Origin of the sequence: Bacillus sp. 95MFCvi2.1 (assembly GCF_000374965.1) — a bacterium.
GTDB lineage: Bacteria > Bacillota > Bacilli > Bacillales > Bacillaceae_G > Bacillus_A > Bacillus_A pseudomycoides.
Map to the genome: position 1 here is coordinate 1 of NZ_KB895691.1, position 55,915 is coordinate 55,915.

General features: G+C 36.6%; 69 protein-coding genes and 2 pseudogenes (1 of these 71 cut by a window edge). 49 read left to right on the top strand and 22 right to left on the bottom strand.

Going from position 1 to position 55,915, the window contains the following annotated elements; all coding sequences use genetic code 11:
• From C568_RS0103005 to C568_RS0103015, 3 genes are all read right to left on the bottom strand, one after another.
• The coding region (locus tag C568_RS0103005) for a transposase (RefSeq protein ID WP_018780763.1) at window positions 1–158 on the bottom strand (158 nt) is incomplete at its 3' end.
• A gap of 91 nt (window positions 159–249) precedes the next feature.
• Window positions 250–1,044 (bottom strand): YqhG family protein, encoded by a 795-nt coding sequence (locus tag C568_RS0103010; RefSeq protein ID WP_018780764.1) that lies wholly within the window; start codon window positions 1,042–1,044, stop codon window positions 250–252.
• A complete protein-coding gene (locus C568_RS0103015) occupies window positions 1,031–2,713 on the bottom strand; it encodes a DEAD/DEAH box helicase (RefSeq protein WP_003200271.1) in 1,683 nt (560 codons plus the stop codon). Before C568_RS0103015 ends, C568_RS0103010 begins: the two co-directional genes overlap by 14 nt.
• Before the next feature lie 350 nt (window positions 2,714–3,063).
• Between C568_RS0103015 and gcvT the strand changes: the two genes are divergently transcribed.
• The 9 genes and pseudogenes from gcvT (at window position 3,064) to C568_RS0103055 (ending at window position 9,619) form a co-directional block, all read left to right on the top strand.
• Window positions 3,064–4,164 (top strand): glycine cleavage system aminomethyltransferase GcvT, encoded by a 1,101-nt coding sequence (gene gcvT, locus C568_RS0103020; RefSeq protein ID WP_003200273.1) that lies wholly within the window; start codon window positions 3,064–3,066, stop codon window positions 4,162–4,164.
• 20 nt (window positions 4,165–4,184) lie between these two features.
• Window positions 4,185–5,528 (top strand): aminomethyl-transferring glycine dehydrogenase subunit 1, encoded by a 1,344-nt coding sequence (gcvPA, locus tag C568_RS0103025; protein ID WP_003200275.1) that lies wholly within the window; start codon window positions 4,185–4,187, stop codon window positions 5,526–5,528.
• On the top strand, window positions 5,525–7,000 hold the full coding sequence (gene gcvPB / locus C568_RS0103030; RefSeq protein ID WP_018765808.1) for an aminomethyl-transferring glycine dehydrogenase subunit 2: 1,476 nt from the start codon (window positions 5,525–5,527) through the stop codon (window positions 6,998–7,000). Before gcvPA ends, gcvPB begins: the two co-directional genes overlap by 4 nt.
• A 266-nt stretch (window positions 7,001–7,266) precedes the next feature.
• A complete protein-coding gene (locus C568_RS0103035) occupies window positions 7,267–7,491 on the top strand; it encodes a DUF3929 family protein (RefSeq protein ID WP_026008568.1) in 225 nt (74 codons plus the stop codon).
• A gap of 70 nt (window positions 7,492–7,561) precedes the next feature.
• Window positions 7,562–7,753, top strand: a complete 192-nt coding sequence (locus C568_RS0103040) for a hypothetical protein (RefSeq protein WP_016116299.1) — start codon at window positions 7,562–7,564, stop codon at window positions 7,751–7,753.
• A gap of 87 nt (window positions 7,754–7,840) precedes the next feature.
• Entirely contained in the window at window positions 7,841–8,215 is a 375-nt protein-coding gene (locus C568_RS0103045) for a GntR family transcriptional regulator (protein WP_018780765.1), read from the top strand.
• 5 nt (window positions 8,216–8,220) lie between these two features.
• Window positions 8,221–8,808, top strand: a pseudogene (locus tag C568_RS30415) (ABC transporter ATP-binding protein); the annotation flags it as partial.
• Window positions 8,809–8,812: 4 nt separating this feature from the next.
• Complete coding sequence (locus C568_RS32540) at window positions 8,813–9,145, top strand: ABC-2 transporter permease (RefSeq protein ID WP_231398634.1); 333 nt, start codon at window positions 8,813–8,815, stop codon at window positions 9,143–9,145.
• 264 nt (window positions 9,146–9,409) lie between these two features.
• Window positions 9,410–9,619 (top strand): hypothetical protein, encoded by a 210-nt coding sequence (locus C568_RS0103055; RefSeq protein ID WP_016132008.1) that lies wholly within the window; start codon window positions 9,410–9,412, stop codon window positions 9,617–9,619.
• A gap of 15 nt (window positions 9,620–9,634) precedes the next feature.
• On the opposite strand, the gene C568_RS0103060 is transcribed toward C568_RS0103055, so the two are convergent.
• The 5 genes from C568_RS0103060 to C568_RS0103080 form a co-directional block, all read right to left on the bottom strand.
• The gene (locus C568_RS0103060) at window positions 9,635–9,892 is read right to left on the bottom strand and encodes a DUF3975 family protein (RefSeq protein WP_003200291.1); all 258 of its coding nucleotides are present in this window, start codon (window positions 9,890–9,892) and stop codon (window positions 9,635–9,637) included.
• 15 nt (window positions 9,893–9,907) lie between these two features.
• A complete protein-coding gene (locus tag C568_RS0103065; RefSeq protein WP_018780767.1) occupies window positions 9,908–10,222 on the bottom strand; it encodes a DMT family transporter in 315 nt (104 codons plus the stop codon).
• 1 nt (window position 10,223) lies between these two features.
• Window positions 10,224–10,556: a DMT family transporter gene (locus C568_RS0103070; RefSeq protein ID WP_018780768.1), complete on the bottom strand. Its 333-nt coding sequence runs from the start codon at window positions 10,554–10,556 to the stop codon at window positions 10,224–10,226.
• 70 nt (window positions 10,557–10,626) lie between these two features.
• Window positions 10,627–11,208: a TetR/AcrR family transcriptional regulator gene (locus C568_RS0103075; RefSeq protein WP_006095929.1), complete on the bottom strand. Its 582-nt coding sequence runs from the start codon at window positions 11,206–11,208 to the stop codon at window positions 10,627–10,629.
• Between the two features lie 95 nt (window positions 11,209–11,303).
• Window positions 11,304–12,281, bottom strand: a complete 978-nt coding sequence (locus C568_RS0103080; protein WP_018780769.1) for a LacI family DNA-binding transcriptional regulator — start codon at window positions 12,279–12,281, stop codon at window positions 11,304–11,306.
• 330 nt (window positions 12,282–12,611) lie between these two features.
• Between C568_RS0103080 and C568_RS0103085 the strand changes: the two genes are divergently transcribed.
• Window positions 12,612–13,157, top strand: a complete 546-nt coding sequence (locus C568_RS0103085; RefSeq protein ID WP_042511560.1) for a hypothetical protein — start codon at window positions 12,612–12,614, stop codon at window positions 13,155–13,157.
• Between the two features lie 29 nt (window positions 13,158–13,186).
• Here C568_RS0103085 and C568_RS0103090 read toward each other — a convergent pair whose 3' ends face one another.
• Window positions 13,187–13,570, bottom strand: coding sequence for a rhodanese-like domain-containing protein (locus tag C568_RS0103090; RefSeq protein WP_003200301.1), 384 nt, complete (start codon window positions 13,568–13,570; stop codon window positions 13,187–13,189).
• A 170-nt stretch (window positions 13,571–13,740) separates the two neighbouring features.
• Between C568_RS0103090 and C568_RS0103095 the strand changes: the two genes are divergently transcribed.
• Window positions 13,741–14,577, top strand: coding sequence for a lipoate--protein ligase family protein (locus C568_RS0103095; RefSeq protein WP_003200303.1), 837 nt, complete (start codon window positions 13,741–13,743; stop codon window positions 14,575–14,577).
• A 28-nt stretch (window positions 14,578–14,605) separates the two neighbouring features.
• Here the strand turns inward: C568_RS0103095 and C568_RS0103100 are convergent, their stop codons facing one another.
• The 4 genes from C568_RS0103100 to C568_RS0103115 form a co-directional block, all read right to left on the bottom strand.
• Window positions 14,606–15,451 (bottom strand): hypothetical protein, encoded by an 846-nt coding sequence (locus C568_RS0103100; RefSeq protein WP_018780771.1) that lies wholly within the window; start codon window positions 15,449–15,451, stop codon window positions 14,606–14,608.
• Between the two features lie 200 nt (window positions 15,452–15,651).
• A complete protein-coding gene (locus C568_RS0103105) occupies window positions 15,652–16,311 on the bottom strand; it encodes a hypothetical protein (protein ID WP_018766186.1) in 660 nt (219 codons plus the stop codon).
• A gap of 20 nt (window positions 16,312–16,331) precedes the next feature.
• The gene (locus C568_RS0103110) at window positions 16,332–17,003 is read right to left on the bottom strand and encodes a DUF1129 family protein (RefSeq protein WP_018780772.1); all 672 of its coding nucleotides are present in this window, start codon (window positions 17,001–17,003) and stop codon (window positions 16,332–16,334) included.
• A gap of 5 nt (window positions 17,004–17,008) precedes the next feature.
• A complete protein-coding gene (locus tag C568_RS0103115; RefSeq protein WP_016132003.1) occupies window positions 17,009–17,326 on the bottom strand; it encodes a PadR family transcriptional regulator in 318 nt (105 codons plus the stop codon).
• Between the two features lie 183 nt (window positions 17,327–17,509).
• Here C568_RS0103115 and C568_RS0103120 point away from each other — a divergent pair.
• The 3 genes and pseudogenes from C568_RS0103120 to C568_RS0103130 form a co-directional block, all read left to right on the top strand.
• Window positions 17,510–17,923 (top strand): annotated as a pseudogene (locus C568_RS0103120) (spore photoproduct lyase family protein); the annotation flags it as partial.
• Window positions 17,924–18,068: 145 nt separating this feature from the next.
• Entirely contained in the window at window positions 18,069–18,497 is a 429-nt protein-coding gene (gene mntR, locus C568_RS0103125) for a transcriptional regulator MntR (RefSeq protein ID WP_016116280.1), read from the top strand.
• Between the two features lie 104 nt (window positions 18,498–18,601).
• Window positions 18,602–19,258 (top strand): HAD family hydrolase, encoded by a 657-nt coding sequence (locus C568_RS0103130; RefSeq protein WP_029426854.1) that lies wholly within the window; start codon window positions 18,602–18,604, stop codon window positions 19,256–19,258.
• 17 nt (window positions 19,259–19,275) lie between these two features.
• Here C568_RS0103130 and C568_RS0103135 read toward each other — a convergent pair whose 3' ends face one another.
• Window positions 19,276–19,677, bottom strand: a complete 402-nt coding sequence (locus tag C568_RS0103135) for an SA1362 family protein (RefSeq protein ID WP_006095934.1) — start codon at window positions 19,675–19,677, stop codon at window positions 19,276–19,278.
• Between the two features lie 83 nt (window positions 19,678–19,760).
• Window positions 19,761–20,681: a DUF1385 domain-containing protein gene (locus C568_RS0103140; RefSeq protein WP_018780775.1), complete on the bottom strand. Its 921-nt coding sequence runs from the start codon at window positions 20,679–20,681 to the stop codon at window positions 19,761–19,763.
• A 243-nt stretch (window positions 20,682–20,924) separates the two neighbouring features.
• Between C568_RS0103140 and C568_RS0103145 the strand changes: the two genes are divergently transcribed.
• From C568_RS0103145 to efp, 4 genes are all read left to right on the top strand, one after another.
• A complete protein-coding gene (locus C568_RS0103145) occupies window positions 20,925–21,389 on the top strand; it encodes a YqhR family membrane protein (RefSeq protein WP_003200322.1) in 465 nt (154 codons plus the stop codon).
• A 75-nt stretch (window positions 21,390–21,464) separates the two neighbouring features.
• Window positions 21,465–21,905 (top strand): type II 3-dehydroquinate dehydratase, encoded by a 441-nt coding sequence (gene aroQ, locus C568_RS0103150; RefSeq protein WP_018780776.1) that lies wholly within the window; start codon window positions 21,465–21,467, stop codon window positions 21,903–21,905.
• Between the two features lie 4 nt (window positions 21,906–21,909).
• A complete protein-coding gene (pepQ, locus tag C568_RS0103155) occupies window positions 21,910–22,971 on the top strand; it encodes a Xaa-Pro dipeptidase (RefSeq protein WP_003200325.1) in 1,062 nt (353 codons plus the stop codon).
• Window positions 22,972–22,991: 20 nt separating this feature from the next.
• Window positions 22,992–23,549 carry an elongation factor P gene (gene efp, locus C568_RS0103160; RefSeq protein ID WP_006095937.1) on the top strand — a complete coding sequence of 186 codons (558 nt, stop codon included), beginning with the start codon at window positions 22,992–22,994 and terminating at the stop codon, window positions 23,547–23,549.
• A 37-nt stretch (window positions 23,550–23,586) separates the two neighbouring features.
• On the opposite strand, the gene C568_RS0103165 is transcribed toward efp, so the two are convergent.
• Together C568_RS0103165 and C568_RS0103170 are read right to left on the bottom strand one after the other, a co-directional pair.
• Window positions 23,587–23,889: a hypothetical protein gene (locus tag C568_RS0103165; protein ID WP_018780777.1), complete on the bottom strand. Its 303-nt coding sequence runs from the start codon at window positions 23,887–23,889 to the stop codon at window positions 23,587–23,589.
• On the bottom strand, window positions 23,886–24,449 hold the full coding sequence (locus C568_RS0103170) for a GNAT family N-acetyltransferase (RefSeq protein ID WP_018780778.1): 564 nt from the start codon (window positions 24,447–24,449) through the stop codon (window positions 23,886–23,888). Before C568_RS0103170 ends, C568_RS0103165 begins: the two co-directional genes overlap by 4 nt.
• Before the next feature lie 197 nt (window positions 24,450–24,646).
• Between C568_RS0103170 and C568_RS0103175 the strand changes: the two genes are divergently transcribed.
• From C568_RS0103175 to C568_RS0103215, 9 genes are read left to right on the top strand one after another with little or no spacing between them, the layout of a single operon-like run.
• On the top strand, window positions 24,647–24,928 hold the full coding sequence (locus tag C568_RS0103175) for a YqhV family protein (protein ID WP_003200251.1): 282 nt from the start codon (window positions 24,647–24,649) through the stop codon (window positions 24,926–24,928).
• Between the two features lie 27 nt (window positions 24,929–24,955).
• Window positions 24,956–25,882, top strand: a complete 927-nt coding sequence (gene spoIIIAA, locus C568_RS0103180) for a stage III sporulation protein AA (RefSeq protein ID WP_003200253.1) — start codon at window positions 24,956–24,958, stop codon at window positions 25,880–25,882.
• Complete coding sequence (gene spoIIIAB / locus C568_RS0103185) at window positions 25,876–26,391, top strand: stage III sporulation protein SpoIIIAB (RefSeq protein ID WP_016131997.1); 516 nt, start codon at window positions 25,876–25,878, stop codon at window positions 26,389–26,391. The genes spoIIIAA and spoIIIAB overlap by 7 nt, the downstream gene beginning before the upstream one ends.
• Before the next feature lie 15 nt (window positions 26,392–26,406).
• Complete coding sequence (spoIIIAC, locus tag C568_RS0103190; RefSeq protein WP_000020914.1) at window positions 26,407–26,610, top strand: stage III sporulation protein AC; 204 nt, start codon at window positions 26,407–26,409, stop codon at window positions 26,608–26,610.
• 20 nt (window positions 26,611–26,630) lie between these two features.
• A complete protein-coding gene (gene spoIIIAD, locus C568_RS0103195) occupies window positions 26,631–27,017 on the top strand; it encodes a stage III sporulation protein AD (protein ID WP_077293892.1) in 387 nt (128 codons plus the stop codon).
• 10 nt (window positions 27,018–27,027) lie between these two features.
• Window positions 27,028–28,200, top strand: a complete 1,173-nt coding sequence (gene spoIIIAE, locus C568_RS0103200) for a stage III sporulation protein AE (RefSeq protein ID WP_018780779.1) — start codon at window positions 27,028–27,030, stop codon at window positions 28,198–28,200.
• A 12-nt stretch (window positions 28,201–28,212) separates the two neighbouring features.
• The gene (spoIIIAF, locus tag C568_RS0103205; RefSeq protein ID WP_018780780.1) at window positions 28,213–28,845 is read left to right on the top strand and encodes a stage III sporulation protein AF; all 633 of its coding nucleotides are present in this window, start codon (window positions 28,213–28,215) and stop codon (window positions 28,843–28,845) included.
• Window positions 28,835–29,500, top strand: a complete 666-nt coding sequence (spoIIIAG, locus tag C568_RS0103210; RefSeq protein WP_018780781.1) for a stage III sporulation protein AG — start codon at window positions 28,835–28,837, stop codon at window positions 29,498–29,500. The genes spoIIIAF and spoIIIAG overlap by 11 nt, the downstream gene beginning before the upstream one ends.
• A 12-nt stretch (window positions 29,501–29,512) precedes the next feature.
• The gene (locus C568_RS0103215; RefSeq protein ID WP_018780782.1) at window positions 29,513–30,166 is read left to right on the top strand and encodes a SpoIIIAH-like family protein; all 654 of its coding nucleotides are present in this window, start codon (window positions 29,513–29,515) and stop codon (window positions 30,164–30,166) included.
• A gap of 71 nt (window positions 30,167–30,237) precedes the next feature.
• On the opposite strand, the gene C568_RS34575 is transcribed toward C568_RS0103215, so the two are convergent.
• Entirely contained in the window at window positions 30,238–30,435 is a 198-nt protein-coding gene (locus C568_RS34575; protein ID WP_016116263.1) for a hypothetical protein, read from the bottom strand.
• Between the two features lie 485 nt (window positions 30,436–30,920).
• Here C568_RS34575 and accB point away from each other — a divergent pair, with 485 nt between their 5' ends.
• The 16 genes from accB (at window position 30,921) to C568_RS0103300 (ending at window position 45,858) form a co-directional block, all read left to right on the top strand.
• On the top strand, window positions 30,921–31,409 hold the full coding sequence (gene accB / locus C568_RS0103220; RefSeq protein ID WP_018780783.1) for an acetyl-CoA carboxylase biotin carboxyl carrier protein: 489 nt from the start codon (window positions 30,921–30,923) through the stop codon (window positions 31,407–31,409).
• Window positions 31,410–31,425: 16 nt separating this feature from the next.
• The gene (accC, locus tag C568_RS0103225) at window positions 31,426–32,778 is read left to right on the top strand and encodes an acetyl-CoA carboxylase biotin carboxylase subunit (protein WP_006095944.1); all 1,353 of its coding nucleotides are present in this window, start codon (window positions 31,426–31,428) and stop codon (window positions 32,776–32,778) included.
• A 23-nt stretch (window positions 32,779–32,801) separates the two neighbouring features.
• Complete coding sequence (locus tag C568_RS0103230) at window positions 32,802–33,194, top strand: Asp23/Gls24 family envelope stress response protein (protein ID WP_003208459.1); 393 nt, start codon at window positions 32,802–32,804, stop codon at window positions 33,192–33,194.
• A 346-nt stretch (window positions 33,195–33,540) separates the two neighbouring features.
• Window positions 33,541–33,933: a N utilization substance protein NusB gene (gene nusB, locus C568_RS0103235; protein ID WP_018780784.1), complete on the top strand. Its 393-nt coding sequence runs from the start codon at window positions 33,541–33,543 to the stop codon at window positions 33,931–33,933.
• A 22-nt stretch (window positions 33,934–33,955) separates the two neighbouring features.
• Window positions 33,956–34,816, top strand: coding sequence for a bifunctional methylenetetrahydrofolate dehydrogenase/methenyltetrahydrofolate cyclohydrolase FolD (folD, locus tag C568_RS0103240; protein ID WP_003200229.1), 861 nt, complete (start codon window positions 33,956–33,958; stop codon window positions 34,814–34,816).
• Window positions 34,817–34,842: 26 nt separating this feature from the next.
• Window positions 34,843–36,201 (top strand): exodeoxyribonuclease VII large subunit, encoded by a 1,359-nt coding sequence (xseA, locus tag C568_RS0103245; RefSeq protein ID WP_006095945.1) that lies wholly within the window; start codon window positions 34,843–34,845, stop codon window positions 36,199–36,201.
• Entirely contained in the window at window positions 36,191–36,421 is a 231-nt protein-coding gene (xseB, locus tag C568_RS0103250) for an exodeoxyribonuclease VII small subunit (protein ID WP_016116257.1), read from the top strand. The genes xseA and xseB overlap by 11 nt, the downstream gene beginning before the upstream one ends.
• Window positions 36,421–37,314, top strand: a complete 894-nt coding sequence (locus C568_RS0103255) for a polyprenyl synthetase family protein (protein ID WP_006095946.1) — start codon at window positions 36,421–36,423, stop codon at window positions 37,312–37,314. Before xseB ends, C568_RS0103255 begins: the two co-directional genes overlap by 1 nt.
• A 20-nt stretch (window positions 37,315–37,334) precedes the next feature.
• On the top strand, window positions 37,335–37,559 hold the full coding sequence (locus C568_RS30420) for a hypothetical protein (RefSeq protein WP_097969008.1): 225 nt from the start codon (window positions 37,335–37,337) through the stop codon (window positions 37,557–37,559).
• A gap of 99 nt (window positions 37,560–37,658) precedes the next feature.
• On the top strand, window positions 37,659–39,551 hold the full coding sequence (gene dxs / locus C568_RS0103270) for a 1-deoxy-D-xylulose-5-phosphate synthase (protein WP_006095948.1): 1,893 nt from the start codon (window positions 37,659–37,661) through the stop codon (window positions 39,549–39,551).
• Between the two features lie 3 nt (window positions 39,552–39,554).
• Complete coding sequence (locus tag C568_RS0103275) at window positions 39,555–40,394, top strand: TlyA family RNA methyltransferase (protein WP_006095949.1); 840 nt, start codon at window positions 39,555–39,557, stop codon at window positions 40,392–40,394.
• Between the two features lie 142 nt (window positions 40,395–40,536).
• Window positions 40,537–40,986 carry an arginine repressor ArgR gene (argR, locus tag C568_RS0103280; RefSeq protein ID WP_001032579.1) on the top strand — a complete coding sequence of 150 codons (450 nt, stop codon included), beginning with the start codon at window positions 40,537–40,539 and terminating at the stop codon, window positions 40,984–40,986.
• 272 nt (window positions 40,987–41,258) lie between these two features.
• Window positions 41,259–42,998 carry a DNA repair protein RecN gene (gene recN, locus C568_RS0103285; protein ID WP_018766169.1) on the top strand — a complete coding sequence of 580 codons (1,740 nt, stop codon included), beginning with the start codon at window positions 41,259–41,261 and terminating at the stop codon, window positions 42,996–42,998.
• Between the two features lie 118 nt (window positions 42,999–43,116).
• Window positions 43,117–44,418: a SpoIVB peptidase gene (gene spoIVB / locus C568_RS0103290; protein WP_003208450.1), complete on the top strand. Its 1,302-nt coding sequence runs from the start codon at window positions 43,117–43,119 to the stop codon at window positions 44,416–44,418.
• Window positions 44,419–44,704: 286 nt separating this feature from the next.
• Complete coding sequence (spo0A, locus tag C568_RS0103295) at window positions 44,705–45,499, top strand: sporulation transcription factor Spo0A (protein WP_003208448.1); 795 nt, start codon at window positions 44,705–44,707, stop codon at window positions 45,497–45,499.
• Between the two features lie 164 nt (window positions 45,500–45,663).
• A complete protein-coding gene (locus tag C568_RS0103300; RefSeq protein ID WP_018780786.1) occupies window positions 45,664–45,858 on the top strand; it encodes a hypothetical protein in 195 nt (64 codons plus the stop codon).
• Window positions 45,859–46,037: 179 nt separating this feature from the next.
• Here the strand turns inward: C568_RS0103300 and C568_RS0103305 are convergent, their stop codons facing one another.
• From C568_RS0103305 to C568_RS32555, 3 genes are all read right to left on the bottom strand, one after another.
• Window positions 46,038–46,331, bottom strand: a complete 294-nt coding sequence (locus tag C568_RS0103305; RefSeq protein ID WP_018780787.1) for a hypothetical protein — start codon at window positions 46,329–46,331, stop codon at window positions 46,038–46,040.
• On the bottom strand, window positions 46,331–47,428 hold the full coding sequence (locus tag C568_RS0103310) for a response regulator aspartate phosphatase (protein WP_018780788.1): 1,098 nt from the start codon (window positions 47,426–47,428) through the stop codon (window positions 46,331–46,333). Before C568_RS0103310 ends, C568_RS0103305 begins: the two co-directional genes overlap by 1 nt.
• Before the next feature lie 368 nt (window positions 47,429–47,796).
• Window positions 47,797–47,943, bottom strand: coding sequence for a YycC family protein (locus tag C568_RS32555; RefSeq protein WP_003200201.1), 147 nt, complete (start codon window positions 47,941–47,943; stop codon window positions 47,797–47,799).
• A 50-nt stretch (window positions 47,944–47,993) separates the two neighbouring features.
• On the opposite strand from C568_RS32555, the gene C568_RS0103320 reads away from it, so the two are divergent.
• Window positions 47,994–48,722, top strand: a complete 729-nt coding sequence (locus C568_RS0103320) for a glycerophosphodiester phosphodiesterase (protein ID WP_006095952.1) — start codon at window positions 47,994–47,996, stop codon at window positions 48,720–48,722.
• 36 nt (window positions 48,723–48,758) lie between these two features.
• On the opposite strand, the gene C568_RS0103325 is transcribed toward C568_RS0103320, so the two are convergent.
• Entirely contained in the window at window positions 48,759–48,992 is a 234-nt protein-coding gene (locus tag C568_RS0103325; RefSeq protein ID WP_003200204.1) for a DUF2627 domain-containing protein, read from the bottom strand.
• 138 nt (window positions 48,993–49,130) lie between these two features.
• Between C568_RS0103325 and C568_RS0103330 the strand changes: the two genes are divergently transcribed.
• From C568_RS0103330 to lpdA, 5 genes are all read left to right on the top strand, one after another.
• Window positions 49,131–51,203, top strand: a complete 2,073-nt coding sequence (locus tag C568_RS0103330; RefSeq protein ID WP_018780789.1) for a sigma-54 interaction domain-containing protein — start codon at window positions 49,131–49,133, stop codon at window positions 51,201–51,203.
• Window positions 51,204–51,398: 195 nt separating this feature from the next.
• Complete coding sequence (yqiS, locus tag C568_RS0103335) at window positions 51,399–52,298, top strand: phosphate butyryltransferase (RefSeq protein WP_018780790.1); 900 nt, start codon at window positions 51,399–51,401, stop codon at window positions 52,296–52,298.
• A 34-nt stretch (window positions 52,299–52,332) separates the two neighbouring features.
• A complete protein-coding gene (locus C568_RS0103340) occupies window positions 52,333–53,433 on the top strand; it encodes a leucine dehydrogenase (RefSeq protein WP_018766146.1) in 1,101 nt (366 codons plus the stop codon).
• Window positions 53,434–53,520: 87 nt separating this feature from the next.
• A complete protein-coding gene (gene buk, locus C568_RS0103345; protein WP_018780791.1) occupies window positions 53,521–54,624 on the top strand; it encodes a butyrate kinase in 1,104 nt (367 codons plus the stop codon).
• A gap of 4 nt (window positions 54,625–54,628) precedes the next feature.
• A protein-coding gene (gene lpdA / locus C568_RS0103350) for a dihydrolipoyl dehydrogenase (protein WP_003200196.1) crosses the window boundary here: on the top strand, window positions 54,629–55,915 show its 5' portion. Its footprint extends 135 nt past the window's final position; the window shows 1,287 of its 1,422 coding nt (coding positions 1–1,287); it begins with the start codon at window positions 54,629–54,631; its stop codon lies beyond the right edge, outside the window.

Sequence of the window (55,915 nt, forward strand, 5' to 3'; positions counted from 1 at the left end):
ATACCTTCAGCTTCAAAGTGTTTCACCCAACGTCTTACTACTGAGTGATCAATTCCTAGTTCTTTAGCGACCGTTTTGTATCCCATTCCTTCTTTAAGGTATAAATCTACTGCTTTTTTCTTAAATTCTATATCGTAAGTTACTCTAATTTTACCCATAGAAAAAATCCCCTCCATAGTAAACAGATTAATGTGCTTTCTTTTTACTGTCTACTATAAGGGGATCATATCACATATGAAGGGGCTTTTCTTATGAAAAAAAATGGTTAGCGGTTACATAAAAGAGCCCACCATTTATAATTTGCATTGTAATACGCGGTTCATATTGCTCTTGTAATGCTTGTTTTTCTATGTCGTAGCTTTCGGGAAGTTCCTCGCTTTCTTCGTAAAATCGATTTAGAAGCGCTAAATCATGATTCCAGCGTACACGTGCTTCTTCAGCCCATGTATGATCATCTGCTGCAATGAGATTTTTTAATGCATCTTCTATCCGCTGTAATCCACTTTGCGGCTTAATAATGGGAGTAAGTGTAAAACTGAAATCTGGTATTTTTGGCGTGAGCCGAATTTTCGCTAGTGTTTCATGAAAACTTGTAATCATTGTTCCAGAAATAAGATGAATCCCGATGGAATGAAGCATATCTTTCTTTCGATCACATTGATAACATACTTTTACATTGACGCCAAGCCATGGATGAAGTGGTATATGAGTTGTACCACTTGAATTTACTTCTTCGAATAAACGTATGTAGGATCCCAGTTCTTTTGTTGTTTGGAAGATTTGATGCAGACGAGGAGAGCCATAGTGAATAAGCTCACCTTCTTCTTCATCATTCTCTGGATCCGTAATGAGAGTAAGTTGCATCGGATTTGGGATGCCACCCGTTTTCTCAAGGTAGTGCCAATAAAAAGGGCGATTCATCAATAGTTTATCCATTTCAATTGTTAATTGTACATCTAGTAGATGCGGGGAACGCCCCAAAATTTCACAGTCATTTGCTTGGAAAAAATTCCATAAGTAATTATGAATTTCATGTTGCTGCATAGCCTTGCACCTCAGCTTCGTTTCTCTTCGCAAAGTCGATGATAGATGTTAAATTTTCCATCTTAATTCGAATTTCTCCTTCGCTCTTTGATCCTGCGAAAATCTCTTGAATATGTGCATCGATATTTTTCATATTAATTCTTGTTAAAATCTCATCAAGTTCACCGATGACTCGCTCAAATAAATTGATTTTTTCATATAGAAGTTTCAAAATATGTTCTTCAACTGTATGTTTCGTTGCTAAGTTATAAATATGAACATCATTTTTTTGGCCAAGCCTATGGATACGTCCAATTCGCTGTTCAAGCCGCATTGGATTCCATGGTAAATCATAGTTAATCATATGGCTACAAAATTGTAAGTTAATCCCTTCACCGCCAGCTTCGGTTGCAATTAACACTTGCGCATGATTTTGGAAGAGCTCTTTCATCCAATCTTTTTTCCCTCGTTTAAACCCACCACGAAAAGGAACTGATGAAATACCGTGCTGTTTTAAAAACCATTGTAAATACATTTGCGTGGCTCTATATTCTGTAAAAATGACGACTTTATCATCAATTTCTTTTATAAGCTCCAGTGCTTGGTTTGCTTTTGTATTAAAAGGAATATGATTGATTTTATCCATTAAAACATCGATATATGGGTCTGGTATATAATTCTCATTTTCTTTTTGTCTTTTTTCTACATGCTTTTTGAGTGAATAATAAACTGCTTCACGGCTGCTACATACTTCTCGTTTCAAAGTTAATGATGAAAAGGCAGAGGTAAAAGCGTCTTGTCCTTTCCAATTTTCAATCGCATTGTATAGAGCCTGCTCTTCCTCATTAAAATCAACAAATATTGTCCGAACGTGCCTTTTCGGCCATTCGATACCTGTACCATTTCGCCGATTTCTTACCATCACTTTATTAATGAGTGCTTTTAAATCTTCATCTGACTCTGCTGAGCGATTTTTCGATGCATAATATTCTTCGAAGTTAGACTGATTGCCTAAATGTCCTGGTTTTAATAAGGAAACGAGATTAAAGATTTCATCAATTTTGTTTTGGACAGGTGTTGCAGTTAGTAATAAACAAAACTTCTTTTTAAGACGTTGTGCAAATTCATAGTTTTTTGTTTTATTATTTTTAAGTTTGTGTGCCTCATCAATAATGATGAGATCGTATTCCAAGTTTAAAACGATGTCACGATGCGGTGAACGCTTCGCTGTATCAATGGATGAAACGATAACGTCAGCTTGTTCCCACGAATAGCTTTTTCTCTGGGCAACAGCAGGAATAAAAAACTTTGTGTTCAGTTCATATGCCCACTGTGAAACGAGGGAGGCTGGAACGAGTATAAGTACTTTTTTTACAAGACCGCGCACCATGTACTCTTTTAAAATAAGACCTGCTTCAATGGTTTTTCCAAGTCCAACTTCATCTGCCAGTATCGCTTTTCCATTCATTTGTTCAATAACAGTTTGTGCTACTTCTAATTGATGAGGAAGCGGTGTGAAATGGGATAAATGTTTAGGAGCTTGCAAACCATCAAATGTAGGGACAAGCAATGATTCTTCTGTTTTATAGGCTAAATCATATAGTTCCCAATTTGTCCAAGGGCCATCTTCATCAATTCGTTTTAAGAAATTATTTTGCCATGTCCGATCTACGGAAATATCGACATTCATTGAAACTCTCCCACCTTCTGTAAACTAAAACGCTTATTGTTACATCCCTCACCAAAAATCCTAATTTCTAACATTTTAAGGTGAAGTTGTTTTTGTAAGTATAAGAATAAAAAATTCTAAATTATTTTTTATGCTAGAATATTGATGAAATAGATCGAAAAATGTTAGGATAATGGTGTGAAATGTGTGGAATCTTTCGTATTTTATCCAAGAAAGTACTTTTTTATTTACGCTTTCATAAAAAAATACATTGAGATTCCGTATATCCCATCTTTTCTGAATGAAAAATGTTTAGATACGGGAAGCCAACTTTTATTGATTTGTCATAGACAGCATAAGGGGGAAAGAACATGATTACATTACAACGTACACCGCTATTTGATGTATACGCGAAGTATGGTGGAAAAACAATCGACTTTGGTGGTTGGGAATTACCAGTTCAATTTTCAAGCATTAAAGAAGAACATGAAGCTGTTCGTACAGCTGCAGGCCTGTTTGATGTGTCTCACATGGGGGAAGTAGAAGTAACAGGTACAGATAGTTTGGCATTTTTACAACGTGTTGTTACAAATGACGTTTCTACCTTAAAGGTAGGAGGCGCACAATATACAGCAATGTGTTACGAAAATGGTGGTACAGTAGATGATTTATTAATCTACAAACGTGGTGAAGAAGACTACTTATTAGTAATCAACGCATCGAATATCGAAAAAGATTACGAGTGGTTAGCAAGTCATGTCATTGGCAATACGAAAGTAGTCAATGTTTCTAGTGAAATTGCACAACTTGCAATTCAAGGTCCAAAAGCAGAAGGCATTTTACAAAAAGTTGTGTCAGAAGATTTAAAAGAAATTAAGTTCTTTAAATTTAAAAATGATGTTCTTGTAGATGGAACTCCTGCACTTGTATCTCGTACAGGTTACACAGGTGAAGACGGATTTGAAATTTACTGCAAGAGTGAAGATGCTCCAAAACTTTGGGAGAAACTTCTTGAAGCTGGAGCAGAAGACGGCTTAAAACCATGTGGTTTGGGAGCACGTGACACACTTCGTTTTGAAGCGACACTTCCACTTTATGGTCAAGAACTATCAAAAGATATTACACCAATTGAAGCTGGAATTGGTTTTGCAGTAAAAACAAATAAAGAGGCAGATTTCTTTGGAAAAGAAACATTAAAAGAATACAAAGAAAACGGTGCACCTCGTAAATTAGTCGGCATCGAAGTAATTGAACGCGGTATTCCTCGTACGCATTATCCTGTATATGTAGGCGAAGAAAAAATCGGGGAAGTTACAAGTGGTACACAATCTCCAACGTTAAAGAAAAGCATTGGTTTAGCATTAGTTGATGTAAAATACGCAGCAGTTGATACAGAAGTAGAAATTGAGATTCGTAATAAACGCGTTAAAGCAGTAGTCGTTCCAACACCATTTTACAAACGTTCAAAGTAACGGGGAGAGGGGTAGATTTCATGTTGCATCGTTATCTTCCAATGACAGAAGAAGACAAAAAAGAAATGTTACAAACGATCGGCGTTCAAACGATCGATGAATTATTTTCTGATATTCCAGAAAGTGTTCGTTTCAAAGGGGATTTAAAGATTAAACAAGCAAAGTCAGAACCAGAGCTTTTAAAAGAACTGTCTGATATGGCTCGTAAAAATGCTAACTTAAAAGAATACGCTTCTTTCTTAGGAGCAGGTGTATACGATCATCACGCTCCAGTAATTGTTGATCATGTTATTTCTCGTTCAGAATTTTATACAGCTTATACGCCATACCAACCAGAAATTTCACAAGGGGAATTACAAGCGATTTTTGAATTCCAAACAATGATTTGTGAATTAACTGGAATGGATGTAGCAAACTCCTCTATGTATGACGGAGGTACAGCGTTAGCAGAAGCGGCAATGTTAGCAGCTGGTCATACGCGCAAAAAGAAAATTCTTGTTTCTAAAGCAGTTCATCCAGAATCAAGAGCAGTACTTGAAACATATGCAAAAGGTCAACATCTTGAAGTTGTTGAAATTGATCATAAAGATGGTGTAACAGATTTAGATGTATTACAAAGTGAAGTAGATGATACAGTCGCTTGCGTAATCGTTCAATATCCAAACTTCTTTGGACAGGTGGAAAGATTAGCTGATATTGAGAAAATTGTTCATCAGCAAAAGTCATTATTTATCGTTTCTTCAAACCCATTATCATTAGGCGCTTTAACACCACCAGGTAAATTTGGTGCTGATATTGTAATTGGTGATGCACAACCATTTGGTATCCCAACACAGTTTGGTGGACCACACTGCGGTTATTTTGCAACAACGAAAGCATTTATGCGTAAAATCCCAGGACGTCTTGTCGGACAAACTGTGGATTCAGACGGCAAACGTGGCTTCGTATTAACATTGCAAGCTCGTGAACAACATATTCGTCGTGACAAAGCGACATCTAACATTTGTTCAAACCAAGCGTTAAATGCATTAGCAGCGTCTGTTGCAATGACAGCACTTGGAAGACAAGGTGTGAAAGAAATGGCACGTCAAAACATTTCTAAAGCGCAATATGCAAAACGCCAATTTGAGGAAAAAGGATTTACAGTAACATTTGCTGGACCATTCTTCAATGAATTTGTTGTAGATTGCAAACGTCCAGTACAAGAAGTAAATGATGCATTAGTACAAAAGAATATTATCGGTGGTTACGACTTAGGCCGTGATTATAAAGAATTAACAAATCATATGCTTCTAGCGGTAACAGAACTTCGTACAAAAGAAGAAATTGACACACTTGTAAACGAAATGGGGGCTATCCAATGAAGAACCAAGATCAAGCACTTATTTTTGAAATGAGTAGAGAAGGACGCGTAGGATATAGCTTACCCCAATTAGATGTAGAAGAAGTGAAATTAGAAGATGTGTTTGAGAGCGATTATATCCGTACTGAAGATGCAGAGCTTCCAGAAGTATCTGAACTTGATATTATGCGCCATTACACAGCACTTTCAAACCGTAACCACGGCGTTGATTCTGGATTTTATCCATTAGGATCTTGTACGATGAAGTACAATCCAAAAATCAACGAAAACGTGGCTCGTTTCCCAGGCTTTGCACACATTCATCCGCTTCAAGATGAAAAAACAGTGCAAGGTGCAATGGAATTAATGTACGACTTACAAGAACATTTAATCGAAATTACAGGTATGGATACTGTAACACTTCAACCAGCAGCTGGTGCACATGGGGAATGGACAGGATTAATGTTAATCCGTGCATATCATGAAGCAAACGGTGATTATAACCGTACAAAAGTTATCGTTCCTGACTCTGCGCACGGAACAAACCCAGCATCTGCAACAGTAGCAGGTTTTGAAACAATTACAGTAAAATCAAATGAACACGGTCTTGTTGACTTAGAAGATTTAAAACGTGTTGTGAACGAAGAAACAGCAGCACTTATGTTAACAAATCCAAATACACTTGGTTTATTTGAAGAGAATATTTTAGAGATGGCAGAAATCGTTCATAATGCAGGCGGTAAATTGTATTATGATGGTGCAAACTTAAATGCGGTATTAAGTCAAGCACGTCCTGGAGATATGGGATTTGATGTTGTGCATTTAAATCTTCATAAAACATTTACGGGTCCGCATGGCGGCGGTGGCCCAGGTTCTGGTCCAGTAGGTGTAAAAGCTGATTTAATTCCATTTTTACCAAAACCAATTTTAGAGAAAACAGAAAATGGTTATCACTTTAACTACGATCGTCCACAAGCAATTGGACGCGTGAAACCATTCTATGGAAACTTTGGTATCAACGTTCGTGCTTATACGTATATTCGTTCTATGGGGCCAGATGGACTACGTGCAGTAACAGAATATGCTGTATTAAATGCAAACTATATGATGAGAAGATTAGCGCCGTTCTATGATCTTCCATTTGATAGACATTGTAAGCATGAATTTGTATTATCAGGTCGCCGTCAAAAGAAACTTGGTGTACGTACACTAGACATCGCAAAACGTCTGCTTGATTTTGGTTACCATCCACCAACAATTTACTTCCCATTAAATGTGGAAGAATGTATTATGATTGAACCAACAGAAACAGAGTCAAAAGAAACATTAGACGGTTTTATCGATAAGATGATTCAAATCGCAAAAGAAGCAGAAGAAAATCCAGAAGTTGTACAAGAAGCACCACATACGACGGTAATTAAACGTCTAGACGAAACAATGGCTGCACGTAAACCGATTTTACGTTATCAAAAGCCAGCTCCTGTACAAGTTTGAGTAAATGTAAAATGAAAAGAACTCGCTATATGCGGGTTCTTTTTTTGTGGAGAAATTGTGCAGAAATTATGAAAATAATGTAAAGAATTTTTGTATTTTATGTAACAGTGTGGAAGAAAGTTGTTTTTTAAGCTTTTTTGTTGAAAAAGTCGGTTTGATAAAATTGTGTATTTTTGTTAGAATTTTATTGAAATTAAGAAGGTGTAATGAGGAGAATAACTCATTTTTACGTATATGTGAAAAAACGAACAATTTGGGGTGAAGGAATGGGCTATAAGTGTTATAGGATGGTGTATCATTTAGAAAACGGTAAAAAAATTAAAGATATAAAGGAATTTTGTTATCGAGATTATGGAAAAATGTTAGAGCGTGTAGCACATCGTGTAATGGATAACGCAGAAGTGACAGCGATTGATAAACAAGGAACAATTATTTCAATAGCTTGTGATGACATTGTAAAGGTAGAACTTGATTACATAAAAGAAAGTTAGCCTTGAGTCATATCGAATTATTCGATAAAATATACTGTTGAATGGTGAAGTGAGAAGAGAGGAGTTTATCATGGGTAGTACAAGACACTTTTATATGTTTATTTTGGCATTTGTACTTGTTGTAGCATTAACGGTATATTTAATTGTTGATAGCAGCTGGTACAACGCAGTGCATCCAGCATTTCTTATTTTTATGTATGTAGGAATTGCGGTTGTTAGTTTTGGGATGAGAGATGAAATGTTAGATCGCTTTGAGAAGTGATACATATATGGGAGACCAACAGGAAAATGTTGGTCTTTTTTTCTTGCTAAAAATAGGGAACTGTGTATATACACAGTGGAGGAAAACATGAATATTATTATTTCAAATTCTTCCCCAGACCCTATTTATGAGCAGATTAGTAAGAAATTGAGGCAGCTTATTTTAAATGGAGGTCTTAAGGGGGGAGATCAATTGCCGTCTATCCGTAGTTTAGCGAAAGAACTGCAGATTAGTGCGATTACGACGAAACGTGCGTACGAGGAGCTTGAAAAGGAAAGGTACATTGAAACGGTTGCAGGGAAAGGAACATATGTCTCCGTACAAAATAATGAGCTTATAAAGGAACAACGATTGCGTTTACTAGAAAGTAAAGCAGAAGAGATTGTCCAGGAAAGTAAATTTTTGCAGCTTTCACTGGAAGAGTTGCAACAGATGATTACGTTTCTATATAAGGGGGAATAAGTGACATGTTAGAGTTAAAAAACGTTTGTAAAAATTATAAAGATTTTTCAGTGAAAAATATAAGTTTTACATTGCAGCGTGGATATATTATGGGATTTGTTGGGCCAAATGGTGCAGGAAAAAGTACGACCATTAAAATGATTATGAATTTAGTAAAGAAAAATAGTGGGGATATTACGATCTTCAGTAAGGATAATGCAAAAGCAGAAAAAGACATTAAGCAATATATTGGATTTGTGTATGATGAAAATCATTACTACGAAGAGTTAACATGTGAACAAATGAAGAAGATTATTGCACCTTTATATAAAAACTGGGATGAAGCGCAATATCAATCGTATATGGAGAGATTACAAGTTCCGAAAAACAAAAAGATTAAGCGGTTATCAAAAGGGATGAAAATGAAATTTGTGATTGCGATGGCGTTATCGCATCATGCAGAACGCATCATTATGGATGAACCAACATCAGGTTTAGATCCGGTTGTCCGTAGTGAACTACTTGATATATTGCAAGAAATTGTGATGGAAGAAGAAGTATCGGTATTATTCTCGACACATATTACAACAGACTTAGAGCGCATTGCTGATTATTTTAATGACCAGTGTTATCATTGCTTACTTTACAGTAGGTATTCAGTTAAGAAATGAGACAGTGGATTTTGTAGAAACAACGGTTGTAACTAGTATGAGCCTCGGTTTTATTGTTTTTAGTTTAATTTTACCAATTTACTTTCTGCTAGGTTATCAGAAAACGTTTATGATAGCTTGTTTTCTATTAATCGCACCTATATTTATTTTAGAAGTTTTCTCTAAAGTAAATATAGAGCAATTGAATTTACATAGTGGGTTCTTATGCATGGGGGCAACTTGCATGTTGGTTTTCTCAATGTTGGCTTGTGTGAAATTATATGAGCGAATGGACATATAACAGGGAAAAAGGTGCCTCATCACAAGACACCTTTTTCAATAGGGAAAATAACACAGGAGTAACTTATAAACAGAAACGGTGCTCGGCATCTCATTTGGTGCATGTAATATAAGGCTGAAACATATAACAAAGAAAAGAAATAAGAAAAATAACAATAGGATATGTTTATGTATGGAATTTTGCATATAATCAGCTCCTTGTTGATATTATGTCCGGTTGGATTGGAAATATTATTAGATTTTAAAGAAATTAGGGGGAGATGTAATGATGAGAAAACGGACGCCAATAGGAAGAATATTAATTGGAATTGGATTGATTTTGTTCTCTTTAGGTCTTATGATGCTTAATTTTTACTCGGATATTAACTTATTTAAAAACTCGAATAAGGGTATTGGGACTGGCGTTTTTATTCTTGGAATACTATGTCTTATTGCATCCAATTTCTTTAGGTTGCCAAGCAACGCGAATCATTAAGTATAAAAAAGACAGTTACTTCTTTTCAGAAGAACTGTCTTTTTTGGTTATTTTATTCCAAAGTTTAGCGATACTCCAAATGATAATAATCATGATGGAAGCGATAATTGACCAAACAATGGATACAACTTCAAGTGCCATGTTGGGAAGGAATGTAAGAATAGAAATTCCTTTATGGAATAACCATTCGATAAAATGAAAGCTCATTTGTAGTAGGAGCACAATTCCAATTATAATCCCAGTTACAATTTGTTTCCCTTTTTCTTTCCACATGACATTCACCTCATGTTAACTCATTAATTTTAAGCCAACTGCACCGCATAAAATGCAGCTTAAAAAGGCAAGGCGACGCCAATCAGCTGATTCACGGAAGATAAGAATACCTAGAAGCGCACTTCCAGCAGTTCCAATTCCAGTCCAAATTGCATAAGCTGTTCCCATTGGTAATGAGTTCATTGCAAGTGATAAGAAGAAGAAGCTTACGGCAAAGTTAGCGATTAAAATAAACTTAGGTGCCCAGCCTTTCTTTTCAGTGGCTACTTTCATAAACAGTACACCAACAATTTCACAAATACCAGCAATAATTAAAAATACCCATGCCATTTTATGCAGCCTCCTTCTCTTCTTGTTTACCCGTTACTCGTTTTAATCCAATAACGCCAAAGAAGATTAAACCAATAAATAAGATTTTTACAATTGAAAATGGTTCTCCGAAAATAAAGATTTCTGTAAGAACGATTCCACCGGCTCCGATTCCTGTAAAGACTGCATATACAGTTCCGACAGGTAGATCCTTATAAGCTTTAAATAATAGGACGAAACTAATTGCGATTATAAGAGCAACACCAATCCATTCAAGTGGAGTAGTTGCGTGCTTTAGTCCAATCACCCAAAAAATTTCAATGATGCCAGCTAAAATTACATAAATCCATGCCATATATTATTTCTCCTTCCTACCAGTCGTTAGGTGAAGGGCTGAAAAACGACGCATTGCTATTTGCAATCCGTCATTGTGAAAGCCCTCGCCAAAACACTTTCCAAGAAGCACTTAAACGGGTCTCAAAGCGATTTAAGCCTGCGTACAATAGTTCAACCATTAGACCGTCAAGTAAGCATAAATAAGCCTCTAAAGCGTCTTGTATTTCAAGGTTATGCAGTTCACCTTGTTCATTTGCTCGTTTGAATACAGGAAATAAAAGTTCTCTGATGTTTTCAATGTGAGCATTTGATTTTTCAATAATTTGTTCGCGAAATGCATCAGGCGGAAAATAGGAAGTGCGTAACCAAAACATCGATTCTTCACTTTCACCAAATCGCTTTGCGTAACCTTTTAACAAGTTTACAAGTAATGCTTCAGTAGATGACTTTGAAAATTTTTTTATATCGTCTGTAAAGCATTGTAAATCTTTTTGAAGTGCAGCTTCTAAGCAGATGAAGTATAATTCTTCTTTTCCCTTAAAGTGTGCGTAAATCGATGGTTTTTTAATCCCGACTTCCTGTGCAATATTTGCTAACGAAGTCCCTTCGTAGCCATAGCGTGCGAAATGAGAAAGTGCTACAGCTTTAATGCGGTTTGCTGTCATTTTCATCCCCTACCTACCGTTCGTTAGTTTTATTATAAAAGAGAATAAACATAAAGTCAATGAGTCAAATGATTTAAAAAGAGTACCTGAATTGGCACTCTTTACACAGTTTTTCGTTCAATCAAATGGAAAGGGAGTTCCTCTGAGCTACCTATAATTTGTTCGGCCTGTATTTGCTTATGAAATAAAGAAAAGGCTCGAGTACCCATTGTTAAACCAGGATGTTCAATTGTTGTAATCTCTAATGCTTTTGAAATTTCATGGTTATCAAAGCCAAGAATGGCGAGATCTTCTGGTACACGTAGGCCGTGTTTTCTTGCTTCAGTTGTTAAACCAGCGGCCACTTGATCATTAGCAGCAAAAATAGCAGTTGGGCGCTCTTTCATGTTTAAAATACTGTGCAGAACTTTTGCACCATCTTGCATATTGTAACATTGGTAAAACATCCAATCTGGTTGTACTCTTTTTTGGGCAGTATGAAGAGCATCGGAAAAGGCTTTTTCACGCTGCTTTGTATTTATGCTATTTTGCCTTGCTAAACAAAAACCAATCTTCTCATGACCTTTACGCAATAAATATTCTGTACCAATGCGAAACCCTTCATAATGATTAACATAAACAGATGAAACGAGGGGATGCTCCATCTTTTCACATGAGATGATAGGAGCGAATTTTGCAAATGGTTCAATTTGTTCCCACGAGCTTGCACGTGAGCAAATAATCATGCCATCAAATTGTTTCATTTTCATCATCTCTAGAACACGAATTTCTTCTTTACTATCATAGTTCGTTTGGCATAGGTTAATCTGATAGCCAGCAGCTAATGCTTCATTTCCAATCCCTTCAATAATTGTACTAAAGTAGGGTAAATTAATAAAAGGAAGCATAACACCGACCGTCAATGTTTTTCCTGTTATTAAATGAATTGCATTTATATTTTTTGCATAATTTAGTTCTTCAACCGCATCTAAAACGCGTTTTCGTTTTTCATCGCTGACGTAGGGATGGTCATTTAGCACGCGTGAAACCGTCGTTATAGATACCCCAGCGGTTTTCGCAATTTGTTTTATATTCGCCATATGTATCACCTCTTCGTTCATTATATAGGCAAATAGATAAGAATGGAAAAAATACTGAAAAATGCTTGACCTGAAAAGCTTTTCACAATCTATGTTATAAAAGGACCTTCTGTTATTCGCGTAACCTTTTTATTTTGGGCGTAAGAGTAGCAGAAAGTCTTTTTTTGTCTAAATAGAAATGCTGTGTCAAAATGTGTGAGATAAACGAGGAAAGTTTCCAAAGGGAGAATGAACAAGCGAAGCGAATATGAACAACATACTAACGCTTTGTTCGTAAAGGAAGCGGTATGAAAGGGCGGAAACAAATTGAAAAAAGGGCTCATTTGTTTCGTGTTTTCTAGTGTGTTACTTAGCTCATGTTCGTTTCAACAAACGATAAATGAAGAGAAAAATTTTGTGGAAAGCACAGGAGGGGCTACAGATCGCGTATCTGGTCCTATCTTATTAAAAGATGTTTCTAATTATTTTCCAAAATCAGTTAAAGTTCCAACGTTTTTACCATATGACATTACGAATGATATAAAAGGGGAAGTAAGAGCAATTGGGAAGAAGAACGCTGTCTTAACGATTAAATATAAGCAAAAGGAAAAAGAAAAAAAAGATTATGTAGAATTAACAGTTGCTAACTTTTCTTATAGTTTTCCGTATATTGTGGAACAAAATCGATTTCAGGAACAAGTGAAGTTGAATAATGGGGCAACTGCTTATTTTAAAAATAGGGATGAATTTAAACAGGGGGAAGAATTTGCAACGCTTATATGGAAAGAGAAAGGGCTGGAATATCAGTTGTTGTATCGAAATACAGAAGTACAAGATGGAGAAGTAGTAAAAAAGAACTTACTATATATTGCGAACAACATGGAAGAAAAGAACTAGCGGATGAATCATGCTAGTTCTTTAAAATATTATTTCTTTTTAATTTTGCCTGTCCAAGATTTAAATCCACCTTGTAGTTGGTAGAAATCTTTGTAACCTTGTTTTTTTAGATATTGAGCTGCACGTCCTGTACGGAATCCGCTTTGGCAGTATAAATAGACAGGTTGGTCTTTACGTAGCTCTTTGTAACGCATACGGATTTGTGATAATGGAATGTTACGAGCACCTAAAATATGCCCCGCGTTAAATTCATCTGCTTCACGAATATCGATAAGCTGTGCCTTACGGTAGCCAGCGCGAAATTCTTCTTCTGAAAGTGTTTTAATTAATTTTTTCTGATAGAAAAACATCCATACAGAGTAGCCGATGATTCCTACGATTACGGCTAGTATAATAATCAAGTTTGTTGACACGATTCTATCGCTCCCTTTTTTCTTATCCTACTTTCAATATTATAATGCCCACATGTATTTATGCAACAGGTTCGTTCGGTGAGGAGGAGAAATTTCGTATTCTTTCACAAATTTTGTCGAATTTGTTAGACTAGAGATTGTGAAAAATAATTGGTTATATGAGGTGCAGGATGGGAAAAGAAAAATGGTGTTATATTAACTCTGGTCAATGTTCACCAGCATTTAATATGGCGTTAGATGAATGTTTATTAAATTGGCAAAGTGAAAAGAAAATGCCGCCGACGATTCGTTTTTATGAATGGGAAGTGCCAACATTAACAGTAGGGTATTTTCAACGTGTAGAAAAAGATATCAATATGGATGTAGTAAATGAAAAGAAATATGGTTTTGTTCGCCGTCAAACAGGTGGTAGGGGTGTATTGCATGATAAGGAATTAACGTACAGTGTTATCGTTTCTGAGGATCATCCGAATATGCCGAAAACAGTTACGGAAGCATACCGAGTAATTTCGCAAGGGTTATTAGACGGGTTTAAGGCGTTAGGATTAGAAGCTTACTATGCGGTTCCAAAAACGGAAGCAGACCGTGAGAATTTAAAAAATCCACGCTCAGGCGTATGTTTCGATGCTCCATCTTGGTATGAAATTGTTGTAGAAGGCCGAAAAATTGCTGGAAGTGCACAGACACGACAAAAAGGTGTTATCCTGCAGCATGGATCTATTCCGCTAGAAATCGATTTAGATGAGCTGTATGATTTATTCTTATTCCCAAATGAGCGAGTGAAAGAGCGTATGAAGAGCATGTTTTCTTCTAAGGCCGTTGCAATCAATGAATTAACAGATCGAACGTTTACAATCGAACAGTTGATTGAAGCCTTCCAAGTTGGATTTGAAAAAGGCTTAGATGTGGAGCTAGTTCCGTATGAACTAACGGAAGAACAGCTTAAGGAAGTGCAAACATTGGCAAAAGAAAAGTACGAAAGTGATGAGTGGAATTATAAAAAATAAGGAGAGGGCATTTGCCCTCTCCTTATTTTTATAGTAAATTCAGTACTTTTTCTACTTTGATTCCTTTGTCTTGTAAAGAACGAAGACGATTTACAACATCCATAATCTCTTTATCAAAAGTAACGCTAATTCCTTGGCTTTGTAATTCTTCTTTTAAGTTTTCAATGGAATCATCTATATCGATGCCAAGCTCATAATCTTGACATACTTCAATTGTTTTCTTCACAAGCTTCACATAATTTTCTTGTAGTTTTGAATTCGCTTCGGCTGGAGCCGCTTGTTTTGGTTTTGTAGGCATAGCCGAAACCGTTTCTTGCTTTGCAACCGGAGTGGGTACTTCTTTCTTTACAGGTGCTGAAGTAGGTGCCGCTACAACTGTCTCTGAACGTACTGGCTTTGGCGCTGGTGCTGGAGTAGGTTTAGGGATTACAACGGGTTCTTCAGCACGTGTAATAGGCTTTGGAGCAGCTGTGACTACTTTAGGTACTTTTTCTACCACTACTTCTTTTTTGGGAGCAGTTTCTACAGGTGCCACTTCCTGTTCAGCTGCTTCTTTATTCTCTTTGCTCCACATAACGCGTTCGATTTCTAGGGAAACATTGTTTTTGTTCATTGCGGTTAATGTAACTTTACCAACTTCAGCGTTTCCAGTGAAATCGACAATTTTATAAATCACACTTTTGTTCCAATCTACGTTCCCGCTCAAAAATAATTCTTCGTTACATTTTGGCGTTAAGCCCTCGATTTTAATTTCTGCATTTACACCGTTTTCACTATATACCATAATTAGCGAAGCATTTACATCTTCGTCTGCTAACATTAGTTCACGTACCATTTTGCCGGTGCGTACTTGCGTTTTTTTCTTAAGTGACATCAAATTTCCCCTCTCAAAAATTCATTAATAATAAAAAAATCGTATAACGAAAAATAATTGCTCACGAAGAAATATGATACCGATAATAAAAGCATCACGTCAACAATTAACTTTAATTATTTTGCATTTTTCTTTTTTTCTTTATGAAATTTTTCAATTTGTAAAATTAGACAGAAGAAAAACAGCCTTTTTGAAGGCTGTTAAAATCTAGAGGTTTTATATAAAATTTTGTATAAAATGTAAAAGGAAATTGTAATAAGAGCACCTTGCCAAACTGTTAAGTTATAGGATAAATAAGGTTTTGTTTTAAAATAAATATCTGAAAACACTGATAATCCAAATGGTATACAAGCTGATAATATGAGCATAATTTTTTGCTTCCAAGACGCTAGCATTGTGAAAGAATATCGTCTTAATACGGAAAAAGTTAAAAAAGTACCAGTGGTTAAAATAATAGCTGACAATATTGTTCCTAGGATACTAAATGGAATCCCTGGTTTATTTGCATGATTAAAAAATACATGCGTAAATGTATCATATCCAAATTGGATAGCTAACAATAAACTAACTGCAAAGCCAATAACTGCACCTTTTTCGAAAGTAGTTTGGTGCTCAGAGGAATTAATTAATTCATCGCAATATGCTTTTAAATCCTCTCCAAAAATATCATAGGCATTTTTACTATTTTTTTGAGCTTCTAAAAGGTGATCTAGTATTTCTAATAATAGCTCCTCCATTTGCTCCTGTGGAATACTAGTAAACCGCAAATATATGAGCATATCTCCATAGATAGCTTCATTTTCGGGGGTTAGAAGTTTGCGTTTTTTATTGTTAAGTTCCACCATGTCTTTTGCCTTCAATCCTCTCACTCCCTGTGTAATTAAAAGTTTACGCGTCTATAAAAAATTTTATAAAAAAAATAAAAAGTGATGGCAAGTAATGATCCAATCCAAGGAGAAAGTTGATACTTTATAAATGGACGGTCTATAAAAAATAAAGAAATGACAATGAGTATAAACCATGGACTTTGTTGGTAAATGAAGCTCGTTATGCGCTTCCAATTACCCATATGGTTATTGAATAAATCCCCTTTGATAAAGTCAAATACAAAACGGATAGCAAGGTGTATAGCGATAATGATTACAAATACATATATGAAATTTATCTGTACAAATTGAAAGCGTTTGTTATCAGAGAAAAAGGGTAAAATAAAAGCGGCAAGAGAATTAATAGCGAAAAATATAGCGAGTAAATAACTACTCATAAAGGTTGGTGTGGCTATTTTCTGCCATATATTTTGTTTTGGAAGTGCAGTGATTATTTCATCACAGTAAGCTTGTAAGTCAGTTCCGAAAATATCATAAGCATTTTTCTTTTCTTCTTGTGCATCAAGCAAGTGATCTAAAATCTCTAATAGCAGTTCTTCTACTTGCTGTTCTGGGATATTAGCTAATCGAATGTAAACGAGCATATCCCCGTAAGCCGCTTCATTTTCCTCCGCCAATAATTTGCGTTTTTTATTATTCAGCTCAATTAAATCTTTCGCTTTCATCAATCTCACTCTCCCTGCAATAAATTATTTACCGTTGTCGAAACCATCCCCCAGCTCTTCTTAAACTCTTCTAGCTGTTCGAACCCTTTATCGGTTACATGATAATATTTTCGCTTTGGCCCAAGGCTAGAAGCTTTTAATGTACCAGCAATGAGTTTTTCTTTTTGCATTCGTAGCAGAAGAGGATAGATACTACCTTCACTTACGAATGTAAAGCCATGTTGGTTTAATTTCGTACTCAGTTCATATCCATACACTTCTTCTTGCGAAATGATATATAAAATACATCCTTCGAGCACACCTTTTAACATTTGACTATGCAATTGCGTCACCGCCTTCAAGTAACTTGTTGTGCAAGGTAGTTGTTATCTGAATTATAACATTCGGTAACTTGCAACACAAGTTACTAAAGTGGAAAATTTTAAACAGCGCTGTCAGCGTGCGTTTGCTCATACTAAAATGAGGGAGGGGATCATATGAAGCCATTTATGCCAAAGCTTGTTTATTTTGAACCGGGTACCACACCATTTGAGGATCGAATTGAAGCAGCCCGTAAAGTAGCGGGAGCAAATTTTCCACTTGGTTTTATTGTTGCTCCAATTTATATGCATGAAGGTTGGGAAGACGGGTATCGTGAATTATTTGGACGACTTTTTGATGCGTTAAAAGATTTAACCCTACTAAATTTATCATTCGAATTGATTCAACATCGCTTTACTAAGCCAGCGAAAAAGGTAATACAACAACGTTATCCCAATACGAAACTCGAAATGGATGAGGAGAAACGAAAATATAAATGGGGACGATATGGCATCGGAAAATATGTATATCAGAAAGATGATGCAGTGAGGTTAGAGGAAACGATAAGAAGAAATAGTTACGAATATTTTCCGAATGCTGAAATTCAATATTTCACATAAAAGAATCTGTATATACATGCAGATTCTTTTTATGTTTCATAGCTTTTGGTCTGTTTCCACCCTTGTCATGATACCCTTTCTGGTGTATCATTTTATTGATTGCTTAGTGCGGAAAACACAAAATAAAATTGGATGGAGGAAGCCGATGCCTACCCCTAGTATGGAAGATTATATTGAACAAATTTATTTGTTAATTGATGAAAAGGGATATGCCCGCGTATCTGATATTGCTGAAGCGCTTAGTGTACATCCATCCTCTGTAACGAAAATGGTACAAAAGTTAGATAAAGATGAGTATCTAATTTATGAAAAATATAGAGGGCTTGTATTAACATCAAAAGGGAAAAAAATCGGGGAGCGTCTTGTATATCGTCATGAGTTACTAGAACAATTTATGCGTATCATCGGTGTGGATGAAAGTAAGATTTATAATGATGTAGAAGGAATTGAGCATCATTTAAGTTGGGAAGCTATTGATCGCATTGGTGATTTAGTACAATATTTTGAGCAAGATGAACTTCGAATTGAAACACTTCGCGGTGTTCAAAAAGCAAATGAAGAGCAGGGGAAGTAAAGGGAACGAGAGGCGTTTCCTTTTTTGTTTAGAAGAGGAATTTACTTTATTTAAGGTGAATGTATAGAGATGTGAAAAATTGTTTTGTAAAAGGCGGGATCGGAATGAAAGCAATTATTTTTGACTTTGATGGATTAATTGTAGATACAGAAACAATTTGGTTCCAAGCTTTTCAGGAAGTAATTCGCGAATATGGTGGAGATTTACCTCTAGAAGAGTTTGCAAAATGTATTGGAACAACAGATGAAGTGCTTTATACATATATTGAACAACAATTGAAAGAGCAATTTAATAAGAACTTGCTAAAAGAAAAAGTTTCGACTTTACATCAAGAGAAAATGAAAATACCAGTAGCTCGTGATGGTGTGAAAGAATACTTAGAAGAAGCAAAAGGTCTTGGAGTAAAAATTGGTTTAGCTTCTAGTTCTTCAAGAGAATGGGTTATTGGGTTTTTAGAAGATTTAGGGATTCGGGAGTATTTTGAAGTAATTAAAACGAAAGAAGATGTGGAGAAAGTAAAACCAGATCCAGCACTGTATAAAGCGGCTATTGAAGAACTGAAAATTGATTCTTCAGAAGCTGTTGTGTTTGAGGATTCAGTAAATGGATTGAAAGCAGCGATTGCGGCAGGATTAAAATGTGTCGTTGTTCCAAATGAAGTTACAAAGGCTTTGCAGTTTGAAAATCACCATCTTCGCTTAGGAAGTATGAAAGAAAAAAGCTTAACAGAAGTACTTCAATATGTGAGGGAGCATAAATAAAAGAAAGACCGCATTTCCTAAAAGGAAGCGCGGTCTTTCTTTTTATTTTTTTTACCTTCAATCACGGTTAAATGAGATTGTTTTCGTTTCCTTTTTAACAATGATGAATTGCCTTTCTTAACTTTGTCATCAGAAGCATTTCGTTTTAATAAAGAATTGCTTAGGGGTGCTACGTTTTGTTTTCCGTATTTTCGGTTCGATTGTTTCGCAGCACGCTTATAAGAGTTTTGCGAATTGGCGGAACCGCTGGAACTTGTAAACATTTTATATAATAAATAAAAGACACCAACAACAAGTAACATGATGACAATGTTTTTAACCATTCCGTATGGATCTGTAATTGCAGATGATACGAGACCGAATATTGCTAACCCAATAATAAGCACGAATAAAGCGAACGTAAACGAACGACCGTTCATAGGGAACACCTCCTAAATAACATATATTAAAATTAGTATATTAGCGACAAGGAAAGGAGTTGAGTACCATTTTTAAAAAATTATTAGTGTTTTTCTTCTAAACGTAATAATTCTTCAAAGGATGCAATTGCAACTTCAACTTGATCATCTTCTGGTTCTTTTGTTGTTAATAGTTGAAGCCATAACCCTGGGTATCCTAATGCGCGCAAGACCGGAATATCTCGTAATCGATTCGTAAATTGCAAGACTTCAAAAGAAATCCCTAGAACAACTGGAATTAATAAAATTCGATTTACCACTCTGACCCAAAGGGGATCAGTTGGAACAAGAAAGTAGACAAACATTCCGATAATGACTGTAAATATAATAAAACTACTACCGCAACGATAATGGAGACGAGTTTGTTTTTGTACATTTGCTACTGTCAGTGGAAGATTGTTTTCGTAAGCATTAATGACCTTATGTTCCGCACCGTGATATTGAAACACACGCTTAATGAGCGGAGTTAGTGACACAATATATATATAGCTCAGTAAAAGGATGAGCTTAATGATGCTTTCGACAATAATTTGCCCAGTGTGAGATGGGAAAATCGGTCGTGTCAATTCCGCTAAAAGTGCGGGGACTGCTGTGAAAATGACTTTGCCGAATATGAACGATAAGATTCCGACTGCGGCTACTCCTAATACCATCGTTAATTTTGACTGCTCTTCTTTCTTGTGTGTAAGTTGTTCATCGTCTTCAGGATGAACGTCAAATCGTTCCGAAGCAAAGTTTAAATGTTTTGCTCCATTGGCACTTGCGTCAACGATAGCGGCGATACCACGTAGAAATGGAACTTTCTTTAGCATAGATAATACTTTATTCCGCACGCGTGGTAATCGATAAAATTCGATTGATTTATCTTTGCGACGAACCGCTGTAACAGTATATTCTCTACCACCAAACATAACTCCTTCTATGACCGCTTGCCCACCGTATATTTGTTTTGTCTCCTCTGCCATGTTAACACCAACCTGTATTTGTTTCTCTCTTATGTAGAAAAGAGGCAATTGTCATACTTGGTTCTGTCATTGTGAGATTTGACAATCACCGAGTTTCCTTTATTTTATCGACAAACACAAGCTGCTGACAAGGAAAATTGTTACGGAAGCCAGACATTTCTTATTCTTTTTATAGACAAATTTCGCATGATTTAAACATGCTTCAAAATAGTTTCGGACATACTAGTAAGCGGAGGTGTCGATGTGAAGCAAGAACAATCAATAACAAAAAACATTGTACAGATTGGTTTATTTGGTGGTGTTTTTTGGGGATGTATATGGTATTTTCTTCATATTTTTTCATTTACAGAAGCCGGACCAAACTATTTGCTTTTACCATTTGCGTTTGGATCGTGGAAAGAAGGAGTTTGGGGAAATGTATTGGGTATTGTTTGTATAGGGCTTCTTTCTATTTTAGTGGCATTTCTCTATAGGGCTCTTTTCAAAAGATTTGAAGGGATACTACCGGGAATACTCTATGGACTGTTTTGGTGGGGCATTTTATTTTTCGGACTGGGTTCTATTGCACCTGTTATAAAAAATGCACTTCATTTACCGAAAGAAACAATTGTCACAACAATATGTATTTTTATTTTATACGGTGTGTTTATCACATATTCTGTTTCATTTGAAGCGAACAATGCGAATCAAGGGGAAGGGTTGGAGTAGACAAACTATTCAAATAAGTGGCTCCTGTGTTAGAATGTTGTATAGACATTTTTTATATTAAGGAGTTTAAAGTATATGAAAAAAGTACTCCTCGTTAACGGTCCTAACTTAAATCGTCTCGGTGTTCGAGAAGTGAATGTATACGGGAAAGGAACGTTGCCATCATTAGAAGAAGAGATGAAGCAAGAAGCAGAGAAATTGGGAGTGGAGTTAGAATGTTTTCAATCGAATCATGAAGGTGCTCTTATTGACATCATTCATGAGGCTGATGACATATATGAAGGAATCATTCTAAATCCAGGAGCATTTACGCATTATAGCTATGCGATTCGAGATGCGATAGCGAGCATTTCGATTCCAGTTATTGAGGTACATATTTCTAACATCCACCAGCGGGAATCGTTTCGTCATGAATCTGTGACGGCAACAGTCGCGGCGGGCCAAATTGTTGGGTTTGGTTTTTATGGCTATAAGTTAGCGTTATTTGCATTATTGGAGAAACTTAGGGAGGCATAAATTGATGGAAAAGATCACGAAGTTAAGAAATGCATTTGGTGAAGCTGGTATTGATGGTATTTTATTAACGAATGAATATAGCCGTAGATATATGACGAACTTTACAGGGACAGCTGGTGTTGTACTTATTTCTAATGATCGTGCTCTGTTTATTACAGATTTCCGCTATGTAGAGCAAGCTGGTAAACAAGCTGTTGGTTATGAAATTGTGCAACATACAGGACCAATTCTGGATGAAGTTGCGAAACAAGTGAAAGAATTAGGAATTCAAAAGCTTGGCTTTGAGCAAGATACTCTTACATATAGCTCTTATACAGCACATAAAGAAGCGGTAGAAGCGGAATTTGTTCCAACTTCTGGGCTTGTAGAAAAGTTACGCTTGATTAAGACGGATTCAGAGATTAAGATATTAAAGGAAGCTGCACAGATTGCAGATGCTGCCTTTGAACATATTCTATCATTCATTCGCCCAGGCGTATCTGAAATTGAAGTGTCAAATGAACTTGAATTTTTCATGAGAAAACAAGGAGCAACATCTTCTTCGTTTGATATTATCGTTGCTTCAGGACTTCGTTCAGCATTGCCGCATGGTGTGGCATCTGAAAAAGTGATAGAAAAAGGAGATTTCGTAACATTAGACTTCGGTGCTTATTATAAAGGATATTGCTCTGATATTACGCGTACGATTGCAGTCGGCGAACCATCTGATAAATTAAAAGAAATTTATAATGTCGTTTTAGAAGCACAGCTTCGTGGTGTGAACGGCATTAAAGCTGGTTTAACTGGTCGTGAAGCTGATGCATTAACACGTGACTACATAACGGAAAAAGGATACGGTGAATATTTCGGACATTCTACTGGTCATGGAGTGGGCCTTGAAATCCATGAAGCACCAGGCTTAGCATTCCGTTCTGAAACGGTACTTGAGCCAGGAATGGCTGTGACAGTAGAACCGGGCATTTATATTCCTGGTGTTGGCGGTGTGCGTATCGAGGACGATATTATTGTAACAAGTGAAGGTAATGAAGTAATCACGAAATCTCCAAAAGAACTTATTATTTTGTAATACACAGGAGGATTTTTTGCATGATTTCAGTAAATGATTTTCGTACAGGTTTAACAATTTCAGTGGACAATGCCCTTTGGCAAGTGCTTGATTTCCAACATGTAAAGCCAGGTAAAGGTGCTGCGTTCGTTCGCTCTAAATTACGTAACCTTCGCACAGGTTCTGTTCAAGAAAAAACATTCCGTGCTGGTGAAAAAGTAGAAAAAGCACACATCGAAAACCGTCGTATGCAATACTTATACGCGAGCGGTGAGTCTCACGTATTTATGGATAACGGAACTTATGAGCAAATCGAACTTGGCGAAAACCAAATCGAGCGCGAACTTAAATTCCTAAAAGAAAACATGGAAGTAGCAATTATGACATACCAAGGCGAAGTACTTGGTGTTGAACTTCCAAACACAGTTGAGTTAAAAGTTGTAGAAACAGAGCCTGGTATTAAAGGTGACACAGCTTCTAACGTAACAAAACCAGCTACATTAGAAACTGGCCTTGTTGTACAAGTACCAATCTTCATTAACGAAGACGAAATGCTTATCATCAACACAGGTGAAGGTAAATACGTTTCTCGTGCATAGTTAAAAAAAGCACTCGTGATGATCACGAGTGCTTTTTTTATGTGAAATAAGGTATATAATAAATGATGCTTGTAATAAGACTGATAGCTATAAGACTGATTGTTCCCATTATGTAAGGACTCCAAATGAATTGGAATGGTTTTACTATACCTGTTTTGTATATAGTGTGATCCATATTGGCATTAAGATTGATATTTAACGCAAGCAACCAAATAACACCGAATATCGCTAAACTCCCTAGAAAGAAGGCCTCCATAAATGACCAACCAACCATTTTTGAAAAAAGGTAGATACCAACAAATTCTAATGTAATTGTGACAAAAAATTTAATTGCTTTCAATTTGATGCCTCCTTGTTTTTTAATTCCATCCAATTTAAAAAATTCTCACGAGATATAACATGTAGCACACAAGGGGATTTTGTCTCTTTTTCTAGTGCTATATGTTCACCTGGAAACTGTTTTTCTACATGTAGAGAAATATAAGGTAATTTCTCCTGCGCTTTTTGCGAACGGATATTAGTTGTTTTTGCGCCCGCGAATACATATGTAAGATCTAATTCTTCAAATGCCATTTTAAAAATTTCCTTTTTAGCAGCTTCATTGTATCCTTGGCCCCAATATGGATAGCCGAGCCAACTACCGATATGAGATTTCTTTTTTTTGTGATTGATATGTTTGAGAGAGGTGATACCAATTATCTCCTTGTTTTCATTTACAATCACTCTTGATAGAGATTGTTTTATTCGATCTTCTTCCATTGCAAAACGAATAAATGCTTTTGTATCTTCGATAGTTTCTACTTTTAGCCCTAGGGCGTCTTTCACATGTGGATCGCTAGATAATGTGAAAATGATGTCTGCATATTGTAAATCGAGTGGTAATAATGTTACGTGATTCATAGAAAATCCCCTTTCGTACACTAAATATAACATAAACTAATGGGAATATTCAGATTTTTACGGTAATTGATGTGAAAAATTATGTTTTTACTTCTGAAATAGACAACCTCTGCATATGGTTGTACAAATATATTCTTTTTGGAATAAGAGTTTTGTTAGTGAACTGAAAAGTAATTGGTAGGAGAGAAGGTGGGAGAATGAAACAATGGCTGGCGGCAATGGAAACATCCGTGCTTGTCATGGGATTGCTTCGGTTGTTTTCAGGTAGTGCGGAGATATTCGCCGCTTTGCTTATGCTTTATGTGAATGATGCAAAAAAAGCATTGTTTATAAATGGTATGTTGGCATTTGTTGGACCGACTGTATTAATTTTAACGATGTCAATCGGTATTGCGAGTGTTGCAAATGAAATTTCTTTTTTGAAGCTCTTTTTTCTAACTCTCGGAATTGGCTGTATTTTTATTGCGGTGTTGAAATAGTAAGTCAAGTATGGTGGGGAGAAGCAGATGAAAGAAGTATTAGAGGTTTTACCAAAAGCGATGAAACAGTTTATTGAAGGCTGTGAACAATATAGCGCGTTAGAAGAAATTAGGGTTCGGATAGGAAGGCCACTTGAATGTATTGCTCGTGGAGAAGTGTTCTTTTATGACTATGTCGTTACAGCAGAGGATGCAATCTACTTATTAAATAAGCTTAGTCAATATTCTATTTATACGATGGAAGAAGAGTTAAAGCGTGGGTATGTTACTTTGCGCGGTGGTCACAGGATTGGCTTAGCTGGAAAAGTAATTACAGAGAAAAGTGCAGTGAAGATGATTCGAGATGTGTCATCATTTAATATTCGAATTGCCCGTCAAAAAATCGGGATAGCTGAGCCACTCTTATCTTATTTGTACGACTCACGTTGGTTAAACACAATGGTAATTGGCCCTCCGCAAACAGGGAAAACAACACTTCTCAGGGATGTGGCACGTTGTATGAGTCAAGGGGTTCGTTCTCATGAAATTCCTTCTTGTAAAGTGGGGATTGTTGATGAACGTTCAGAAATCGCTGGATGTGTAAAAGGGATTCCGCAATATGAATTTGGCCCGCGTGTTGATGTGTTGGATGCATGTCCAAAAGCAGAAGGAATGATGATGATGATTCGTTCCATGAGTCCGGACGTACTAATTGTTGATGAAATTGGGCGTGTGGAAGATAGTGAAGCGATTATGGAGGCGGTACATGCGGGGGTTCAGCTTTTTATAAGTGCTCACGGATTTTCTTTTGATGATGTAATGAAACGACCATCTTTAAAGGCTGTGATGGAGCTTGGTGTGTTTGATCGCTTTATTGAACTATCAAAAGCAAAGGGACCTGGAACCGTTGTTCAAGTCAAGGATAGAGATGGAAAGCCTGTTCAAAGGCGAGGAAAGGTTCAAAGCGTATGGTGAAAATATTTGGTGCGGTGTTAATTGTAGCGGTGAGCACTTTCTTTGGTTTTTCGTATGCCAAAAGATATAGTGAACGCCCGCGTCAACTTAGGCTTTTAAAAGCAGCGCTGCAATCGTTAGAAGCTGAAATCATGTATGGGCATACGCCTTTATCAGAAGCAGCAGAGCGCTTAGTAAAACAAATGCCAAAGCCTTTAAACTGGATATTTCAAAGTTTTTCAAAGCGACTAGAAAGCGGCGAACAAACAGTTAGAGAGGCTTGGCTTGAAAGTTTACAAGAAAATTGGAAACTCACTGCATTTAAACAAACTGAATATGAGATTTTGCAGCAATTTGGTGAAACATTAGGGCAGCATGACCGTGAATCGCAGCAAAAGCATATTCGCTTATGTATTACGCACCTAGAAAGAGAAGAGGGTGAAGCGAAAGCACTTCAACTTCAATATGAAAAGATGATAAAGAGTTTGGGTGTACTAGCAGGACTACTTATCGTAATTTTACTGCTATAGGGGGGGAGAAAGGCGATGTCCATCGATGTTGGATTAATATTTCAAATCGCCGGAATCGGCATTGTTTTAGCTTTCATTCATACAGTACTAAAAGAGTTAAAGCGGGAGGATATTGCAAACTGGGTTATTCTTGTCGGTTTTGTCGTTATTTTATTTCATGTTGCATTTTTGATTAATACTTTGTTTGACAAGATTAAAAGTGTCTTTCTCTTTCAGTAAAGGAGGCGGTTCGAATCGAGATTTTACAAATTGTCGGATTGGGCCTCGTCGCGACATTTTTAGCAGCTGTGCTAAATCAACATAAATCTAGTATCACTTCTTTGTTTATTGTGTTCATCGCGAGTGTCATGTTTCTGCTGCTAATCGATCAAATTCATTCTATTTTAAGAATGATTGAGCGAGTTGCAAGTGAGGCGAAAGTAAGCAATGTCTATGTAGAGACACTGCTGAAAATTATTGGAATTGCTTACATTGCTGAGTTTGGGGCACAAATTACAAAAGATGCTGGTCAAGGTGCAATTGCTTCAAAAATTGAATTAGCAGGGAAAATTTTAATTCTTGTTATGGCTATTCCTATTTTAACGGTTGTAATTGAAACAATTCTTGGTTTTTTACCTACGGGATAAGGGGGAGTGAATGTTGCAAAGGTTTGGAGCTAAGCTGCTGTTTGCTTGCTTCCTTTTCTTTTCTTTACCAATTGTCGTACAAGCTTCTCCTGTAGAAAAAAACGTCGTAGATCAACAATTGGATAAACTCGGAATCGAAGATGTGAAGCAGTTTTGGGACGGGCTTGTCACAAAATATGGAGGTTATTTGCCAGAGAGTCAAAAGGGAAGCTTTATGGAATTTGTAAAGGGCGAAAAGGAATTTTCGATAAAAGAATGGATGATAGGGCTATTAAAATATTTATTTCATGAGCTTGTTGCAAATGGAAAGCTACTTGGAACGCTCATTATGCTCACAATTTTCAGTGCATTATTACAATCATTACAATCTGCCTTTTCGAAGAGTAGCATAAGTAAAATTGCAGATGCCGTTATATATATGGTGTTAATTATTTTTGCTTTAAATAGTTTTTATGTGGTCATGACGTATGCACGGGAAACGATTCAAACGATGGTAGATTTTATATTAGCTTTACTTCCTATTCTCCTAGCACTCATAGCGACCGGAGGCGGGGTTGTATCAGTATCCTTCTTCCATCCGATTATCATTTTTTTAATGAATACAAGTGGGCTGCTTATGAACTATATTGTTCTTCCGCTCTTATTACTTGCGACCATCTTAAGCATTGTAAGTACAATGAGTGATCAATATAAAGTTACGAAATTGTCCAAGCTCCTGCAAAATGTAAGTGTTGGGATTATTGGTATCTTTCTAACAGTTTTTCTAGGCGTATTATCTGTGCAAGGGACAGCAACAGCAGTTGCTGATGGTATAGCTGTTAAAACAGCGAAGTTTGTAACGGGAAATTTTATTCCTGTGGTAGGGCGGATGTTTACAGAAGCGGCGGATACTGTTATTAGCGCCTCTGGGTTATTAAAGAATACGGTCGGGATTATCGGGCTTGTTATCTTATGTTTAATCGTTGCTTTTCCAGCGATTCAAATCTTTTGTATCGCGTTTATTTATAAATTCGCAGCGGCAGTACTACAGCCAGTTGGCGGAGGAGCTATTATTAAATGTTTAGATATTATAGGAAGGAGTATCATTTATGTATTTGCCTGCTTAGCTATCGTATCCTTTATGTTCTTTTTAAGCATTACCATTATTATTGCCGCGGGGAACATTACCCTCATGATGCGATAGGAGGTGACGAGTATGCAATTTGTTACAGAGTGGATTAGAAATATTATCGTCTTTTTGCTCTTAGCGACGATGCTGCATCTTATCCTTCCTAATTCAAATTTACAAAAGTATGTCAAATTTGTTGTGAGCTTATTGTTAGTCGTTTTAATCTTAACGCCGCTATTTAAGTTATTACAAACGGATGTAAATGAAGTGATTGCGAATTTTAATCAAGAAAAATACGTAGCGGACGGATCGATAAAAAATTCAATTGATACAAAGAAAAAAGAAATACAAGCCCTAACACGTGCATATAGTTTAGAAGAGATGGCTGTCAAAATGAAAAAAGAAGTTGGAAAAGAATTTGAGAAAAAGTATGGCGTGACAGTGTCTGAAATAAAAATAATTGCAGCAGAAACTAAGGAAGAAGTAAAAGCGGCAAAAGATATTCAATCTGTTATTGTGACGCTAAAAGAAGCTGAAGTGAAGAAAAACGATGCAATTGAAACAGTAAAGCCAGTTGAAATTAATACGAGAGCGCCTCGGAAAACTTCGGAAGAAACAAATGTAGAAATGAAACAGTTCTTTTCAAGCAGGTGGCAGCTAGAGGATAAACAAATCCAAGTTCAAATGGAAGGGGGGACAGGTAGAGTAAATGGACAATAAAGATAAAAACTCGAAATTCTCATTTTTTCGCAACTTATTGAAAGGGGACGAAAAAGATGATAGGGAGAAAGGAAAAAAAGTAACACCTAAGTTTTTGCTTGTCCTACTCATACTTGGAATGTTGCTTATGTTTTTTAGTAATTTCTTTCAACCGAAAAAAGAAGAAGTGCCTGTGTTTAAAGAAAAGACAAGTCAAGATTCAGAAAAAGATGTGCCGACTTTTGGACAAAAAAAGAGCGAGAACATGTCAGCTATAGAAAAATACGAAAAAGCATATGAACAAGAATTGAAAGCAGCATTAGAAGATATAACAGGGGTTAAAGATGTGTCTATTGAAGTGAATTTGGACTCATCAGAAGAAAAAATACTTGAAAAAAATATTGTGAAACGATCGCAAACAACAGGTGAAACAGATAAAACTGGAGGAAAAAGACAAGTTGAAGATGAATCAACTGATGAAAAAACGGTGATTATACGCGAAGGTGATAAAGAAACTCCGATTGTATTGCGAACAGAGAAACCAAAAGTGAGAGGTGTCCTTGTCGTAGCAAAAGGGGTGGATAATATACAAATAAAAGCAATGGTAAAGGAAGCGGTGACACGTATGCTTGATGTACCATCACACCGCGTAGCAGTACTACCAAAAAAGGGTTAGGGAGGAAATAAAGTGTTGAAAAAACAAACAGTTTGGTTACTAACAATGCTAAGTTTAGTTGTTGTGTTATCTGTCTATTATGTAACAACGCCTGACAAAATGAATACTGCAACACCAACAGCGAGTGAAAAGGTTGGACAAGAAAAGCAAGGTGTTGAAAAAGAAGTGACAAAAGAAACGACAAAAGAAACGACAAAAGAAACATCTAATAAAGAAGCTACTCCAAAAGAAACATCGGGCAAAGAAACAGAGAAAAAAGATGATAGTAAAAAAGAGACAAGCAAAAAAGAAGGCAATGTAACAGTTCAATCAAGTGATGAAAACTTTACAGCACTTCGTTTGAAAATGGAAGATCAACGCAGTGCAGAGAAAGAAAAATTACAAGATGTTATGAAATCAACGAAATCTTCCGCTGAAGAAATAAGTAAAGCGAAAGATGAATTAAATGCAATCGATCAGATGGAAACAAAGGAAGGGTTGCTTGAAACAGTTATTAAATCACAAGGTGGCTATAAAGATGCGCTTGTAAGAGCTGATGGAACTGATATTAAAGTAACAGTAAAAGCTACGAAGCATTCTCAAAAAGAAGCGAATAAAATTATCCAACTTGTTCGTGCTGAGGCAGGATCCAAGGATGTAGGCGTCAAGTTTGATCCAGTAAAATAAATTTTAAATATGTATTACGAGCTATGATAAGCTGGAGGATTACTACTCGCGAACAGCCGGATAGAAAAAAGCTATCGTTTTCGATAGCTTTTTTCTATTTCATCTTTTTGTGCTATTTCAATGTTTTCTCCTCGGAAAGGAGAAATGCGCTGAGAGTAAAAAATTAAAGGTTCGTGGTAATGGTGGTTGCTTTTTCCGTATTTTATATGAGTGAAGACAACGATGAGCCAGATTAATACAGCTGGTAAGAACAAGATGAGCCATATCATGTTTCTGCACCTCACTATTAAGATATTTTACTTTACTTTGAACATACTATTCGTATGTGAAGGAAGGATGAACGGCTTGTAAATAAAAAAATAATATTTTGTAAAATATGTTGTTGTACATAGTTAAAATAGGATGAGAATAATAAATCAAGAGCTCTAAATTTTAAATGAAAAAAGAGAAAAAACATGTTTTTTATGAAGTGGTCTTGCCAATTTTGAGTGAAACTTGGTATTATTACTAGGTAATAAATTATTTAGTGAAATAATATTTTTTACAGGAGTTTCGATTTATCGTAAAGAAATATAAATTGGAATGTTGAAAATATTTATCGTAAGATGAGAGTAGCAAAAGTTTCTATTAGTAAATGTTATAGGAATGATTTCTCTAGGAGAATGAATCGTATCTTTACAGACAACATAGTTTGCTTTTATATGTTCAGTATCTGTAAGAACGGGACAAACAAGTGTATGGGAGTGGATTTTATATGTTTAAAATTCAAGAAGTTCGTGAATTAATTAAGTTAATTGATAGCTCTAACATTGATGAATTTGAATACAAAAAAGATGGCACGACAATTAAAATGAAAAAGCGTGGGAATGAAGTTGTGTCTGTACAGACAACGCCAGTAGTGAAACAAGCATTACAAACGCAAGCGGTAGAAATGGAAACAGCCATAGCAGCGGCGCAGGTAGAAGTACCGAAGCAGGAAGAGAAGAAAGCTGTTCAAGATGAGAATTTACATACAATCACATCACCGATGGTTGGAACATTCTATGCATCTTCTTCACCAGATACGCCTGCATATGTAAGTGTCGGGGATCGCGTTTCAGAAGGTACAGTCGTTTGCATCGTTGAAGCGATGAAGCTCTTTAATGAAATTGAAGCAGAAGTAAATGGAGAGATTGTTGAAATTCTTGTGAACAACGGACAACTTGTTGAGTATGGACAACCGCTATTTCTTGTAAAAGCGTAATAAGGGAGTCTTTGTGATGATAAAAAAAGTATTGATAGCCAATCGTGGGGAAATTGCTGTGCGAATTATTCGTGCTTGCAAAGAGATGAATATTGAAACAGTAGCTATTTATTCAGAAGCGGATAAAGAATCACTTCATGTGCAAATCGCAGATGAAGCGTATTGCGTTGGGCCAACAATGTCGAAAGAAAGCTATTTAAATTTGACGAATATTATAAGCGTTGCAAAATTAACAGGTTGTGATGCAATTCACCCTGGTTATGGATTTTTAGCCGAAAATGCTGATTTTGCAGAACTATGTCGTGAATGTAACTTGATTTTTATCGGACCTAGCCCAGAAGCAATTTCAAAAATGGGTACAAAAGACGTTGCGCGTGATACAATGAAAGAAGCAGGGGTTCCGATTGTACCAGGTTCACAAGGGATTATAAAAAACACAGAAGAAGCAATGGAACTTGCAAATCAAATTGGATATCCCGTTATTATTAAAGCAACTGCAGGTGGCGGCGGAAAAGGTATTCGTGTTGCACGTCATGAAGAGGAGCTTATAAAGGGAATTCAAATTACACAGCAAGAAGCTAGTACCGCTTTTGGAAACCCTGGTGTATACTTAGAAAAGTACGTTGAAGATTTCCGCCATGTTGAGATTCAGATAATGGCAGATGCACATGGCAATGCGATTCATTTAGGAGAGCGTGATTGTACAATTCAGCGCCGTTTGCAAAAACTATTAGAAGAAAGTCCTTCTCCTGCTCTTGATGCAAATATTCGTGAGAAAATGGGTGAAGCGGCAGTAAAAGCAGCGGTAGCGGTTGATTATACAGGTGCTGGTACGGTTGAGTTTATTTATGAATATAAAACGAAAAGCTTTTACTTTATGGAAATGAACACGCGAATTCAAGTAGAACACCCGGTTACAGAGATGGTAACAGGGATGGACTTAATTAAAGAGCAAATTCGTGTTGCTTCAGGAGAAAAGCTATCGCTACAGCAAGAAGAAGTACAATTTAAAGGTTGGGCAATCGAATGTCGAATTAATGCGGAAAACCCTGCCAAAAACTTTATGCCATCTCCAGGGAAAGTGGAAATGTACTTACCACCAGGAGGATTTGGTATTCGCGTCGATTCAGCTGTTTATCCTGGTTATTCAATTCCACCTTTTTATGATTCGATGATTGCGAAATTAATTGTTCACGGAAAAACACGTGAAGAAGCAATTGCAAAAATGAAGCGAGCACTTAGTGAATTTGTCATTGAAGGCGTACATACGACAATCCCGTTCCATTTACAATTGCTAGATCATCCTGATTTTATAAAAGGGGAATTTAATACTAAATTTTTGGAAGAGCATGAACTTGTGACGCAGTGATACATTTAAAGGAGGTTTTTTTCATGGCTGAACATATGTTAGATATGGGTCAAGATACAACCCTTGGAAAAGTAGAAATTGCACCAGAAGTAATTGAGGTAATTGCAGGTATCGCAACTGCTGAAGTAGATGGCGTAGCGGCAATGCGCGGCAACTTTGCTACAGATGTTGTTGAGAAGTTAGGAAAGAAAAATCACGGTAAAGGCGTGAAGGTTGAATTAGTAAACGACGATATTATCGTTGACGTTTATGTTGTCATGTATTTTGGTGTAGCAATACCAGTTGTTGCACAAAAAATTCAAGATAATATTCGCCAAGCACTCTTTACAATGACGGGTCTTGAGCCGAAAGAAGTAAATATTCACATCGTTGGCGTAACATTCGAAACGCAAAAAACAGAAATCGAGCCAGTATAAGAATGAGAAGGTGCCTTGTCAAATAGGCACCTTTTTTCTCGTTTCATCTCTTCATGCACGAAACCTTTAAATTATTATACTATTTTAAAAAATACAAAATATAAAAAGGGAATGATACGTTTTTTCAAAAAACGTACATTGTGATAAGGTATGGAACTTGAAGTTAATCTTTTTATTATTTTTCAGCCTTGTAACTCGTGTATGAAACGATAAATTGTGTTATTATCATTGTATTATAAGGTTGGAAAATCAATGAAAACTGTAAGAGTAAGTAAATTGACGGCTTATAAATTATAATAATATAACAAAACATAAGGAAAGACTTGAAGTATAAAGGAGAGTTACAATGAAACGTAGGACGGCTAGAGAAAGAGCCATGCAAGCATTATACCAAATGGATATTACTGGAGAATTAGAGCCGAAAGTAGCGGTGGAAAATACGCTAGAAGAAGGCGAAGAAACAAATGAGTTTTTAGAATCACTTGTTGTTGGTTGTGTAGAACATAAAGAAGCAATTGATGAAGCAATTCGTCAAAATTTAAAGAAGTGGAAATTAGAACGTATTAGTATTGTAGATCGCAGTATTTTACGTCTAGCTGTGTATGAAATGAAGTACATGGAAGAAATTCCACACAATGTAACAATTAACGAAGCAATTGAAATTGCAAAAACATTTGGGGATGAGGAATCTCGTCGTTTTATAAACGGCGTTTTATCTAATATAAAAGACACACTGTAATTTCTTTAAGGGGGAATCTTAAATGGTAGCAGTAATCATCAAAGGAAATGAAGTTGCGGAGAAAAAACGAGCACAATTGAAAGAAGAAGTTGTGAAGTTGAAAGAGCAAGGGATTGTACCAGGATTAGCCGTTATTTTAGTTGGAGAAGACCCAGCATCTCGTTCTTATGTAAAAGGAAAAGAAAAGGGCTGTGAACAAGTTGGAATTTATTCAGAGTTAATTGAGTTTCCAGATACAATTACAGAAGAACGTTTGTTAGCTGAAATTGATCGCTTAAATGAAGATGACCGTATTAATGGTATATTAGTACAATTGCCTTTACCGAAACATATTGAAGAGAAAGCTATCATTGAAAGAATTTCACCTGAAAAGGATGTAGATGGGTTCCATCCAATCAGCGTTGGCCGTATGATGACAGGTCAAGATACATTTCTTCCATGTACACCACATGGCATTGTAGAATTAGTAAAAGAAACAAATCTTGATATTTCAGGAAAACACGTTGTTGTAATCGGAAGAAGTAATATCGTTGGAAAACCAGTGGGACAGCTGTTTTTAAATGAAAATGCGACTGTAACATATTGCCATTCCAAAACGAAAAATATAAAAGAATTATCAAAGTTAGCTGATATTTTAATTGTAGCTGTTGGAAGACCAAAAATGGTAACAGCTGACTATATAAAAGAAGGTGCAGTTGTAATTGATGTTGGTGTCAACCGTTTAGAGACAGGTAAGCTGTGCGGTGATGTTGACTTTGAAAATGTACTTGATATTGCGGGTTACATTACACCAGTACCAAAAGGTGTCGGCCCAATGACAATTACAATGCTCCTTCATAATACAGTAGAATCTGCAAAACGCGCAGGAGTTGTTTGTAAATAATTTGAATCGGCTATGAGGAGAGAAAGATGGAAAAGCAATATTTAACCGTTACAGCATTAACACGCTATATAAAAACAAAAATAGAGTATGACCCGCATTTGCAGTCTGTTTGGTTAAAAGGAGAAATTTCAAACTTTAAATGTCATAGCCGTGGCCATATGTATTTTACATTAAAGGATGAAAATGCAAGAATAGCAGCGGTTATGTTTGCGGGTCATAATCGCAATATAAAATTCAGACCAGAAGATGGAATGAAAGTACTTGTAAAAGGAAAAATCTCTGTCTATGAAGCAAGTGGTTCATACCAAATTTATGTTCATGATATGCAGCCTGATGGAATTGGTAATCTTCATTTAGCTTATGAGCAATTAAAGGTTCGATTAGAGGAAGAAGGGCTGTTTTCTCAAGTTTATAAACAGCCAATCCCTGCCTATGCGAAAACAATTGGTGTCATTACATCTCCAACAGGAGCTGCGATTCGGGATATTATAACGACGATTAAACGTCGTTATCCAATTGGGAATGTGATTGTATTTCCGGTACTTGTACAAGGGGAGTCTGCGGCTCCCTCAATTGTACAAGCGATTCAAACAGCGAATGAGATGAAGGATATAGATGCTTTAATTGTCGGTCGTGGGGGCGGTTCCATTGAAGAACTATGGGCCTTTAATGAAGAAATGGTTGCACGTGCGATTTTTGCAAGTGAAATTCCAATCATCTCGGCAGTTGGACATGAAACAGACTTTACAATTGCTGATTTTGTAGCAGATTTACGTGCACCAACTCCAACGGCAGCAGCAGAACTTGCAGCACCAAATATAATTGAATTACAAGAGAAAGTGTTACAACGAACCCTTCGCCTGCAAAGGGCAATGCGAGAGATGTTACATAAAAAGCAAGAACAACTGCAAACACTTCAAAAATCGTATGCGTTTCGTTATCCAAAGCAAGTGTATGAGCAAAAAGAAGAACAGTTAGATCGTACTCTTGAACAGCTTATTTTGGTGAAAGAACGCTATGTAGAGAAAAAGGTAAATCAGTTAAAACAGCTCTCATTTTATTTGGAGAAGCATCATCCCTCTCAAAAGATTGTACAAACAAAAACAAGGGTAGAAACGTTGCAAAAGCAATTGCAACGTGAAATGCAAACATTACTGCAAACGAAAGAGTTTGCGTTTATGAGGGCGGCTCAAAAATTAGAGGCACTAAGTCCACTTAAAGTAATGATGAGAGGATATGGGCTCGTATATAGTGAAAAAAAGCAAGTGTTAAAAAGTGTGAAAGATGTCGGCCTTGGTGATGTTGTTTCAGTACAATTACAAGATGGAGTGTTAGATTGTAGCGTATCGGGCATAGAGGAGCGTGAATTGAACAATGGAAAATAAATTAAGCTTTGAAGAAGCAATTTCTCAGCTTGAACATCTTGTTTCTAAGCTCGAACAAGGCGATGTTCCTTTAGAAGAGGCGATTTCATATTTTAAAGAAGGTATGGAGTTGTCTAAGCTATGTGATGAGAAATTGAAAGATGTACAAGAACAAATGGCAGTTATCCTTGGAGAAGATGGAGAACTTAAACCATTTACTGCTGTAGGAGATGAAGCATAGTGGCATATGTAGCTTTTGATGCTTTTGTGAAAGAGAGTAAAACTTTCGTCGAGGAGCAGCTTGTACGCTATGCAAATCAATTACAATGTCCAAATGTACTTCGCGAAGCGATGACATACTCATTGGAAGCAGGCGGAAAGCGTCTCCGTCCGTTACTTTTATTTGCAACGTTGCAAGCGTTTGAAAAGGAAAGAGAACTGGGTATAGGAGCAGCTTGTGCTCTTGAAATGATTCATACCTATTCGTTAATTCATGATGATTTACCATGTATGGATGACGATGATTTAAGACGGGGAAAACCAACAAACCATAAAGTGTTTGGTGAAGCGATGGCCGTTTTAGCGGGAGATGGCTTGTTAACACATGCTTTCCAAGTAGTGACAGCGTATCATCATCAAGACATTTCTACAGAAACAAAGCTAAGACTTGCGCTTGAACTTGCAAAAGCAGCTGGACCAGAAGGAATGGTTGCTGGACAGGTAGCGGATATGGAAGCGGAAGGAAAGCGGCTTGAGCTTAGTGAATTAGAATATATTCATAAGCATAAAACAGGGCGGTTATTAGAATATGCCGTGCTTGCAGGAGCGGTACTTGCAGGAGCAACACCAGAACAAGAGAAGAAACTACTTGCATTTGCAAAATATATTGGTCTGGCTTTCCAGATTCGAGATGATATTTTAGATGTAGAAGGTACGGAAGAAGAAATTGGAAAACCGATTGGTAGTGATGCTTCCAATGAAAAAAGTACATATACGACGTTATTTACTATAGATGAGGCAAAATGTATCTTAGAAGAAACAATTGTTAAAGCGAAAGATGCGATAGCATCTTTACAATTACAAGATGAGTATTTATTATCTATTTGTGATTTGATCGCAAAGCGTAATAACTAATGTAAGAACGTTTTCATTTGTTGAGTCATTTATTATTTTGTGGTATAAATGTAGAAAAAGGTTTTTCTTTTCTTGTTATTGGCAAAAATATATCTAGATTACGTTGCCGTTATCACTTTGTGTTAGCGGCTCTTTTTTCATCGGATAGAGGAGCTATGATTCATGTAGGCTTCTTACTTGAAAGGGATACTTCGTTTTCTAAGAATGTAGAGAAAGATGACGAATTGTCTGTTCAAGCAGGATAGAAAATAGGAATGATATTGAAGAATTTCTTGTGTTGTGCAAATATTTTTTTGTAATATTTGCCATATTGACAGATTATGAAACGAAAGTGAGTGATCCATGTGGATCTAACGCAAATTCAAAACCCTAGTTTTTTGAAAGATATGTCTATCAGCGAACTAGAGGCATTGAGTGAGGATATTCGGAAGTTTTTAATTGAAGAGCTCTCTCAAACAGGTGGACATATTGCTCCTAACTTAGGTGTAGTAGAACTCACAATTGCTCTGCATAAATTATTTGACAGTCCAAAAGATAAATTTTTATGGGATGTAGGACATCAATCCTATGTGCATAAGATTTTAACAGGGCGTGCAAAAGAGTTTGGCACATTAAGACAATATAAAGGTCTATGTGGTTTCCCAAAACGTTGCGAGAGTGAGCATGATGTATGGGAAACAGGTCATAGTTCGACTTCATTATCTGCTGCAATGGGAATGGCTTTAGCACGTGATTTAAAGAAAACGAAAGAGTGTATTATACCAATTATTGGGGATGGTGCTTTGACTGGTGGAATGGCTTTAGAAGCATTAAACCATATCGGGCATGAAAAAACAGATATGATTGTTATCTTAAATGATAATGAAATGTCAATTGCTCCGAATGTTGGAGCTCTTCATAACGTTCTTGGTCGCCTGCGTACGGCTGGAAAATATCAATGGGTGAAGGATGAACTAGAGTATTTACTCAAGAAAATTCCAGCAGTTGGTGGGAAAGTTGCAGCAACCGCAGAAAAAGTAAAAGATAGTTTAAAATATTTACTTGTATCAGGTGTCTTCTTTGAAGAGTTAGGGTTTACATATTTAGGTCCTGTTGATGGGCATAGTTATGAAAACTTATTTGAAACGCTTCAATATGCAAAGAAAACAAAAGGCCCGGTACTTGTTCATGTGATTACGAAAAAAGGAAAAGGCTATAAACCAGCAGAGAGCGATGTGATTGGAACTTGGCATGGAACAGGACCATATAAAATCGAATCTGGTGATTTTGTAAAGCCAAAAGAAGTTGCACCGGCGTGGAGTGCGGTTGTAAGTGAGACAGTTCGTAAGCTTGCAAGAACTGATGAGCGTATCGTTGCGATTACACCAGCAATGCCAGTTGGTTCTAAGCTTGAAAAGTTTCATCAAGAATTTCCAGATCGTATGATTGATGTGGGAATTGCTGAGCAACATGCCACAACGATGGCCGCTGGGATGGCAACGCAGGGAATGAAGCCGTTCTTAGCGATTTATTCAACATTCTTACAACGTGCATATGACCAAGTTGTTCATGATATATGCCGTCAAAATTTAAATGTCTTCATTGGAATTGACCGTGCTGGATTGGTTGGAGCAGATGGTGAAACGCATCAAGGTGTATTTGATATCGCGTTTTTACGCCACTTGCCAAATATGGTGCTCATGATGCCGAAAGATGAAAATGAAGGGCAGCATTTAGTATATACGGCAATGCAATATGAAGATGGTCCAATTGCTCTGCGTTATGCGCGCGGAAATGGACTTGGAGTTAAAATGGATGAAGAACTCAAAGCTATTCCAATTGGTACATGGGAAACCTTAAAAGAAGGTACGCAAGCAGCAATCTTGACATTTGGTACAACGATTCCGATGGCGCTGGAAGCGGCGGAGCGTCTCGAAAAAGCTGGAGTTTCAGTGAAAGTCGTGAATGCTCGTTTTATTAAGCCGATGGATGAATCATATTTACATGAACTCCTAGGTAAGAATATGCCGATTTTAACAATTGAAGAAGCTTGTTTAATCGGTGGATTTGGTACAGGTGTAGTAGAATTTGCTACTGAGCATGGGTATCATAGTGCTTTAATCGAACGAATGGGAATTCCAGATCATTTCATTGAACACGGTAGTGTTACAAAGTTGTTAGAAGAAATTGGTTTGACGACAGATGCTGTTGTGGACCGCATTCATACAATGATTCCATCAAAACAAAAAAGGGCGTAACAAATGAGTGTAAAAAAAGAAAGAGTAGATGTACTATTAGTAGAACGCGGACTTATAGAAACGCGTGAAAAGGCAAAACGCGCTGTTATGGCGGGTCTTGTATATGCAAATGAAATGAGACTCGATAAACCAGGGGAAAAAATTCCACAAGATACACCGATTACGGTAAAAGGACAAGTTATGCCATATGTGAGCCGTGGCGGTTATAAGTTAGAGAAGGCATTAGAGACTTTTCATCTTGATTTACAAGATAAAATTATGTTAGATATTGGTTCATCAACTGGTGGCTTTACAGATTGTGCGCTGCAAAATGGTGCGAAGTTATCTTACGCTTTAGATGTAGGGTACAATCAACTTGCTTGGAAGCTTCGTCAAGATGAGCGCGTTGTTGTTATGGAACGGACGAATTTTCGTTATGTAACACCGACTGATTTAGAGCGTGGCTTGCCGCAGTTTGCTAGCATTGATGTTTCGTTTATATCGTTAAAATTAATTCTTCCAGTCTTAAAAACGATATTGACTCCAAATGGTGATGTTGCGGCTTTAATTAAACCACAATTTGAAGCTGGAAGAGAGCAGGTCGGGAAGAAGGGCATCGTTCGTGATCGTAAAGTTCATGAAGCTGTCGTAGAAATGATTGTTGATTTCGCAATAAAAGAAGGGTATGATGTTGAAAACTTAACATTTTCTCCAATTACAGGTGGGGACGGAAATATTGAGTTTTTAGTTCATTTAAAGTGGCATGGTGAACGTGAGATTGGCGAAAAGCATTCTCTGGTTTCTGTAGAGCAAGTTGTAACAGAAGCTCATGAGGTCTTAAAACAAAAAGGGAAAGAGGAATAACGGTTGTTGTTCCTCTTTTTGTTGGAATTGTATAATGATTGTAAAAACAATTATGTACAAGTAAACGATTATAAGTTAACATAAATAAGTGAAGTATACCAATGTTTAAACTATGGTAAGAGATAGTGTGAGGTGCAAATGTATGAATAAGGGTCAGCGCCATATTAAAATCAGAGAAATTATCGCGAATAAAGAAATTGAAACGCAAGATGAACTAGTTGATATTTTACGTAATGAAGGCTTTAATGTAACGCAAGCAACTGTATCGCGTGACATTAAAGAGTTGCACTTAGTAAAAGTGCCATTGCATGATGGTCGCTATAAATATAGCTTACCAGCAGATCAACGATTTAACCCGTTGCAAAAATTAAAACGTAATCTAGTCGATTCGTTTGTAAAGTTAGACACAGCAGGACATATGCTTGTGTTAAAAACATTACCTGGTAACGCGCACGCGCTTGGAGCACTTATTGATCATTTAGAATGGGATGAGATTATTGGAACCATTTGTGGTGATGATACTTGCTTAATTATTTGCCGTACGCCTGAGGATACAGGTGTTGTATCAGATCGTTTCTTAAATATGTTGTAACAAAAGAATCTTGTTTACTCTTTTGCTAAAAGCAGAAAGTAAACAAGATATTTTTTATTCTAGGAAAAATAGATGAATGTGAAGTGAAATATGGTGTTTTTCTAGAATGAAGTTAGGAAATCGATGGATTGACCCGTAAAACGAATGTTTGGTACAATGGAGCGGGCTAGAAGAGTAATTTATACATACAATATATATGATAAACGCAGAGTGAAAAGCGCTTAGCGAAAGCCCTTTTTAGGGGATTAGTTTATAACGAGGTGAATGGGGCATTGTTATCGGAATTATCGATTAGAAACTTTGCTATTATTGAGTCATTAAATATTTCTTTTCAAAAAGGTTTAACAGTTTTAAGTGGTGAAACAGGTGCCGGAAAATCAATTATTATTGATGCAATCAGCTTACTTGTTGGTGGCCGCGGTTCAGCAGAATTTGTTAGATATGGAACAGAAAAAGCTGAAATTGAAGGTTTATTTTATATAGAGGATGATAAACATCCATGTATTACGAAAGCTGAAGAGCTGGACATTGAAATTGAAGATGGGATGATCATTTTAAAACGTGACATCGCTGCGAATGGAAAAAGTGTATGTCGTGTAAATGGTAAACTTGTTACATTGAGTATATTAAAAGAAATTGGGAAAACACTTGTTGATATTCATGGACAACATGAAACGCAAGATTTGATGAATGAGGAACGCCATTTGTTTATGCTCGATCATTTTGATGGGGATCGTATCGTGAACCAATTAGAAATATATCAGGGCGTATACGGTGAGTATGAGCAGTTAAAAAAACAACTGAAATCCTTAACAGAGAATGAACAGCAGATGGCACATCGCTTAGATTTAATTCAATTCCAGCACGAAGAAATTCGTAAAGCGGATTTGAAAGTCGATGAAGAAAATGAATTGACGGAAGAGAGATTAAAAATCTCTAATTTCGAAAAGATTTATAAAGCGCTTGGTGATGCATACCGTTCGTTAAGCGAAGATGGTAGTGGACTTGATCATGTGCGAAATGCGATGGGACAAATGGAGAGTATTACACACCTAGATGAGGCGTATCAAGAGAACCATGATTCGATTGCAAATAGCTACTACTTATTAGAAGAGGTTGCCTATCAGCTCCGTGAAAGATTAGATATAATGGAATATGACCCGAATCGTTTAGATGAAATTGAAACGCGTTTAAATGAAATTCGTATGCTAAAGAGAAAGTATGGAAATACTGTAGAAGAGATTTTAGCGTATGCTGATAAAATAGAGCAAGAAATTTTTACAATCGAAAATAAAGATGTACATATTGAAACGACGAAAAAGAAATTAAAAGAATTAGAAAGTGTAATTTTGAAGGAAGCAACAATATTGAGCAATATGCGTCATCAACTTGCAGATCGTCTTACGAACGCAATCCACCAAGAATTAAAAGAATTGTATATGGAAAAAACGAAATTTGAAGTGAGGATTAAGAAAAGAGAAGGAAGCCATGATGATCCATTTCTAGAAGGGACACCAGTGAAACTTACGGCAGATGGATACGATCATGTGGAATTTTATATTTCAACAAATCCAGGTGAACCATTAAAACAACTTTCAAAAGTAGCTTCTGGTGGAGAGTTATCTCGTATTATTTTAGCTCTGAAAAGTATCTTTTCTAAGCATCAAGGTGTTGCATCGGTCATTTTTGATGAAGTAGATACGGGAGTGAGTGGCCGAGTGGCACAAGCGATTGCGGAAAAAATTTATCGTGTATCTGTAAACTCACAAGTACTTTGTATTACGCACTTACCTCAAGTAGCATCAATGGCGGATTCACATTTATTTATCCGTAAACAAGTTGCGAATGATCGGACGATTACATCAGTTACTGTATTAAGTACAGAGGATAAGGTAACGGAGATTGCTCGAATGATTTCTGGCGTGGAAATTACCGATTTAACGACGGAACATGCGAAAGAGTTACTTACGCAAGCACATCGTTTTAAACAGACAGCAGAGGCTATCCAATAATGGATAGCTTTTTTGCTCAAATGACGATTTCTTGATTCTTCCGGTTATAAACAAAGCGTTGCAAGGAGAAATTAAAAGATGAAGTCGTTAGGCTGAATGTGGGGTAGGAGCGAGGAGAGTGAATGAATTGAAATTAGAGCAATTCCGAAAAATAATAGGTCTTTGCCTCCTTGTTTCATTAATTTTTATTGGATGTTTTAAACCGCTTCGTACGTTTATTTCATCCCCGAAGCAACTCGTTATTTTTGAGGGTCAACAATCCGAAATAGCATCATTTCCAGTTTTCCAGGCTTCATCGACAAATCATCATGTTTTTACAGTGAGTTCAAATAAAGAACAGAAATCTGGACTTGTAGTAAATTCGCATCAAAATGGTGAAGCGGATATGGTTTTTCAACTTGCTGGATTTCCAGTAAAAAAGGTAAATGTGAAAGTATTAAAAGATTTTAAAGTGATTCCAGGCGGGCAATCAATTGGAGTGAAATTGAATACAAAAGGTGTACTTGTTGTTGGACATCATTTAATTCAAACAGAGAGAGGGAAAGTATCGCCTGGAGAAGTGGCTGGTGTACAAGTTGGGGATATGATTACCGAAATTAATGGAAAAACAATTGAAAGAATGAGCGATGTGGCACCTTTTATTCATGATAGCGGAAAAACAGGTGAACCGCTTAACCTCGTCTTATTACGAGATGGTAAGTATATTCATACGAAACTAACACCAGAAAAAGATAATGGTGAATCGTCTTATCGGATTGGCTTATATATTCGTGATTCAGCTGCTGGTATTGGAACGATGACTTTTGTTCATCCGGATTCGATGAAATATGGAGCGCTTGGTCATGTTATTTCTGATAATGATACGAAAAAACCAATTCAAGTAGAAGATGGACAGATTGTTCGTTCGACAGTTACTTCTATCGAACGCGGTAGTCATGGAAATCCAGGAGAAAAATTAGCAAGATTTTCACCGGATCGTGAAGTGATTGGTAATATTACAACAAATAGTCCTTTTGGTATTTTTGGTAAATTAAATACAGGTATAAAAAATGGCATAATGGATGAAGCAATGCCGATTGCATTATCTCATCAAGTGAAAGAAGGGCCAGCGAAAATATTAACAGTTATCGATCAAGATAAAGTAGAGGCATTTGATATTGAAATCGTAAGCACGGTACCACAAAAGTTCCCAGCTACAAAAGGAATGGTTGTAAAAGTTACAGACAAACGTTTGTTGGCTAAAACAGGTGGTATTGTTCAAGGGATGAGTGGTAGTCCGATTGTTCAAAATGGAAAAATGATTGGTGCTGTTACACATGTATTTGTGAATGACCCAACTTCAGGGTATGGTGTCCATATTGAATGGATGTTACATGAAGCTGGAATTAATATTTATGAGCAAGAGAAAAAAGCAAGCTGATTAACATCAGCTTGCTTTTTTCTTGAGAAATTCGTTGAAATTTTGTAAAAGTTCCGCAAGAGCTGTTTTTTGTTGTAAAATAAAAGAAAAGAGTGAACGTTTCGTTGTAAACCTATGATGGAATGTGTAAAGAAAGAAAATAAATGAACGATAAACATATTTTTTTGTGATTTTATCGGAAATTAAGAAACTTTAAAAGGGAAATTTCACACAATTGTCGAACAATTCATGTAGCCTAGAAGCTTACACATGTCGGGAGAATCGATTCGGTAAGGGAGGAAAAGCTGTGGAGAAAATTAAAGTGTGTCTTGTGGATGATAATAAGGAACTAGTATCAATGCTAGAAAGTTATGTTGCTGCTCAAGATGATATGGAAGTAATCGGAATTGCTTATAATGGTCAAGAGTGTTTGAATTTACTGAAGGAGAAACAACCTGATGTACTTGTTTTAGATATTATTATGCCACATTTAGATGGTTTAGCGGTGCTGGAAAAAATGCGTCATATTGAACGACTAAGACAGCCGAATGTGATTATGTTAACGGCATTTGGACAAGAAGATGTGACGAAAAAAGCAGTTGATTTAGGTGCTTCTTATTTCATTTTAAAGCCATTTGATATGGAAAATTTAACGGGTCATATTCGTCAAGTAAGCGGTAAAACGAATACTACAATTAAACGTCCACTACCATCTTTCCGATCTGCAACAACAGTAGATGGAAAACCGAAGAATCTAGATGCGAGTATTACAAGCATTATTCACGAAATTGGTGTACCAGCTCATATTAAAGGATATATGTATTTGCGAGAGGCAATTTCTATGGTATATAACGATATCGAGCTTCTTGGTTCTATTACGAAAGTCTTATACCCGGATATTGCGAAAAAATATAATACGACAGCAAGCCGTGTGGAACGCGCAATCCGTCATGCGATTGAAGTAGCGTGGAGTCGTGGGAATATTGATTCAATCTCGTCCTTATTTGGCTATACTGTATCGATGTCAAAAGCAAAACCTACGAATTCCGAATTCATCGCAATGGTTGCAGATAAGTTGAGGCTTGAACATAAGGCTTCGTAAGTGTTGTTGTATCAAGATGTTAAGTGTATTTCATAACAAAATTTAATAGCCGATGAATTACGTATGTAAGCAATAAAGTACGTAGATAATTGGCGGTTAATTTAAAAACCTTCTATTTATTGGATTGAAATTTTTATTCTAATAGCTAGGAGGTTTTTTGTTGTATGAACAACTTTCAGATGAATGTTGAAAACTTTTTACTTCATTGTAATGCAAAGTATCTAAGTAGGAAAATAATTCGGTCATATGACCAAACGTTGAAGTTATTTGCTTCATATTTAGAAAGAGAATTAAAGATTATGGATGTTGATAAGGTAAAACCTCTTCATATTCGGACGTATATTAAATATTTAAAATAATTATTTCTGCAATGGTAGGGATGTGCGAGAGTAGAGGCGTTAATGTTTCCGATATTATGATAGATGTCCAAGAAGTATTTCAAGAAGCCGCGATTTAATTCGTGGTTTTTATTTTTACAATAAAAAAGAACGCCTAGTGTGAGGGTTTTGGCGTTCCTTTTCTTTATTTGATAATTTGATTACAAATCCGCGTGAGTATCTTGTGCTACAATACCACCGTGGTCTCCAATACTTGCACCAGTGTTTCCATCAGCTAAGCCCCAAGGTTGTCCATGGTCATAAGCAGGTGCGGGTGTATCGCCTCCATTATCGGCAGGTGCAGGTGTATCACCTATATTTAATGCTAAATCAGGTCTTTGAGGTGCAGGTGTGTCACCTTTGTTCAATGACGAAAATTCTGGGTTGTTGCTAACACCAAAAGTCATAATTCCAGCTAATGCTAATCCTGTTATTGTTAATCCAATCTTTTTCATTACTTTAACGCCCCTCTAGCTAATAATTTTTTTCTCGCTTCATTACTCATGTAGAAATATTTGCTTGATTTTAAATGGTTTTCCTCAGCATAAAATTTATTTGCTAGTCGTTCGGTGTATTCCTCAATACAATCCCATAGTTCTTCTTTCCTAAAGTATGAAAATCTTGCCAATATAGCAGTTTCTAATTCTAGAGTATCGGACGACTTGTTTGATTTTTCTGAAATCTTAAAGTGATATTGATACTCTTTGTTTTCTAACTCGTTACAGATATTTAAGCCTTTTTCGATTAATTGAGATGCGATTTCCGTTTCACCTAATTTTATATTTTCATCAGCTTGTAAATATAAAGCTTTAAAATGGTTTGGCATATTTTCCGTAACTTCTGATAAGTGACGAATTGCTAAAGATGAAAGATTTTGATTCGCATACATTAATCCGATGTTATTTCTAACACGTAGTAGTAATGTTTTTTCATTTTTCTTGTTTAGGCTATCTATAGCAGTGTTAAAGCTTTCTTCGGCTTGTTCAAATTGTCTTAAATCTATACAAGATAGCCCGGAAATGTTATCACATAAAGCTACATTGATTTCGTAGCCCACATGTTTAGAAAATATATCTTTTGCCATTCGTATGTGGTCAATTGCTAAAAGTGGTTTGTAAACTTGATAATAGAACGAAGCCAAACGATAATTAAACTCCGCTTCCTCTAATTCGTTGGATACAACATACATTAATAGCTTTTCTGCTTTTTCAAAATGTTCTCTCGCTTCATTGTAGTCTGCAAGAATTGTGCTGTGAACTGCTTTGAAGAAGTGGTAATAATAAGAAAGAAAGCTGTTATTAGGTATTTTGAAGGAATTAATTTTATCGAAGCTATCTTTTGTGATGTTAAGTCCATCTGTTAATACTTTATATCTAAAATCTAGTAACGAATAATATAATGATAAATGTTCATCTTCCTTGATATTGGAAAGTCTATCTTCTATTTCTTGTTTTAACTTTGTTGCCTGTATATTTTGTTGTGACAACATAGATTGATACCAGTCATTTAGCAACTTTGTAACCTGTTCATTCCCCTTCATTTGAACGTTCATGAAATCCCCTCTACTTTTTGAATATTCTTATAAATAATAGCAAGAATAAGATGTAAAGAAATTAAGTTTACATATTTCTCGATATTTGTGTAACAATTTTATGTTCAATTAGATAACTGACCATATTCATTCCGCCTGTTTAGTAAATTCAAATATTTGGCACAGTAAAATAACTCAACACAGTATAATTTTCTTATAAAATACTGTATAAAGAAGGAAGGTCAATAAATTTTGAGGTGGGGGTCTTACTGCCCGTGAATAGCGGGATAAATATGTTCCTGAAGTTTATGTAAGAATCTGCTTATGATATATATGGGTGGAAATATGGTGAATAGAGAAAATAAACAGTCCTGCAAAACAGGACTGGATTATTCTTCATCTTTATTTTGTTTTTCTAGCTCAACTAACTTTTGAACTAAAATGTGCTGCGGCATATGCATAATTTGCTCAAGTGGAACACCTAGAGCTTTTGATAAACGAATTGCAGTATCCGGAGAAATTTGTAATGGTTTCATAGAAGTACCTCCTTTTTCGTATAGTATAGCATAAGATTGGGGGAGTGAGGATGACTCTTATATTCGCGCACCGCGGTGCGGCGGGGGCGTATCCAGAAAATACAATGATTTCATTTAAAGCTGCGGAATCGTTTCAGGCAGACGGGATAGAATTAGATGTTCAATTTACGAAGGATAAAAAAGTTGTTGTGATTCATGATGAAACTGTCAATCGTACAACGAATGGAAAAGGTGCCGTTCGTAATTACTTATATGAAGATTTGCGAAAATTGGATGCGAGTCACCAGTTTTCGGAAAAGGTAGGTTTTTGCAAAATTCCTTTATTAGAAGAAGTGCTAGAATGGCTAAAATCGAATTGTTTGTTGCTCAATATTGAATTTAAAAATAATAAAATTCCATATTGTGGTTTAGAAGAAGAAGTTATAACACTTATACGAAAGTTTGGCCTAGAAGATCGAGTTATTTTTTCTTCTTTTAATCATTACAGTATGAAAAGATGTCATATGATGGCTCCGGATATTCAAACGGCCATTTTGTATCGAGAAGGTTTGCATAGCCCGTGGGCGTATGCGCGAAAAATGGGGGCTACTGCGATTCATCCGAACTATCGTTATCTTCAGGATGCAATAGCTGAATTAACAATGGAGAGCGGAGTTGAAGTGCGGCCTTATACAATTAATGATGAAACGGTTATGCGTAAGTATTTTGATATGAACATATCGGCGATTATTACTGATTATCCAGAAGCAGCGAGAGTGTTATTACAAGCGAAAAAATGAGACCTTTCATTAGAAGGGTCTCATTTTTATGTTCTTTTATCTTCTGAAACGAGCTTGTACTTTGTTTCGTTTACGATCACGATGTACAACAAAGCCTCCAAAGATATAAAAACCGATTGCAAAGCAGAATACACCTATTAAAAATTGTAACCATAATACAGGGATTGGAGATAAAAGAATACCAAATACAGTATCTCTCATCAATTTTATACCTAGCACTGCTAATGAGATGGGGATGAGTGCTAATAGAAGAGCAAGGTAACGCTGCATAGATAACGCTCCTTTTCAGATAATTTTGTATATATCAAATGATGTTATATAGAAAGGGGATTTGTCAAGTGATTGCTGAACGAGTAAGATAAAGGTGTGAAAAATTTTGCAGAGATACTTCGAGAGGAAGTGGGATGTGTGAAACAAAAAGTATTAATTATTGGAGCGGGCGAAGGTGGAAGTACGATTCTTGGTTTGCTGCAAAATTCGAATATATTTAAAGTCGTTGGCGTTATCGATATAAATCCGAATGCAAAAGGATTACAGATTGCGCAAGAACAAGGTATTGCAGTTGGAGAAAATTTAGATTCTTTTCTTACAGTGGATGTGGATGTAATTTTTGATATGAGTGGTGATTACCATTTACATAAGGTTCTATTCGCAAAAAAGCAAGAAAATACACTCCTTATACCAGGGGATGTTGCGAAGATCGTTACGAAGTTGGCACATGAGAAAGAGAATTTAATTGAAAAACTGAAAGGCCAAACGCAGCAAGGAAATTTGATTTTAAATTCTACTCATGATGGAATGATTGTCATTGATTCAGAAGGTTATGTGAAATTATTTAACAAAAGTGCAGAACGTATAACGGGTTATAAAGCGAAAGAAGCGACGGGGAAATATATTTTAGAAGTAATTCCGACTAGTAAGTTACTTCGTATTATACGAACGAAACAAATAGAAGTAAATCATGAATTGACGTTAGGAAATGAAAAGAAGATTATTACAACGCGTATTCCTATTTTAAAAGAAGATGGAGAGGTGCAAGGGGCATTTGCAATTTTTAAAGATATTACAGAAGTTGTAGATTTAGCGGAAGAAGTTACAGATTTAAAAGAAATTCAAACCTTATTGGAAGCGATTATTTATTCATCTGAGGAAGCGATTTCTGTTGTAGATGAGAAAGGAAGAGGTCTTGTCATCAACCCTGCTTATACAAAGTTAACAGGCCTTACAGAGGATGACATAATTGGAAAACCTGCAACGACTGATATTGTAGAGGGGGAAAGTATGCATATGAAAGTACTTCGGACGCGTAGGGCGGTACGAGGGATTCATATGAAAATTGGTCAGAAAAAACGAGATGTCATTGTAAATGTCGCACCGGTTATTGTTGATGGTATATTGAAAGGTAGCGTTGGTGTTATTCGTGACGTATCCGAAATTCAAAAATTAACGCATGAATTAAACCGGGCAAGACAAATTATTCGGACGCTAGAAGCGAAATATTCTTTTGAGGATATTGTAGGAACGTCTGATGAAACGATGGCTGCAATAGAGCAAGCAAAGCTGGGAGCAAACACACCAGCAACCGTATTACTTCGCGGGGAGTCAGGGACTGGTAAAGAGTTATTTGCGCACGCTATTCATAACGGGAGTAATCGGAAATACAATAAGTTTGTTCGTGTAAACTGTGCTGCTATCTCGGAAACTTTATTGGAAAGTGAATTATTTGGTTACGAAGAAGGAGCTTTTTCTGGTGCGAAAAGAGGTGGTAAAAGAGGTTTCTTTGAAGAAGCAAATAATGGGAGTGTTTTTTTAGATGAGATTGGGGAACTGTCTGCGAATACGCAAGCGAAATTATTGCGCGTTTTGCAGGAAAAAGAAATTGTAAAAGTTGGAGGAACAAAACCAATTCCTATTAATGTTCGGGTGATTGCAGCGACGCATGTAAATTTAGAAAAAGCAATTTTGGAAGGTGAATTCAGAGAAGATTTATATTATCGCCTAAATAAAATTCCAATTCAAATTCCGTCTCTTCGTCAGCGAAAGGCAGATATTCCAGCTATATCAGAACGATTGATTCAAAAAATTAATCAAGATTATGGCCGGAATGTAGAAGGGTTAACAGAATCGGCTATTGAATATTTGCGATCGTATGATTGGCCGGGGAATGTCAGGGAGCTTGAGAATATTTTGGGACGGGCGATTATTTTTATGAACTATAATGAGATGTATATTGATGTACATCATTTGCCTTCTTTGCATAAGGAAGACCAAGTAGAATTAAAAGGAAATAATTTATTGCCGGAATTAGAAGAAAAGCCCCTTGAACATTTGGTTACGGAGTTTGAAGGGAACATCATACATGAATATTTAGAGAAGTTTGGTGGGAATAAAACAAAGACAGCGAAAGTGTTAGGAATCTCAGTTCGAAATTTATATTACAAGTTAGAAAAGTATGACCATGCAAAAAATAGCATGCAATAAATTGCGCACCGTGCAATTTATTGCATGGTGCGCAAAAAACAACAATTTAAGACAGAATATTATGTAATTTTCCAAAGTACTGATTTCACTGTATTTTGTATGCGTTTTCATAATTGGTATGACCAATTTGAAAAGTTGGCACGATATTTGCTTATTAAATAGACGAGGGACGACGGAAAGGGTTGATTACAAGATATGAAGTTAAAACACTTAATTGATCAAGCAGCAGGGCAGCCTAAAAAAACTGTGGCTGTAGCAGTGGCTGAAGATCATGAAGTAATTGAAGCAGTTGCTAAGGCAATTCAATTACAGTTAGCTCAATTTCGTCTATATGGAAATCAAGAAAAAATTATGGGTATGCTACAAGAGCATGACTTACAAGTTTCAGAACACGTTCAAGTGATTGCGGCATCATCAAGTGCTGAGGCCGCGGAACTTTCTGTTAAAGCTGTAAGAAATGGTGAAGCAGACGTACTTATGAAGGGGAACATCCCAACAGCAAGTATTTTAAAAGCAGTATTAAATAAAGAGTGGGGACTTCGCAAGGGTAGTGTGTTATCACATGTTGCAGCGTTTGAAGTTCCAAATTACGATCGCTTTATCTTTGTTACAGATGCAGCGATGAACATTGCACCTGATGTAGGGCAAAAAGCTGCTATTATACAAAATACTGTTGAAGTTGCCCGGGCAATAGGAATCGAATTGCCAAAAGTGGCTCCAATTGCAGCGGTGGAAGTTATTAATCCAGCGATGCAGGCGACAATCGATGCAGCGATGTTAACCCAAATGAATCGTCGTGGACAAATTAAAGATTGTATCGTTGATGGACCGCTTGCTTTAGATAATGCTGTATCACAAATTGCAGCAGAGCACAAAGGCATAGTAAGTGATGTAGCAGGTAAGGCAGACATTTTACTCGTCCCAACGATTGAAGCTGGAAACGTGCTATATAAATCGCTTGTCTATTTTGCAAATGCAAATGTAGGAGCGATGATTGCTGGCGCAAAAGCACCGATTGTTTTAACATCTCGTGCAGATTCAGCAGAAACAAAAGTATATTCATTAGCTTTAGCAGTTGCGACTGCTTCTAAATAAACCAAAAGGGTAAAACAATTAGGGGGAAATGACAATGACATTAGAAATCTTCGAATACTTAGAAAAATATGATTATGAGCAAGTAGTATTTTGTCAAGATAAAGAATCTGGATTAAAAGCAATCATTGCAATTCATGATACAACACTTGGACCAGCCCTTGGTGGAACAAGAATGTGGACATATGATTCTGAAGAAGCGGCGATTGAAGATGCATTGCGTCTTGCAAAAGGGATGACATATAAAAACGCAGCAGCTGGTTTAAACCTAGGTGGTGCAAAAACAGTTATCATTGGCGATCCACGTAAAGATAAAAGTGAAGCAATGTTCCGTGCATTAGGACGTTACATCCAAGGTTTAAACGGGCGTTATATTACTGCAGAAGATGTTGGTACAACTGTTGATGATATGGATATTATCCACGAAGAAACTGATTTTGTGACAGGTATTTCACCTTCATTCGGTTCTTCTGGTAACCCATCTCCAGTAACTGCTTATGGTGTTTACCGCGGTATGAAAGCAGCAGCGAAAGAGGCATTTGGTACAGACAGCCTAGAAGGTAAAGTAATTGCTGTTCAAGGTGTTGGTAACGTAGCATATCACCTATGCAAACATTTACACGCTGAAGGTGCACAACTAATCGTTACAGATATTAATAAAGAAGCGGTACAACGTGCAGTAGAAGAATTTGGTGCAACAGCAGTTGAACCAAATGAAATTTACGGTGTAGAATGTGACATTTATGCACCATGCGCATTAGGTGCGACAGTAAATGACGAAACAATTCCACAACTTAAAGCAAAAGTAATTGCAGGTTCTGCAAATAACCAATTAAAAGAAGATCGTCACGGTGACGCAATCCATGAAATGGGAATTGTATACGCACCAGACTATGTAATTAATGCAGGCGGTGTAATTAACGTAGCAGATGAATTATATGGATACAATAGAGAACGTGCATTAAAACGTGTAGAGTCTATTTATGACACAATTGCAAAAGTAATTGAGATTTCAAAACGTGATGGTGTACCAACTTATGTTGCAGCAGATCGTCTAGCTGAAGAGCGTATTGCAAGCTTGAAAAATACTCGTAGCACGTTCTTACGCAACGGCCATGACATTATTAGCCGTCGCTAATCTATCATATACAACTTCTACAAAAGCTGTGGTTACCTCTTACGAGGTTTCCACTTCCTTTTGAATTTATAGGTGGAGGTAGCAACATTGTCCTTAAATCGAATCCTTGTTATTAATCCGGGTAGTACATCCACAAAAATAGGTGTTTTTGATAATGAAAGACCCGTTTTAGAAGAAACCATTCGTCATGATGTGGATAAAATCGGTAAATATAAACGAATTATTGATCAATATGAATTTCGAAAAGAAACAATTTTAGAGGTTTTACATTCTCACGGTATTAATATTTCGAAATTAAACGCTGTTTGCGGCCGCGGGGGATTACTTCGTCCCATTGAAGGTGGTACGTATACAGTGAACGAAGCAATGTTAGAAGATTTGAAAAATGGATATAGCGGTCATCACGCTTCAAATCTTGGAGGTATTTTGGCGTATGAAATCGCTTCAGGATTAAATATTCCAGCATTTATTGTCGATCCAGTTGTTGTTGATGAAATGGATCCAATTGCTCGTATTAGTGGTATTTCTGGCATGGAGCGAAAAAGTATTTTTCATGCGTTAAACCAAAAAGCTGTGGCGCGTAAAGTTGCAGAGGAACTTGGTCGTAAATATGAAGATTTAAACCTATTAATTGCGCACATGGGTGGCGGGATAACGGTTGGTGCTCATAAGCAAGGAAAAGTTATTGATGTAAATAATGGTTTGAATGGTGAAGGTCCATTTAGTCCAGAACGTGCTGGAACAGTGCCGGTTGGACAGTTAATAGAAATGTGTTTCTCAGGTGAGTATTACCGCGATGAAATGATGAAAAAGATTGTTGGACAAGGCGGATTAGTAAGCCTTATTGGTACAAACGATGCAATTAAAGTTGAGAACATGGTTGAGAAAGGTGATCCTGAGGCAACACTTATTTATAAAGCGATGGCATATCAAGTTGCAAAAGAAATCGGCGGAGCTAGCGCGGTTCTTCATGGGAAAATAGATGCAATCGTTTTAACAGGAGGACTCGCATATAGCAAAATTCTTGTTGATGAGATCAAGGAGCGTGTTCATTGGATTGCTGATGTGATTGTGCATCCAGGTGAAGATGAATTACAAGCATTAGCAGAAGGGGCACTTCGTGTATTACGTGAAGAAGAAGCTTCAAAAGAGTATGTTGTACGAGAAAAAGAAACGGTAGCTAGGGGTTGAGATAATGGCAAAAGAATATGATTTAGTCATCGTTGGCGGCGGTACTGGCGGATATGTTGCTGCTATTCGTGCATCACAATTAGGGCTAAAAACAGCGCTTGTTGAAAAAGATAATCTTGGTGGCACTTGTTTACACAAAGGTTGTATTCCTAGTAAAGCATTGCTGCGCAGTGCTGAAGTATATGCAACGGCGAAAAAGAGTGAAGAGTTTGGCGTTGTAACGAGCAATGTAGAGTTGAACTTTGCTAAAGTGCAAGAGCGTAAAGAAAAGATTGTAACGCAGCTTCATAAAGGCGTTCAGCATTTAATGAAGCAAGGTAAAATTGATGTGTTTGAAGGTATCGGCCGCATTCTTGGACCTTCTATCTTCTCTCCAATGCCGGGAACAATTTCGGTTGAATTTGCAAGTGGAGAAGAGAATGAAATGTTGATTCCTAAAAATGTGCTTATTGCAACAGGTTCTCGTCCAAACTCTTTACCAGGGTTAGAACTAGATGGAGAATACGTAATGTCATCGGATCATGCCCTAAAAATGGAAACGCTTCCGGAATCAATTATCATTGTTGGTGGTGGCGTAATTGGAATTGAATGGGCATCTATGCTTGCTGATTTTGGTGTTGAAGTTACCGTATTAGAATATGCAAAACATGTCTTACCGCTTGAAGATCAAGATGTTTCGAAAGAAATGCAACGTCTCTTGAAGAAAAAGGGAATTAAAGTGGTAACAGGTGCAAAAGTATTACCAGAAACATTGGTAAAAGATAATGGAGTAGCAATTCAAGCCGAACACAATGGTGAAAATAAAGAATTCAAGGCAGAAAAAATGCTTGTATCTGTAGGAAGACAAGCCAATACGCAAAATATCGGCTTAGAGAATACAGATATCATTGTGGAAAAAGGATACATTCAAACAAATGAGTTTTATCAAACGAAAGAATCACATATTTATGCAATTGGTGATGTAATTGGCGGTTTACAACTTGCACACGTTGCTTCTCATGAAGGTATTGTTGCTGTAGAACATATTGCTGATAAAGAAGTTATGCCAATCGATTACTCTATGGTATCGAAATGTGTATACAGTAGTCCAGAAGTAGCTTCTGTTGGTTTAACAGAACAGGAAGCAAAAGAAAAAGGCTATAAGTTAAAAGTAGGTAAGTTCTCATTCCGTGCAATCGGAAAAGCACTTGTATATGGAGAATCAGATGGTTTTGTGAAACTTGTAGTTGATGAAGAAACAAATGATATTCTCGGTGTTCATATGATTGGCCCACATGTAACGGATATGATT

Coding starts and splice junctions, on each gene's coding strand:
- spoIIIAF (WP_018780780.1), top strand. CDS start 28,213: ATGCAATTTGTTACAGAGTGGATTAGAAATATTATCGTCTTTTTGCTC.
- C568_RS32540 (WP_231398634.1), top strand. CDS start 8,813: ATGACCAGTGTTATCATTGCTTACTTTACAGTAGGTATTCAGTTAAGA.
- accB (WP_018780783.1), top strand. CDS start 30,921: ATGTTTAAAATTCAAGAAGTTCGTGAATTAATTAAGTTAATTGATAGC.
- folD (WP_003200229.1), top strand. CDS start 33,956: ATGGTAGCAGTAATCATCAAAGGAAATGAAGTTGCGGAGAAAAAACGA.
- C568_RS0103070 (WP_018780768.1), bottom strand. CDS start 10,556: ATGGCATGGATTTATGTAATTTTAGCTGGCATCATTGAAATTTTTTGG.
- C568_RS0103170 (WP_018780778.1), bottom strand. CDS start 24,449: ATGAATCACGTAACATTATTACCACTCGATTTACAATATGCAGACATC.
- C568_RS34575 (WP_016116263.1), bottom strand. CDS start 30,435: ATGATATGGCTCATCTTGTTCTTACCAGCTGTATTAATCTGGCTCATC.
- gcvPA (WP_003200275.1), top strand. CDS start 4,185: ATGTTGCATCGTTATCTTCCAATGACAGAAGAAGACAAAAAAGAAATG.
- C568_RS0103325 (WP_003200204.1), bottom strand. CDS start 48,992: ATGCAGCGTTACCTTGCTCTTCTATTAGCACTCATCCCCATCTCATTA.
- nusB (WP_018780784.1), top strand. CDS start 33,541: ATGAAACGTAGGACGGCTAGAGAAAGAGCCATGCAAGCATTATACCAA.
- gcvT (WP_003200273.1), top strand. CDS start 3,064: ATGATTACATTACAACGTACACCGCTATTTGATGTATACGCGAAGTAT.
- C568_RS0103320 (WP_006095952.1), top strand. CDS start 47,994: ATGACTCTTATATTCGCGCACCGCGGTGCGGCGGGGGCGTATCCAGAA.
- C568_RS0103075 (WP_006095929.1), bottom strand. CDS start 11,208: ATGAAAATGACAGCAAACCGCATTAAAGCTGTAGCACTTTCTCATTTC.
- efp (WP_006095937.1), top strand. CDS start 22,992: ATGATTTCAGTAAATGATTTTCGTACAGGTTTAACAATTTCAGTGGAC.
- C568_RS0103110 (WP_018780772.1), bottom strand. CDS start 17,003: ATGAAAGCGAAAGATTTAATTGAGCTGAATAATAAAAAACGCAAATTA.
- C568_RS0103140 (WP_018780775.1), bottom strand. CDS start 20,681: ATGGCAGAGGAGACAAAACAAATATACGGTGGGCAAGCGGTCATAGAA.
- C568_RS0103080 (WP_018780769.1), bottom strand. CDS start 12,281: ATGGCGAATATAAAACAAATTGCGAAAACCGCTGGGGTATCTATAACG.
- C568_RS0103095 (WP_003200303.1), top strand. CDS start 13,741: ATGGGAAAAGAAAAATGGTGTTATATTAACTCTGGTCAATGTTCACCA.
- spoIIIAB (WP_016131997.1), top strand. CDS start 25,876: ATGGTGAAAATATTTGGTGCGGTGTTAATTGTAGCGGTGAGCACTTTC.
- C568_RS0103275 (WP_006095949.1), top strand. CDS start 39,555: ATGAGTGTAAAAAAAGAAAGAGTAGATGTACTATTAGTAGAACGCGGA.
- C568_RS0103045 (WP_018780765.1), top strand. CDS start 7,841: ATGAATATTATTATTTCAAATTCTTCCCCAGACCCTATTTATGAGCAG.
- C568_RS32555 (WP_003200201.1), bottom strand. CDS start 47,943: ATGAAACCATTACAAATTTCTCCGGATACTGCAATTCGTTTATCAAAA.
- C568_RS0103065 (WP_018780767.1), bottom strand. CDS start 10,222: ATGGCATGGGTATTTTTAATTATTGCTGGTATTTGTGAAATTGTTGGT.
- C568_RS0103230 (WP_003208459.1), top strand. CDS start 32,802: ATGGCTGAACATATGTTAGATATGGGTCAAGATACAACCCTTGGAAAA.
- C568_RS0103310 (WP_018780788.1), bottom strand. CDS start 47,428: ATGAACGTTCAAATGAAGGGGAATGAACAGGTTACAAAGTTGCTAAAT.
- xseB (WP_016116257.1), top strand. CDS start 36,191: ATGGAAAATAAATTAAGCTTTGAAGAAGCAATTTCTCAGCTTGAACAT.
- C568_RS0103060 (WP_003200291.1), bottom strand. CDS start 9,892: ATGTGGAAAGAAAAAGGGAAACAAATTGTAACTGGGATTATAATTGGA.
- C568_RS0103340 (WP_018766146.1), top strand. CDS start 52,333: ATGACATTAGAAATCTTCGAATACTTAGAAAAATATGATTATGAGCAA.
- C568_RS0103035 (WP_026008568.1), top strand. CDS start 7,267: ATGGGCTATAAGTGTTATAGGATGGTGTATCATTTAGAAAACGGTAAA.
- pepQ (WP_003200325.1), top strand. CDS start 21,910: ATGGAAAAGATCACGAAGTTAAGAAATGCATTTGGTGAAGCTGGTATT.
- C568_RS0103055 (WP_016132008.1), top strand. CDS start 9,410: ATGATGAGAAAACGGACGCCAATAGGAAGAATATTAATTGGAATTGGA.
- C568_RS0103100 (WP_018780771.1), bottom strand. CDS start 15,451: ATGTCACTTAAGAAAAAAACGCAAGTACGCACCGGCAAAATGGTACGT.
- spoIIIAG (WP_018780781.1), top strand. CDS start 28,835: ATGGACAATAAAGATAAAAACTCGAAATTCTCATTTTTTCGCAACTTA.
- C568_RS0103300 (WP_018780786.1), top strand. CDS start 45,664: ATGAACAACTTTCAGATGAATGTTGAAAACTTTTTACTTCATTGTAAT.
- C568_RS0103130 (WP_029426854.1), top strand. CDS start 18,602: ATGAAAGCAATTATTTTTGACTTTGATGGATTAATTGTAGATACAGAA.
- C568_RS0103305 (WP_018780787.1), bottom strand. CDS start 46,331: ATGAAAAAGATTGGATTAACAATAACAGGATTAGCATTAGCTGGAATT.
- xseA (WP_006095945.1), top strand. CDS start 34,843: ATGGAAAAGCAATATTTAACCGTTACAGCATTAACACGCTATATAAAA.
- accC (WP_006095944.1), top strand. CDS start 31,426: ATGATAAAAAAAGTATTGATAGCCAATCGTGGGGAAATTGCTGTGCGA.
- mntR (WP_016116280.1), top strand. CDS start 18,069: ATGCCTACCCCTAGTATGGAAGATTATATTGAACAAATTTATTTGTTA.
- C568_RS0103010 (WP_018780764.1), bottom strand. CDS start 1,044: ATGCAGCAACATGAAATTCATAATTACTTATGGAATTTTTTCCAAGCA.
- argR (WP_001032579.1), top strand. CDS start 40,537: ATGAATAAGGGTCAGCGCCATATTAAAATCAGAGAAATTATCGCGAAT.
- aroQ (WP_018780776.1), top strand. CDS start 21,465: ATGAAAAAAGTACTCCTCGTTAACGGTCCTAACTTAAATCGTCTCGGT.
- spoIIIAE (WP_018780779.1), top strand. CDS start 27,028: ATGTTGCAAAGGTTTGGAGCTAAGCTGCTGTTTGCTTGCTTCCTTTTC.
- yqiS (WP_018780790.1), top strand. CDS start 51,399: ATGAAGTTAAAACACTTAATTGATCAAGCAGCAGGGCAGCCTAAAAAA.
- C568_RS0103040 (WP_016116299.1), top strand. CDS start 7,562: ATGGGTAGTACAAGACACTTTTATATGTTTATTTTGGCATTTGTACTT.
- C568_RS0103135 (WP_006095934.1), bottom strand. CDS start 19,677: ATGAACGGTCGTTCGTTTACGTTCGCTTTATTCGTGCTTATTATTGGG.
- spoIIIAA (WP_003200253.1), top strand. CDS start 24,956: ATGAAAGAAGTATTAGAGGTTTTACCAAAAGCGATGAAACAGTTTATT.
- spoIIIAC (WP_000020914.1), top strand. CDS start 26,407: ATGTCCATCGATGTTGGATTAATATTTCAAATCGCCGGAATCGGCATT.
- C568_RS0103175 (WP_003200251.1), top strand. CDS start 24,647: ATGAAACAATGGCTGGCGGCAATGGAAACATCCGTGCTTGTCATGGGA.
- C568_RS0103015 (WP_003200271.1), bottom strand. CDS start 2,713: ATGAATGTCGATATTTCCGTAGATCGGACATGGCAAAATAATTTCTTA.
- gcvPB (WP_018765808.1), top strand. CDS start 5,525: ATGAAGAACCAAGATCAAGCACTTATTTTTGAAATGAGTAGAGAAGGA.